This is a genomic window from Candidatus Eisenbacteria bacterium (assembly GCA_018831195.1).
GTDB lineage: Bacteria > Eisenbacteria > RBG-16-71-46 > CAIMUX01 > JAHJDP01 > JAHJDP01.
The window spans coordinates 1-57,671 of record JAHJDP010000119.1; the positions used below are offsets into that span (position 1 = coordinate 1).

At 58.8% G+C, this 57,671-nt stretch carries 43 protein-coding genes (1 of these 43 running past the window's edge); 26 read left to right on the forward strand and 17 right to left on the reverse strand.

Annotated features, from left to right (window positions below; genetic code table 11):
• A partial coding sequence (locus KJ970_20645) for a right-handed parallel beta-helix repeat-containing protein (GenBank protein MBU2693335.1) occupies positions 1–1,899 on the forward strand: 1,899 nt, incomplete at its 5' end.
• A gap of 1,251 nt (positions 1,900–3,150) precedes the next feature.
• Here the strand turns inward: KJ970_20645 and KJ970_20650 are convergent.
• Positions 3,151–5,697 (reverse strand): glutamate mutase L, encoded by a 2,547-nt coding sequence (locus tag KJ970_20650; GenBank protein MBU2693336.1) that lies wholly within the window; start codon positions 5,695–5,697, stop codon positions 3,151–3,153.
• 239 nt (positions 5,698–5,936) lie between these two features.
• On the opposite strand from KJ970_20650, the gene KJ970_20655 reads away from it, so the two are divergent.
• Positions 5,937–6,989, forward strand: a complete 1,053-nt coding sequence (locus KJ970_20655) for a DNA repair exonuclease (protein ID MBU2693337.1) — start codon at positions 5,937–5,939, stop codon at positions 6,987–6,989.
• The gene (locus KJ970_20660; protein MBU2693338.1) at positions 6,986–7,990 is read left to right on the forward strand and encodes a GIY-YIG nuclease family protein; all 1,005 of its coding nucleotides are present in this window, start codon (positions 6,986–6,988) and stop codon (positions 7,988–7,990) included. Before KJ970_20655 ends, KJ970_20660 begins: the two co-directional genes overlap by 4 nt.
• A gap of 241 nt (positions 7,991–8,231) precedes the next feature.
• Here KJ970_20660 and KJ970_20665 read toward each other — a convergent pair whose 3' ends face one another.
• The 4 genes from KJ970_20665 to KJ970_20680 all read right to left on the reverse strand — a co-directional run bounded on the left by KJ970_20665 (position 8,232) and on the right by KJ970_20680 (position 12,722).
• Positions 8,232–8,462, reverse strand: coding sequence for a hypothetical protein (locus KJ970_20665; protein MBU2693339.1), 231 nt, complete (start codon positions 8,460–8,462; stop codon positions 8,232–8,234).
• Between the two features lie 284 nt (positions 8,463–8,746).
• The gene (locus KJ970_20670) at positions 8,747–9,913 is read right to left on the reverse strand and encodes a hypothetical protein (protein MBU2693340.1); all 1,167 of its coding nucleotides are present in this window, start codon (positions 9,911–9,913) and stop codon (positions 8,747–8,749) included.
• 182 nt (positions 9,914–10,095) lie between these two features.
• Entirely contained in the window at positions 10,096–12,249 is a 2,154-nt protein-coding gene (locus KJ970_20675) for a molybdopterin-dependent oxidoreductase (protein MBU2693341.1), read from the reverse strand.
• Between the two features lie 8 nt (positions 12,250–12,257).
• Entirely contained in the window at positions 12,258–12,722 is a 465-nt protein-coding gene (locus KJ970_20680) for a (2Fe-2S)-binding protein (GenBank protein MBU2693342.1), read from the reverse strand.
• 188 nt (positions 12,723–12,910) lie between these two features.
• Here KJ970_20680 and KJ970_20685 point away from each other — a divergent pair, with 188 nt between their 5' ends.
• The 6 genes from KJ970_20685 (at position 12,911) to KJ970_20710 (ending at position 18,792) form a co-directional block, all read left to right on the forward strand.
• Positions 12,911–13,921: a hypothetical protein gene (locus tag KJ970_20685; GenBank protein ID MBU2693343.1), complete on the forward strand. Its 1,011-nt coding sequence runs from the start codon at positions 12,911–12,913 to the stop codon at positions 13,919–13,921.
• Between the two features lie 19 nt (positions 13,922–13,940).
• Entirely contained in the window at positions 13,941–14,087 is a 147-nt protein-coding gene (locus KJ970_20690) for a hypothetical protein (protein MBU2693344.1), read from the forward strand.
• Between the two features lie 91 nt (positions 14,088–14,178).
• Entirely contained in the window at positions 14,179–16,338 is a 2,160-nt protein-coding gene (locus KJ970_20695) for a hypothetical protein (protein MBU2693345.1), read from the forward strand.
• 182 nt (positions 16,339–16,520) lie between these two features.
• A complete protein-coding gene (locus tag KJ970_20700; protein MBU2693346.1) occupies positions 16,521–17,222 on the forward strand; it encodes an SDR family oxidoreductase in 702 nt (233 codons plus the stop codon).
• A 145-nt stretch (positions 17,223–17,367) separates the two neighbouring features.
• Positions 17,368–18,363, forward strand: a complete 996-nt coding sequence (locus KJ970_20705; protein ID MBU2693347.1) for a hypothetical protein — start codon at positions 17,368–17,370, stop codon at positions 18,361–18,363.
• A 21-nt stretch (positions 18,364–18,384) separates the two neighbouring features.
• A complete protein-coding gene (locus tag KJ970_20710) occupies positions 18,385–18,792 on the forward strand; it encodes a hypothetical protein (protein ID MBU2693348.1) in 408 nt (135 codons plus the stop codon).
• Between the two features lie 81 nt (positions 18,793–18,873).
• Here the strand turns inward: KJ970_20710 and KJ970_20715 are convergent, their stop codons facing one another.
• Positions 18,874–19,644, reverse strand: coding sequence for a zinc-dependent peptidase (locus tag KJ970_20715; protein MBU2693349.1), 771 nt, complete (start codon positions 19,642–19,644; stop codon positions 18,874–18,876).
• Positions 19,645–19,833: 189 nt separating this feature from the next.
• Here KJ970_20715 and KJ970_20720 point away from each other — a divergent pair, with 189 nt between their 5' ends.
• Positions 19,834–23,079 carry a hypothetical protein gene (locus KJ970_20720; protein MBU2693350.1) on the forward strand — a complete coding sequence of 1,082 codons (3,246 nt, stop codon included), beginning with the start codon at positions 19,834–19,836 and terminating at the stop codon, positions 23,077–23,079.
• Positions 23,080–23,109: 30 nt separating this feature from the next.
• Here KJ970_20720 and KJ970_20725 read toward each other — a convergent pair whose 3' ends face one another.
• Positions 23,110–24,369: an MFS transporter gene (locus tag KJ970_20725; GenBank protein MBU2693351.1), complete on the reverse strand. Its 1,260-nt coding sequence runs from the start codon at positions 24,367–24,369 to the stop codon at positions 23,110–23,112.
• Between the two features lie 356 nt (positions 24,370–24,725).
• Between KJ970_20725 and KJ970_20730 the strand changes: the two genes are divergently transcribed.
• The 3 genes from KJ970_20730 to KJ970_20740 are packed head-to-tail and all read left to right on the forward strand — an operon-like array spanning position 24,726 to position 28,588.
• Entirely contained in the window at positions 24,726–25,928 is a 1,203-nt protein-coding gene (locus KJ970_20730) for a PQQ-binding-like beta-propeller repeat protein (protein ID MBU2693352.1), read from the forward strand.
• Between the two features lie 41 nt (positions 25,929–25,969).
• A complete protein-coding gene (locus KJ970_20735; protein ID MBU2693353.1) occupies positions 25,970–26,929 on the forward strand; it encodes a mechanosensitive ion channel family protein in 960 nt (319 codons plus the stop codon).
• A 39-nt stretch (positions 26,930–26,968) separates the two neighbouring features.
• Entirely contained in the window at positions 26,969–28,588 is a 1,620-nt protein-coding gene (locus KJ970_20740; protein MBU2693354.1) for a hypothetical protein, read from the forward strand.
• 74 nt (positions 28,589–28,662) lie between these two features.
• Here the strand turns inward: KJ970_20740 and KJ970_20745 are convergent, their stop codons facing one another.
• The 5 genes from KJ970_20745 to KJ970_20765 all read right to left on the reverse strand — a co-directional run bounded on the left by KJ970_20745 (position 28,663) and on the right by KJ970_20765 (position 34,316).
• The gene (locus tag KJ970_20745) at positions 28,663–29,454 is read right to left on the reverse strand and encodes a DUF4097 domain-containing protein (GenBank protein MBU2693355.1); all 792 of its coding nucleotides are present in this window, start codon (positions 29,452–29,454) and stop codon (positions 28,663–28,665) included.
• A 112-nt stretch (positions 29,455–29,566) separates the two neighbouring features.
• Complete coding sequence (locus tag KJ970_20750; GenBank protein ID MBU2693356.1) at positions 29,567–30,424, reverse strand: hypothetical protein; 858 nt, start codon at positions 30,422–30,424, stop codon at positions 29,567–29,569.
• A gap of 24 nt (positions 30,425–30,448) precedes the next feature.
• Positions 30,449–31,261 carry a HEAT repeat domain-containing protein gene (locus KJ970_20755; GenBank protein MBU2693357.1) on the reverse strand — a complete coding sequence of 271 codons (813 nt, stop codon included), beginning with the start codon at positions 31,259–31,261 and terminating at the stop codon, positions 30,449–30,451.
• On the reverse strand, positions 31,258–31,815 hold the full coding sequence (locus tag KJ970_20760; GenBank protein ID MBU2693358.1) for a sigma-70 family RNA polymerase sigma factor: 558 nt from the start codon (positions 31,813–31,815) through the stop codon (positions 31,258–31,260). The genes KJ970_20755 and KJ970_20760 overlap by 4 nt, the downstream gene beginning before the upstream one ends.
• Positions 31,816–31,967: 152 nt before the next feature.
• Entirely contained in the window at positions 31,968–34,316 is a 2,349-nt protein-coding gene (locus tag KJ970_20765; GenBank protein ID MBU2693359.1) for a protein kinase, read from the reverse strand.
• 356 nt (positions 34,317–34,672) lie between these two features.
• On the opposite strand from KJ970_20765, the gene KJ970_20770 reads away from it, so the two are divergent.
• The 12 genes from KJ970_20770 (at position 34,673) to KJ970_20825 (ending at position 48,638) form a co-directional block, all read left to right on the forward strand.
• Positions 34,673–35,290: a sigma-70 family RNA polymerase sigma factor gene (locus tag KJ970_20770; protein ID MBU2693360.1), complete on the forward strand. Its 618-nt coding sequence runs from the start codon at positions 34,673–34,675 to the stop codon at positions 35,288–35,290.
• Positions 35,291–35,417: 127 nt separating this feature from the next.
• Positions 35,418–36,092: a hypothetical protein gene (locus tag KJ970_20775; protein ID MBU2693361.1), complete on the forward strand. Its 675-nt coding sequence runs from the start codon at positions 35,418–35,420 to the stop codon at positions 36,090–36,092.
• A complete protein-coding gene (locus KJ970_20780) occupies positions 36,085–39,084 on the forward strand; it encodes a CHAT domain-containing protein (protein MBU2693362.1) in 3,000 nt (999 codons plus the stop codon). Before KJ970_20775 ends, KJ970_20780 begins: the two co-directional genes overlap by 8 nt.
• A 111-nt stretch (positions 39,085–39,195) precedes the next feature.
• Complete coding sequence (locus KJ970_20785) at positions 39,196–40,758, forward strand: S8 family peptidase (protein MBU2693363.1); 1,563 nt, start codon at positions 39,196–39,198, stop codon at positions 40,756–40,758.
• A gap of 164 nt (positions 40,759–40,922) precedes the next feature.
• A complete protein-coding gene (locus tag KJ970_20790; protein MBU2693364.1) occupies positions 40,923–41,294 on the forward strand; it encodes a carboxypeptidase-like regulatory domain-containing protein in 372 nt (123 codons plus the stop codon).
• A gap of 343 nt (positions 41,295–41,637) precedes the next feature.
• Positions 41,638–42,165, forward strand: a complete 528-nt coding sequence (locus KJ970_20795) for a hypothetical protein (protein MBU2693365.1) — start codon at positions 41,638–41,640, stop codon at positions 42,163–42,165.
• The gene (locus KJ970_20800; GenBank protein ID MBU2693366.1) at positions 42,162–43,505 is read left to right on the forward strand and encodes a TolC family protein; all 1,344 of its coding nucleotides are present in this window, start codon (positions 42,162–42,164) and stop codon (positions 43,503–43,505) included. Before KJ970_20795 ends, KJ970_20800 begins: the two co-directional genes overlap by 4 nt.
• Entirely contained in the window at positions 43,502–44,497 is a 996-nt protein-coding gene (locus KJ970_20805; GenBank protein ID MBU2693367.1) for an HlyD family efflux transporter periplasmic adaptor subunit, read from the forward strand. The genes KJ970_20800 and KJ970_20805 overlap by 4 nt, the downstream gene beginning before the upstream one ends.
• 9 nt (positions 44,498–44,506) lie before the next feature.
• Positions 44,507–45,433, forward strand: a complete 927-nt coding sequence (locus KJ970_20810) for an ABC transporter ATP-binding protein (protein ID MBU2693368.1) — start codon at positions 44,507–44,509, stop codon at positions 45,431–45,433.
• Positions 45,430–46,395, forward strand: a complete 966-nt coding sequence (locus KJ970_20815; protein ID MBU2693369.1) for an ABC transporter ATP-binding protein — start codon at positions 45,430–45,432, stop codon at positions 46,393–46,395. The genes KJ970_20810 and KJ970_20815 overlap by 4 nt, the downstream gene beginning before the upstream one ends.
• A gap of 15 nt (positions 46,396–46,410) precedes the next feature.
• Positions 46,411–47,523: an ABC transporter permease gene (locus KJ970_20820; GenBank protein MBU2693370.1), complete on the forward strand. Its 1,113-nt coding sequence runs from the start codon at positions 46,411–46,413 to the stop codon at positions 47,521–47,523.
• Entirely contained in the window at positions 47,520–48,638 is a 1,119-nt protein-coding gene (locus tag KJ970_20825) for an ABC transporter permease (GenBank protein ID MBU2693371.1), read from the forward strand. Before KJ970_20820 ends, KJ970_20825 begins: the two co-directional genes overlap by 4 nt.
• A gap of 136 nt (positions 48,639–48,774) precedes the next feature.
• Here KJ970_20825 and KJ970_20830 read toward each other — a convergent pair whose 3' ends face one another.
• From KJ970_20830 to KJ970_20840, 3 genes are all read right to left on the reverse strand, one after another.
• Entirely contained in the window at positions 48,775–50,193 is a 1,419-nt protein-coding gene (locus tag KJ970_20830) for a hypothetical protein (GenBank protein ID MBU2693372.1), read from the reverse strand.
• Between the two features lie 4 nt (positions 50,194–50,197).
• On the reverse strand, positions 50,198–51,799 hold the full coding sequence (locus KJ970_20835) for a hypothetical protein (protein ID MBU2693373.1): 1,602 nt from the start codon (positions 51,797–51,799) through the stop codon (positions 50,198–50,200).
• Positions 51,800–52,207: 408 nt separating this feature from the next.
• Positions 52,208–52,786 carry an OsmC family protein gene (locus tag KJ970_20840; GenBank protein ID MBU2693374.1) on the reverse strand — a complete coding sequence of 193 codons (579 nt, stop codon included), beginning with the start codon at positions 52,784–52,786 and terminating at the stop codon, positions 52,208–52,210.
• 410 nt (positions 52,787–53,196) lie between these two features.
• On the opposite strand from KJ970_20840, the gene KJ970_20845 reads away from it, so the two are divergent.
• Positions 53,197–55,422 (forward strand): hypothetical protein, encoded by a 2,226-nt coding sequence (locus KJ970_20845; GenBank protein MBU2693375.1) that lies wholly within the window; start codon positions 53,197–53,199, stop codon positions 55,420–55,422.
• Positions 55,423–55,497: 75 nt separating this feature from the next.
• Here KJ970_20845 and KJ970_20850 read toward each other — a convergent pair whose 3' ends face one another.
• Positions 55,498–56,682, reverse strand: coding sequence for a sensor domain-containing diguanylate cyclase (locus tag KJ970_20850; protein MBU2693376.1), 1,185 nt, complete (start codon positions 56,680–56,682; stop codon positions 55,498–55,500).
• 15 nt (positions 56,683–56,697) lie between these two features.
• Positions 56,698–57,671: the end of a PAS domain-containing protein gene (locus KJ970_20855; GenBank protein ID MBU2693377.1), read on the reverse strand. The gene runs 1,645 nt beyond the window's last position; only the last 974 of its 2,619 coding nucleotides appear in the window; its start codon lies off the right edge, out of view; the stop codon is at positions 56,698–56,700.

Sequence of the window (57,671 nt, forward strand, 5' to 3'; positions counted from 1 at the left end):
AACGATGGAATGCCAAGGACGCCCAATTCACGCGCTGACCAATGGCACAGGATGGCGATGCGTGCTAATCCTATTTATTACTCGTTTTCTTCCAGGGGGGAAGATCATGCCGCGCAGAATCCACTATTTTGTTGTACCTGCATCATCATCGTGGCAGGTGCGAGGGGGTGGGCTAGGGCAAAGGGGCGTTGGAATTTCCTATTGGCGGAGGATAGTTCCATGATGTTAGAATGTCAAAAGACGAGTCATATGCTTGGAAAGGGCTTTCGATTTCCTTGCCCTAATATGTATCCGTGTTGGCTTTTGGTCATGCTCGTCCCTATTGCAGTGGGCTTGCCTCTCTCCCGATCCTTTTCATTGCGGGCAGAGGTTTGGGATGTACCAGAGGAGATGCAAACTTTATCCGAAGCTCTTCAAATTGCCCAACCCTATGATACCGTTCTAGTTTCTCCCGGCACATATGATAATGTGGGATCACTTTTCATGGATGCTCCCTCTGTGATACTTCTAGGTGAAGATTCACTTCGGGCTAGAATCAACCTAGGAGCTCTATATATCCGGGCAGATTCATGTGTTGTGAGGGGTTTGTCATTTATGAATTGGATTGATTTCCCCATCACGGTTGGCGCCGTTACTGGAACACAGATCAGGGGAAATGCCTTTTTATGGAGTATGCGAGCAATCGACGATCAGGGTCTATTCACCTCAATAATTGGCAACTATATTATGGAATGTTGGGAATCGATCATGGTCTATGGTCAAGGTGGCACTTTAATAGCGTCAAACGAATTGATCAATAATGGGGGGGGGATTCTGCTTTGGGCGCCTGCCACCGTGAAAGACAATGAGATAATCGGAACAACGTCGGGTTCTGATGTCGGAGCTCCACTCTATGGAGGTGGAGTCGGTGCTTTTTCCGTCGGTGGCCAAGTGCTAATTCAAAACAACACCATTGATGAGAATACATGTGATACCTGGGAGCCCCTATGGGTGGGAAAAGGAGGTGGAATCTACACCTTCGAGTGTGACTCCGTCATTATTGAGCATAATACAATTACTAACAATCAAGCTCTGTTGGGAGGCGGCATTTACGTCAAAGATTCCAATGTAGAGATCCGGGAGAACTTCATTCGAAGTAATGTCGACACGGTGTTCTATGAAGAGGACGAACGTGAAGGACTTGGCGGGGGATTTTGGATTGGCAATTGTGAGGGTGTGATCGAGAACAATACTATTATCGAGAACAATGCGCATATTGATGGAGCTGCTTTCTATCTCGAAGGTAATAGTACACCGGTCATTTGCAACAACATCTGGGTATCGAATATCAGCAGGGGTTCAGGTGTCTATTGCACCAATTTGGCATCCTCACCAATTTTCGAGTGCAATAACGCATGGGCAAACGGCATTGCTGAGTTTGGAGGCTCATGCCCCGATCCAACAGGAACAAACGGAAACTTCAGCGCCGACCCACTCTTCTGTTGGCCCGAGGGCGATGATTTCTATCTTCATGCCGACTCCCCCTGCGCTCCTGAAAACAGTCCTGCTGGGTGTGGACTGATTGGGGCCTTTCCCGCTAGTTGTGGCATATCCGGAGTTGATGGATGGGTTGCCAATGATGTTAATGGACTGATTCGCTCCTATCCCAATCCAATGAAAACTAGCTCAACCATCATTCTCAGCGGAGACCATTCCTTCCTTAAGGGAGAGGTCAGAATCCTGGATATATTGGGCCGCTGCATACGGTCTTTTTCAGCGACAGACGTGGGCAGTGGAGACAGAACATTTCACTGGGATGGGCGATCTAGTTCTGGAGAGCTGGCGACACCAGGATTATATTTTATTCGAGCAAAATCTGGTGATTCTATGTTGACGAGCAAAATAATGGTGGTCAGATAACGCGTCCCTTCTATAAGACTTGAGTCCAAAAACAGAGAGTGGTTCGTAAAGGGTTGCACCCGGGGAGCCGCGGATTTGTCATCTCGAAATAGTGTGGTCATTTTGGGTGACGCTGGCCCCGGTGGTGATAGCTGCCGGGTTTCGCTATATGTGTAAGTTCTATAGGGTTTTGCGGTTGCGACGGTTTAGGTTGGATTCTCTGTTTGTATAAGGTCTCATTCGGTTATCGGTCATAATCCTCGGAATTGGCGTGGGATGGCCGAAGTTCTCTGACTCTCTCCTCTCGGCTCAGCACCGTTTAACGCTCGCGTTGCACTCGGACCCCGAGTGAGACCGTCTTCTAACTCTCGTTCCGGTCTAAGCACAATTGCATTCGCCTCAAAACGGACGGAGTTTCCAAGCGCCTAACCACTCGAAAATGGACAACCGCTATTCCAAGTAAAGAATCCAGATGTCGGATATGTCTTCATTGCTGGTATTGCTATAGCTGATCGCGCGACCGTCAGGAGACCATGAGGGATATATCTGATCCATGGGATCAAGAGTTAGTTGGGTTGGATTCTCTCCGGTCGCGGAAATAACCCATATATCATAGCTCCCGGATCGATTGGATGTGAAAGCGATTTGGCTCCCATCAGGTGCCCAGGCAGGATGGACGTCACGAGCGGGATCGGTGGTGAGTTGAAAAGGCGCGCCCCCTGCAGGGGATATTACCTATAGATCATAGTCGGCGAAACAATGTCTCCAAATATCCCCTCCGGCCATCGAGACAAGCAATTCGTCATCAATTCTGAACGGTTTCCTGCATGAGCAAAGGACCTGACCCGGTGGATCCGGAATATTTGGCGCATTTATCCCTTCAATTATGAGTGTTAGATTCGATGCCCGTGGCCCTGTTCAGATCAAGCAGCGTCGCGGTAATAGTACTCATGATTCCGCCGCGCCTCTCGCGGAAGCGCACTCAATGTAAGCGTTCAGGTTGGGAGAGTGTGGCGGGAGCCGGACGGGTCGAACCTGTGCATCTATGAGCATAGCTCGAAATGGGTCGCAGAACTTGGTATCGCGATCCATGATGAGATAGTTCAGGCTGGGGAGGAATCCGGCGAAATGGACGCGGCGGGCGGAGATTCCGGTAGCGAAGAGGCGAGGACCCGTCAGGGTAAGAGTCGAGGATCCTGGGTTGGATGACATATGTGGAAGCGACAGCAATCACAGGGAAAGTGATCGTATTTGCTATACTACGATTTCAGTTCAAGATTGCGGCAGGATCAGCACAGGCCGGCGTACGCCGACCCGCAGCTCGGTGCGACCGTCGGCGAGGGCGAAGGCGCCTTCGTGGGCATCCAAAATCCTCTCGATCTCCGGTGCGAGCGGTGTGTTCCCAAACCCTCCTGTGACGACCAACGTATAACTTGGGTCGACCGCCAGCACGTCGGCCAGATGAACACTTCCAGTGATCAGTGCTTTTACACCGCCTGCCTCCGCGGACTCCAGATCAGCGCGGCTGGCCACAGGCCGCACGAGCAGGCAACCCGGCGCAGGATCGCCGTGGCGTAAGGGTCCGGCCGTTTCTCCGCCACAACCCCACATGCCGGCGATCCGCACCGCTTCACCCTCCACGACAGCCCCGAGTTCATTCACCTCGACCACTCGACCCGGCATCCAAGCGAGCACATCGAGTGTCTCAAGTAACGGCTCGATTGAGATCACCCCATAGGCGTGATCAATTGACTTCACGCGTCCCCGGACGGGAGAGATGCTGGTGATGTAATCCGAACTCGAACGCCGGCGTGCGGCAAGCCACTGGCCGCGCTCGACATCGTCGCCCTCCTTGACGCGGATGTGGGGCTTGATCTGGTCCGGACGCAGCTTCAAATCCCCTGCGATATGCACCGGCGTCAGGGGGTGGGCCAGCGCGGCGCGCTCACGCACAACGAATGTGCCGTCCGGAAGAAGGCGCTCAATTTTGCCTTCGACTGGCGAAAGAAAATGCTTTTTATGGATAGGATTGATCTTACGCTCGGCAATGATGTCATCGATTTCGATCTCGTCACCCACGCGCTTGAGAAGATAAGGTTCTACATTGCCGGGTGGGAGGCCCAAGCGGGATGCTACCTCCAGAAAGAACGGACGGAGAAACAGTCGCTGGCTCCGCGCAATCAATGTGTCGCTTGCAACCTGCTCACCGATTTTAACAAAAATCTCGCCCGGTACGGCAAGTTCCCGATTCAGGCGTATAGTGCGGCTTTCAACAGACGGTTGGCGTGGTCCCTCACGCCCATCCGGCGCAGGTGGATCCGCCTGCAGGTGGATCGCTCTTGTCGCGCCGCACTCTGGAAGAAAGGCGCCCAAACGCACCAGACCCAGCTCATGGAAGATTTCGAGGGCCAGCGGCTTGTCAACCTCCGTCAACAGACCAAGGTGGGGGAACATAAAGGCGCGGTCAACAGCCAGCTCCAGCTCCGCTTTCGGTCTCAGCGCCTTCATCAGAATCAATGCCGCCGCTTCGCGCGATGAATGTGAAAGGATTCCGCCGCTGCCGATGACAAGATCGTAGCCGGAGAGCTGCAGCGGCCCTGTTTCTTTGGTCCGTTGCTTCGGCCTTGAAAAGAGGTGACGGATCTTGAGTTCCTCCTCACCGCGACTCATCCCGATCCCATGCAGCACGCGGAGGTGATCGCGCACCGCCTCACGGATTGCCACAGCGGCGAGGGCCCACTCAATTCGCGTTTGCAACGAGGTCGTCGGCAGGCTGGTCGGGCGGAGGTATTTCCCCCCGATCTCATCCCAGAGTCGAATCTGCGGATCTCCGCCGGCGAACTCATCATCTGCAATCAATTCCTGTATGACGCCAATTCCGGCCCTCCGGGCGACGTTAAGAGCGCTATAGCTCATGCCGAGATTGGCGCTGACCGTACGCACGACTTTCCCCGCGCGCGCCGAGAAGACATCCGTCGTTGCGCCGCCGATATCAATCGCCAGCATGTGCGAATCCATTTCTTGTGAAGCGGCGGCGAGGATCTGGCTGAAAGCCGCCGGTGTCGGTCTCACGGGAGCGTTGACCCATTGGGTCAGATCGTCATATCCGGGCGCCTGCGACATAACATGCTCCATAAAGATTTCATGAATTGCCGCGCGCGCCGGCTCGAGATTCTCGCGAACACTGCTGGGACGGATATTCTCGATCGGATGGAAGAGGAAGCGGTCGCCGAGCGTGTCGCGGACGAAGTCGCGTGCATGTACATTACCGGCGTAAACGACCGGCAGTTTTGCGTTCGGACTCAACTTGGGACGCAAACCCGATTCCCGAATCAGCTCCGCCAGAAAGACCGGCGCTGAAATCGCGTCACCATCAAAACCACCGGCGAGCAAAATCATGTCAGGTCGCAGGCGCTTAAGGGACTCGATGCGTTCGTAAGGGGCGCGTCCGTCATCCAATGCAATCACATCCAGCAGGATCGCGCCGGCGCCCAGCGCGACCCGCTCCGCGCTGCGGCTCGTCACCTCTCGTACAAGCCCGGTGACGATCATTGCGAGCCCCCCGCCGGCGGAAGAGGTTGAAAAGTAAGGAAGTTGTGGCCGGCCGCCGCGAGTCAGCTCGATGCCCGTCCTATCCGCCAGCCCCCGCAATGCCTCACCGACACCGATCATGACGTCTTCATGTGGCCGTTCCACCGTTGTCGGCGCTTCGTGCCGGTGGTAGGACCAGCGATCTTGCCGGTCGAAGAGGATTGCCTTGGTCGTGGTGCTGCCGACGTCCGTGACGATGAAGCGGTCAAGATTGGATGGCTGCGACAATTTGTGACTCCTTGGGTTTTCAGGAATTTCCAGATTGCACTCCAAGATCAAATGGTAGCGTTTCTAACGCAATCCAAACAGGAAAAGATCACAATGTCTCGCTTCCAGCGGCGGGGATCGAGTTGAGCCTGGGTCGATTGGCGACAGGGACCTCGTCTGATATGATAAACGACAATGTGGCGGATCAGGAGCGACCCGTGAGTCCGGTTTGAAAGGCGCATGGCTTGGTGAGTTGTCCTATGCAGTACGCGAAAGAAATCCGAATCCTCTTCTGTGCCGATACGCATCTCGGTTTCGATGAGCCGGTACGCCCGCGGATTGAGCGACGCCGTCGCGGGACGGACTTCTTCGCCAACTTCCAACGAGTACTCGATAGCGCGCGGGATCGCCGCATTGATCTTGTCGTTCACGGGGGCGATCTCTTCTTCCGCAGCCGGGTACCCGCGTCGATCATTGACCGGGTCTATCGGATGCTTCTCGAATTCGCTGCGCATGATATTCCGATTTTGATCGTACCGGGTAATCACGAGCGCTCGATATTGCCGTCGTCGCTGTTCTTGTCTCACCCCAACATCCACGTCTTCACCCGGCCGGAGACAAAAGTCTTCGAATTCGCGGGGACAAGAATCGCCTTTTCGGGATTTCCCTGCGCGCGAAGCGAGGTGCGTCAACGGTTTGGATCGCTGATATCCGACACAGGTTGGGCCGAGGTAAAGGCGAGCGTGCGGTTTCTTTGTCTGCACCAGTCGATTGAAGGGGCCCAGGTAGGGCCTTTGAATTATACATTTCGTCGGGGGAACGATGTCATCCCGATGGCCGATCTACCGTCCGCATTCGATGCGGTCCTGGCCGGGCACATACACCGGCGACAGATCCTGAAGCACCGTCGGCCGGATGGGAGTTCAATGCCGATCGTTTATCCCGGTTCCATAGAGCGCACCTCTTTTGCCGAGAGGTTTGAACCGAAGGGATACTTCGACCTGGGCATTGGAAGACGTATCGCCGGCGGGCGATGCCGCCTTAAGTTTGATTTTGTACAGCTCCCGGTGCGACCGATGGAAGAAATCGTGCTTGGCGACGACATAGATCAGCACGGGGTGCGGTTTTTTTTGATATCGCAACTGGCCCGCCTCGACCCCAACTCCATTGTTTGTCTCAAGTGCAACGAGGGGGTCGCGTCCGAGGTCCGGGGCGCCTTGACAAGCAGACTGCTGCGCGAGGTCTGCCCAGCGACGATGAACATCCAGTTAGGGACCCATCTGTTCGGCCGGCGGAAGGGAAGCGTCGCATGATCCGAGGTCCACAACACGACAGGCTCATCCAGATGATTTGCGATCAGGTACCGGAAGGGCCGGGAGTCTACACTTTTCATGGCGAACGGGGCGAGATCCTTTACATTGGAAAAGCGGTCAACCTGCGGCAGCGGATGCTGAGCCACATGAGGCAGGATCCCAAGCCGGATGAGGTGCGCCATTCCCGCCTGGTCTACGAGGTCCGTGATTTCGATCATCAAACCACCGTATCCGAGTTACCGGCCCTGTTGCTGGAGGATGAACTCATAAAGACGCACCGGCCCCGCTTTAACATTCGCCAGAACGAGTTTCTGGAATACAAATACCTTGAGCTGTCAGCTGACGAGTATCCCAGGCTGCGCATGATCGATCACGAGGCGGATTTCGGAGATCGTCCTGTGTTCGGGCCGTATCGTGATCGGTATCTGGTCGATCGAATCCTGCAGTTGATTCACCAGCACATCGGTCTGCGTTCGTGTCCTGAACCCGACCCGATAACCAGCTGTCTGGAATTGGATCTCGGGCACTGTGCGGGACCCTGTCGGAAGGGTGTAACCCCGCTTGACTACCAGCGGGTGGTGGCGCGCACGGTCGCGTTTCTCGACGGCGATGAGTCGGATGTCGCCTTGCATTTGCAGCAGGCGATGGCGCACTCGGCGGAGAAATACGAGTTCGAAAAGGCGCAACGACTGAAGGAGCATCTCGAATTCTGCCGTCGCTTCGGCGAGCGGCAAAGATTTCTACATAAGTTCAAGGAGCGGAAACTGACCGTGGTGGAGAAAGGCGACCACGAACTCACCTATGTGTTCTTGCGGGGCCGGCTGGCCGCCCACGGAACGGCCATAGAGTTGACAGAATGCCGGTCGGGCGGGAGAACCCACATTCCGTCATGCTCCAGCAACGACGCGCGGTTCCTCCTCGATCGGGCAACGATCGTCCACAACTGGCTGCGCCGCAATTCCGACCGCTGCGAGCACACCTTCGCGGAGCTCGATCAGTAATTGTTCAAATAATCGTCCCTTATTTCTATTCCGTCCGCGAGTGGGCGCTGCGAAAAAGAGCTTTATTCTCAGGTCGGATATTATGAATAGAAGGGTCAGATTTTTTTCGGTTGCTTGTCCAGTTTCCGCTTTTCCTCTTTGTCATGCTTACTCGCCTTCTGTTTCTTATCCTTGGCCCTGTCCTTCTTGCCGCCTTTGTCTCCCATTGTGCATCTCCTTTTGAGGGTTCTCCCGCTCGCACTCAGCCCGGTCCACCCAGGGTCCAGACCTCGCGTCCGCTCTTGAGGTGCTTCTTGTGGATCTTCACGTCGTCGGCACCCTCGGACTCGGCAATGGAGCAGAGCTCGGCGACGTCCTCGGGGCTGCCGTCGCAGAATCCCATGGGTCGTGGATTGTTCGGCAGGTTGAGCTGGACCTTGAACTCGCCTCGGTTCCAACGGGTCTGCGTGGTGTTGTCATACGGGTGGATCATGGGATGTCCGTCCTTCCCGGAAACTCCGTCTCTGTTGCCATGCTAGCGGTTGGCCGAGACTCATTGTAGCGTCGTGCTGCCTGCATGTAAACAGAACATTGATGAGTGACAAAATCCGGGCAGCTGGAGAGCTGCGCCGTGATGGATTTTCTCTACTCAATGGGCCGAATAGCCAGAAGCTCACGCGAAATCAAATCGCTCAGATTGTCCTGATAACCGGAACCCACCATTTTTGATGAGACATTTAATGTACAATTACCGAACTCTTATATATGGCTCGGAACTTACCGTATCTCGTAGCAGATGACCTCGAGCGGCTCGATCTCCGTCTCCTCGTCGGCCTCCCGGGGATTGAAAACGCTCCCGGTGCCCCGCACCACCACCATCCGGCGGTTGCCGACCAGGTAGCAAGTGCCCTCGTTCATCTCGTGGCCCAGGGGGATGGGCACCTGCGTGAGGTACTCGCCGTCAGGCGCGAAGACGTCCCAGGTTTCTAAAATGCCCTCGGGCTGGTCCTCGTGGCCGTGCGGCGTCAGGACCCAGATCGTCTCGTCGTCGGGATTCGTCATGATCCGCGCGACGCAGGGGTCGTGGTCTTCGATGGTCCAGTCCGTGTTCGCGGGGGTTCCCGGGTCGATGACCGGGGAGACCCTGCCTTTCTCGGCCTGTGTTCTCTTGCGCGGTTCGTATCGGCGCCCGAAGACCCGCACAAGGTTACCCGCCGTGTCGTACTCTGAAATCTCGTACGCGTCCCTCTTCATGGGGGCGTAGATGCGGCCGCCGGAACCGAGAACCCAGCTGCGATCGATGTAGTAGTCGTCGGCCTCGACGAAGATGTACCCGCTCGGGTCGAACGGCGTGGTGATTTCGAGGATTTTGTGAAACTCGCAGATCGAAGCGTCACCCACGGACACGAAGCGGTCGGTGTAGCTCTCTCCGCCGGTCACGAAGGCGATTTTGCCGCCGCTGGCCGCCAGCACGCCGTCGACGCAATGCAGGCTGATCATAACGGCGACATTGCCTTCAGCGGGTGCGCCGACGGGATAGTGGGTGCCGATGGGCGTCCCGTCCAGCCGGAGGGTGATGAGTTTGGCGGGGAAACCCGTCCCGATGCCGAGAACGTCATCCGCCAAAAAGACCAGCCCCATCGGCTGGCGTACCTCGCCGGGGCCGTCGCCTTCGCGGCTGATATCCCGCAAGTGTTCGCCGTCGGCAGAGATTACCACTACCTGGCATAGCTGGTTATCCAGCACAAAGAGGCTGCCATCGGGATGCATTTTCAGGTCTGTAATGCGTCCAAACATAATGTCCTCGTTCTCGCCTCCGACCCGCCACAGTTCGTGGAGGGCCAGCGGCTGGACGCCGTGAGTGGGGCCGTCGTCATCAAGGCTGCGAGGGACGTCGGCGGCATCGGCCGGGCCGAACGCCGAGCCAAGGAACAGAACGATCATGGCGAAGGGGAGGCATTTCATAGCGCACCTCTGGTTGGGCTCGCGCCCGGGGACGTGGCGCTGGTCGGGGGGCGGAAGGGGACACTCTCGCCAGTGAATACGTGTGAAGGGCGGGATGGGTTGCGGCATTCGAATCAAAGCTGGCATTGATCCCGCGGAAAGAAGTCATCGGCCGGGCCGTTTCAGCCCCTCTTCAATCCCTCCAATACTCTCTCCGGCGTCATGGGCATCTGGTGCAATCGAGTTCCGGTCGCATCAAAGAGGGCGTTGGCCATGACGGCCCCCATGCAGATGATGGCGGGCTCGCCGCCCCCCTGGGGGCTCAATTGATCATTCTCGATCAGGATCGTCTCGATCTCCGGCAGCGACGAGAACCGAGGCAACTCATAGGTATCGAAGTTTTCATCCAGGATCCGTCCGCCCTTGAAGCGGATATCCTCCGAGAGCGCGTACCCCAAGCCCATCGTCAGGCAGCCCTCCATCTGGATCGTGGCCCCCTCGGGATTCACGACAATCCCCATGTCCTGGGCGCAGACGATCCGCCGGGCGCGGATCTTTCCGCTCTCCTTGTTTACCTCCACCTCGCCGATCACGGCGACATACGTGCCGGCGTCGATCCCGCAGGCGATGCCCCATCCGCGCCCGCTGGGGGAGGTGATCTTTTCCCACCTGAAACGCTCCGCCGCCGCTTTGAGAACCCTCACCATTCGGGCGTCGCTGATATTGTTCAAGCGGAACTCCAAAGGATCAACCCCCGCGCGTGCGGCCATGATATCGATCTGCGATTCCTTGGCAAAAGTGTTCGTGTTGGCTCCGGGAGCCCGCCATGGGCCCACGGCGAAAGGATGCGCGCCGGTCGATCCTCCCATCCAATCGCCATGCACTTTGATAAGGTTGTTGGGGACGTCGTAGTACTGGTCGGAGCCGCGGACTCCTGCGAAGTAGACCGTATAATCCCACAGACAGATCTTCCCCGCAGCATCGACGCCCGAGCGGATATCGACGACGGCGGCGGGCCGGAAGGTATCGTAAAAGAATTCCTCTGCTCGATCCCACATCACTTGAACGGGCCGCCCGGTGATCAAAGCCAGCCGCGCCGCTTCCTCGGCCTGCCGGCCCGCGCTCTTTCCACCGAATCCTCCGCCCACGAAGGGTGTGATCACGCGAACATTTTCCGGCGGCATGCCGAGCGCATCCGCGATCCGCTCCTGAGTCGGGAAGGGCGTCTGCGTCGACGGCCAGATCGTCATCCTGCCGTTCTCCGGCTTGGCCAATGCCGTATGGGTCTCCATGGGGGCATGGGCGACGTAACCATCAAGGTAGCGTACTTGTACAATTGATGCCGCCGCCCGTTCTCCCGCGGCCAGATCGCCCCGGGGATCGCGTTCCGCCGCAGGGGGAGCGGCCTTGATCAAATAATCGAAGATCGTCTTGTCGTCGACTTCCGGCTCCGGGATGTCGTATACGGCCTTGATGCTGTGAAGGGCCTTGGCGGCCTCTTCCGGATCCGCATGCAGCACGGCGATCAGGTCTCCATCCGTCACCAGGCGCGCGCCCGGCCAGCGCTCCGCCGCCGATGTATCGACGCTTTTCAAGACGGCATCATGCGCCGGCGGCCGCAGGAGCTTCGCGTAGAGCATCTCCGGGACGCGGATATCGCCGGCGTAGAGCGCCTTCCCCGTCACCTTATCCCGCGCATCCCCGCGCAATGCCGACGTCCCCATCACCTTGAAGTTTTGGACGGATGTGAGCCGGGCCGCGCCGTCCGTCGTGCGAACGATTTGCCGGCCCTGCGCCAGCTGCCCGAAACTCACCTTCTTCTTCGGATCCGCGACGCTGAAGATGAATCCATTCTCCGCCGTCAGCTCCTGTTGCGGGACCTGCAGATGGTCGGCGGCGAGGCTCATGAGAATGTCTCTCGCCTCGGCCGCGGCTGCCCTTAAGGCCGGACCGAAGAAGCGTGTCGTCATCGAACCGAACGTCCCCATATCCCATGGACAGAGATCCGTATCCCCCATGACCATCTGGATCGACTCGAGGGAGACGCGGAGTTCCTCGGCGGCCATCTGTGCCAGGGAGGTCACCACCCCCTGGCCCATCTCGATCTTGCCGGTGAAGATGGTGATCCGTCCGTCCTCATCGATGCGGAGATAAGCATTCGGATCGCTTGGGTACGGTCGTCCCCGCTGAGCTTCCGCCGGCGGTACCGGCCAGTCGCCCACCGTGAAGAGAACGATGATGCCTCCGCCGACGAGTTTTAAAAAATCCCGCCGCTTGAGAGACAATCCGGCATCCGCCGCGGCGGATTCGGGATGGCGTTCGCTTTCATTTTCCATCGCAGGCCTCACCTTTTCTTTGAGGAGCTCTCAATGGCTTCGACGATGCGCTTATGCGCGCCGCACCGGCAGAGGTTATCGTCCATCCCTTGAATGATCTCCTCGCGACTCGGATGGGGTTTCCTCAACAGCAGGGCATAAGCGGTCAAGATCATGCCGGGCGTACAAAAACCGCACTGCAGCGCGTCGTGCTGGATAAACTGTTCTTGAAGCGTGTGGAGCTTGTCCGCTTGCGCCAATCCCTCGATCGTCAGGACCTCTTTGCCGGCGATGGTTTTCACGGGCACCTGGCAGGACCGCACCGCCTCCTTGTCGACAATCACCGTGCAGGCGCCGCAGAGCCCCTCGCCGCATCCGAACTTTGTACCGGTCAGTCCTAATTCGGTCCGGAGAACCCAGAGGAGTGTCCGCTCTCCGTCGATGTTCAGGCTGGTGGGCTGACCGTTGAGAGTGAATGTTATAGTCTCTTTCATGGTCCCTCCCGGCGAGGTTATGGATAGAGGCGGTGTTGTTGGGAATGATCATAGGATTCAGGGTCGGATAGAGCAAGGGCGATCTGCGGCCGGCGTGATCGGCTTGAGTTAATGAAAGTGACACGGGCGGTTAGAAGTGTATCCTTAAGGCCATCGAACACCGCTGCCAACCACGGGAGGGAATGATCATGTCACCGTTATACCGATCGGCGGCGCCGTACCTGGCGCTGGTCATCCTCGCTGCCCTTCTCATGCTGACATCGTGTTGCGACGACAAGGTCTGCGATTGCGAGGACATCCCCGAGGCCACGCCCACGGGGTGGTTCCGGCAGGAATCCAACACCACCGCGTCGCTCCAGGACATTGTGGCCATCGACGCGCAGACGGCGATTATTGTCGGGGACACGGGCACCATATTGCGAACCGCCAACGGCGGTGAGACGTGGACGCCCGTCGTCAGCGGCACCCCATCAAACCTTTACGGCATTGAGATGCTCGATGCCGCGTGCGGTTGGATTGTGGGAGCGGATGGCACCTTCTTGAAAACCACGGACGCCGGATTGACGTGGTCGGCGCACAATGTCGACGATTCCTACCACTTGCGCAAGATCTCCATCGTTGACGCCGGTATCGGCTGGGTGGGCGGCGGCCCGCGTGGTGCGGGCGAGGAGGGACCCCATGTGCTCCTCAAAACGACCGACGGCGGCGACACGTGGGCTTACCAGGATCCTGGCGGCATCCTCAACGAAGTCGCCTTCGCCGACGCGGACACAGGCTGCTATGTGATCGGTAGCACCCTCTACCGCACCACCGATGGCGGTGACAACTGGACCGAGGAGGTCAGCAACGCCCCCTCGTGGTTCGCCACGCTGTTTTACACTGACGTTAACACCGCGTGGGCCGCGGGGTCGCAGGGCTACGTGGCGCGCAGTGACGACGCAGGTAAAACCTGGGTGGTGCAGGTATCAGCCACCAGCCGCAACATCCGCGGCCTATTCGTCCTTGATGCCACCCATGCATGGTATGTGGCGCGCATCGGCGTGATCGCGACGACTCGTGACAACGGTGTCATCTGGACGTTCCAGTACAGCGGCACGACGGAAGTCTTCACCAGCGTCTCCTTCGCCGACGCCGATGCCGGCTGGGTCGTGGGCGAAAGCGGCGGCATTTACAAAACGGTCACGGGCGGCGAGGGGTGACCTGCCCGGCGTTTCCGCCGTGCGTTTCTGGATTCACCTGCCGGCCGGTGCGGAGGTGATCGATTTCACTTATCCGTTCGAGCGCGCCGGCGCGGAAGGGGCCTACACCTACCAGGCCCGGAATTTCCTCCCCGACCGGGACATCATCGTCCGGTGGCGGCCTTGATCCCGACTCTATATGGACGATAGGTGGGGAATGCGAGATGATGCTCTGCAACCGGCAGACGAATCCAACCCTTGTCTTGAGGAGACACCCTATGCTGAGGATTACCGGCGCACCGCGGCGTTCCCTATACCAGATCGCAGCCTTCTGCCTCCTGGGCCTTTGCTTCTGGCTGAGCGGCTGCAGTCGTGAGGTTCTGAAAACGGAGGATGGGGAGCCAGGGCCGGACAATTGGGAGCTGGGGGAATCCTCAACCTACAACATCCCCGCCGACGAAGATGTCCGCATCATCGATGACGTCACCGGACACATCATCCGCATTCCCGATACGGGGGGCGGATCCCTCACCGTCACAGCGATTGTTTCAGGCCCGCAGGCCGCCCCCGACGACAGCGCCTTCGCCCTTTCCTATACGGGAGCGGGGCCGGTGCAGATCATGATTCCCCATGGTCCCGAGGATTTCGACTTCGTCTTCGGCTATTCCTCTTTTCAAGGAGTGATTCTGGAAGGTGACGAGGGCTCCGACTACGGGTGGCTTCCCTTTCCGGTTACGGAGACCATCGGCGATACGCTGGTGTTTGGTCTTTTAAATTCTGAGGAGTCCAAGAACGTACAAGCGGCGTTGTGGCAGGGGATCACCAACTTCAAGCGGCTCAAGATCAAACCCGGGACGGAGCACGGCGATCTGATGCGCGTGTTCGAACAGAACGTACGGGATGCCCTTAACAATCTCATTCTGGTTGTCCCCGCCGCTCGTCGTGATCAGACCATGCAGGACATCGATGGGCCCTTTAAGCGGACGGTGTTCGTCGACATCAATACAGGATCGTGGTGGCCGACCAAGCCGAAGTATGTCGCCTTCTGGACCTTCGTCCCGGCTATCGCCCGCTGCGCCCTCATGATGAAGGACGACTATGCGGGCAGCGTTGCGCACGAGGTCGGACACTACCTGCACCATGTCCTGGTCAAAAACAACCTCTATCTCAACTTCGCCATGAACGCCCGGCCTTACGGCCACAAGATCGGCTCTGCCGGCGCCCGGAACAATGTCATCGAGGAACCGGCCTACTTCGCGGAGTATGTCCTCAATCGGACGATCAACAACGGAAACCCGGAGCAGGGGACCTTCTTGTCATCTCTTGATCACGTTTCTGACCCGATGCAGCATGACTACCTCGATCTCGAGGGGATGGGCGTCATGATCCTGGCTTCTCTAACGCGTCAAGGCGACACGATCTTCTCCTTCTACGGACCCCGCGTGCCGGTTCCGGTTGTACAAGGCGACCTGAATGAGCGCTACCAGGCGTGCTATGAGGGGATCGCCCAGGGGGCCAACACCATCCCCTCCTTCCGCTATAAAATGCATGTCTACCTTTCGGAATCGGGGCAGCAGGACAAGATACCGGCCATGCTGCAACCCCTGGGCTGGAGTCATTTCGCCGGGTGCCGATTCGTCGACGAGCAAAGCAACCCCCTTGAGAATCATACGGCCCGTTCCGTCTCAATCGCGGGCGGAGCGACTTACCGGCTCCCGTTGGGGAGGGCCGTTGCTGCGACTCCGGGAGGTTACCTTCTGGAGCGCGTCTATCCGGGGGATAGCATCCTTCGCATCTATCGACCGAACGGCGACTCGATCGATGTCGCCCGCAACATCGAGTGGGGAACCTCAACGAACCAGAAGCAAGAGTGGGGTGATATTGTGGTGCCTCAGCAGAATCTGCTTGCTCTACTCCAGCAGCGGGGAAACATCCACACTTTCGTCTTTGCGTATATCGACGACCCTCTGAGCGAGGATCCCCGTTACCAAGGCTTCTCAGTCTCTAATACCGTCTCCTGCCTCCCGGGAGCTCCCGCCCTCACCTGGGAAGGAACCGGCTTCTCCTTCACAATGCAGACGACTGAGGAAACCATTTATCATACGGCGGTCTACACCGACAGCCTGCAGGGAGAGGTCTCTCCAGACGGGAGATCCATCGAATGGATCCGCCTCTACTCGGATCGCACGACAACATATCCGCAGGGTGGCCGCTACCAGTGGCAGACCGATATCACTATAAGAGACATTCCCGTGACGGCATATCCCGGAGATGAGTGGCAGAACACCGAATTCCAATATTACCTCCTGCCTGAAGAAGCGCCGGACCGGGTCGTGAGTTGCAGGTGGTATCACTACTACAATAATCAGGAGATGGTAAGCACTACCTTCATTTCCCCAGGCAGCGAATGGTCATTCGCTATATCGACGCGCGAATGAAGCGCTCTAAGCGTTATTGTAGAAGTACCATGCCCGGCCGGCGCCGACGCCTCGACGACATCTTTTTAGATCCTGTCTGATGATACGGATGAACTTGGGGTGGCGTCCGGACACGAAAAATGTGTTACGATCGACCGTTGCCGCAATGCCGAGGGGCTGTTGATCGAACAAAGGAGGTAACGATGAATCTGAAGGGATCGCGGGCACTCGTCACCGGAGGGAGCGAAGGCATCGGGCGGGGGATCGCGGAGGCGCTCATCCGCAAAGGAGCCCGTGTGGCGATCATGTCCCGGAACAAGGAGAAGGTAGAGAAGGTCGCCGGGGAGATCGGGGCGCTGCCGATTCAAGGGAATGTTGGAATCGAGGCGGATGCCGTTCGCGCTGTCGAGACGGTGGTTCGGGAGTTCGGGGGGATCGATCTTCTCGTCAACAATGCCGGGTTCGGGCAATTTTTCTCCCTCGTGGAAGCCGACGTGAGCCGATTCGAGGATGTCTTCCGGACGAATGTGACCGGAGCGATGCTCATGGCGCGGGAAGCGGCTAAACATTTCATTGCAGAGGAGAGCGGGCATCTCGTGAACATTTCCTCCACCTCGGGCCTTCGAGGAGGGCGGGGAAGCACCGCCTACGCCGGCTCAAAATTCGCGCTGCGCGGGATGACCGAATGTTGGCGGGATGAGCTGCGCCCGCACAATGTGCGGGTGACGCTGGTGAACCCCAGCGAGGTTCAGACCGGTTTTTTCAAGAAGGTCGGCCGGGAGCAGGAAGAGTCTCTGAAGAAGCTGCGCCCGAGTGAGATAGCGGACGCCATCGTGGGGGCGCTCGAGATCGACGACCGGGGCTTCATCCCCGAGTTCTCGGTGTTCGCGACGAACCCGTTCTGAACGATGGACGGGGTTCTGAAGGCGTGTGGGCTCGGATCCAGGACGGCCCTTCGCCAGAGCCAATGGCCGCCCCAGAAGCAAGACTTCGCTTTACTTTCGCTGATAATGTTCTATCATTATTGTGCGCGGGCCGAAGGAGGTCGCTATGATGATTCTTGTCTGTCGCCGACACGTGCGCGCATTCTCCGGCGCGAGCGTATTCAGCGGGATCGTGCTCCTCTTTTGTCTCTGCTCGACACCATGTCTCGCCAATGTTGCACCGGAATCGGCCATCCTGATCCACGTACAGCCGGTTTCCGGAACCTGTGAGACGACGATCACAAACTGCTCAGAAATGGTCCGGACGACCAATGAGGAGGGACTACTCGAGTTCTTCATCTTCTTCTTCAAGAGTTTCAGTTGGTGGGACCAGCAGCTCTGCATTCATTCACTTCAGGCCGATCTCGTGTGGCCGGAGAGCTGGCAGTACATCGACTTTGATCCATGCAGCGGATCGGGCTGGATTGAACCCACGGGCTCGACCCATTTGCTCGAGATGTCCTGGTGGAACACCATGATCCCGGACGAGCCGGCCGGAGTCTTTCTGGTCGGACGCATAATCCTGAACGTGCGGGGACCAGGGCGGCTCGATTTTGTGAATCTCATCGCCAACCCGGTCGAACTTGTCGACGCAGCGCAGTCCGGATGCTGGGGGACCCCATTCGTCACCCAAGCAGTCGGCGTCGATGCTGAGGCCGGAATGGACTGTGAGTACACTACTATGAATTGCGCGGGACACGAGGTCTGCGTGGCCGAGTTCTTTGAGCCGGAACTCGTGCTGAGCGCACTGACTGGCGGCGTCGCCCATGGGCAGGTCGAGTTCTGGGCCGAAAACTACATGGGAGAACTCTGTGATCTCGCGATCGACACCAGGGCGGATTGGGCCGAGGCTGAAATCGAATACTCCAGCCCGGGGCATGCGTACCTGCAGGTCACAGCTGATGCTTCCGGGTTATACATGGGCGTGTATCAGACGGAAATCCAGCTATCTGAGGAGCTCTACTTCCATGTTGCCCGTTGCCTGCCGGTTGTGTTCACGGTCGAGAATCCCACTCCGGGTCGTCGGGCAAGTTGGGGATGGATCAAGTCTATCTATCGTTGAGATGCAGAAGACGAAGGGCCGATGATTCCATTCAAAGCGGTTCTGCAGTTCCTCGTGGCCGCCCTGGCGACGATTGCGCGGGCTCTTGGTCTCGTTCTTGGTCTCGGTTTCGGCATGGGGCAAGTTGCCTTGGCCGGGGACTCCGACCCCATCGCGGAGGCGTTTCCTCTGATCTTCGATTCCGAGCGGATTCGAATCGAGGTTCTGGACGACAGTCTCGAGGTGCGGGGTACGCTGGTGGCTTTCCGCCGGCCGTGGCGACGTCCCCTGCGACACGCGAGCTTCGAGATCCGGTTGCCCCCGAGCGCCATTCCTCTGGAATTCAGTTTTCCGTTCGAGCGGCAAGGCGCCGGCGATGAGACCTCTTATACATACGAGGCGCGCGACTTCTTCCCCGATCGTGATATCGTCGTCCGATGGATCTACTAATCCCGTTCCATCCTGCATCTGTCCCATCTCAATAACCCCATCTGCGCTTGAGTGAGATCGCGAGGCGGGCAGGGCGTGGCCTTATACATTGTACGTGGCGGGATCCTGATGGTAAAACGTCTGGAGCTGATCGTACAACTCGGGATGCCGTTTTTGCAGCGCCTGCGGCTTCTCGAAGAAACACTCGGTGGCGACAGCGAAGAATTCGGCGGGATTGGTGGCGCCGTAGGCGTCGAGAACCGTTTGGTGGCCTTTGGCGATCTCGTCACGCAGTTCCGTGAAGGCATTGCCGAGGACGCGCGCCCACGCGACGTACAGGCTCGGTCGCTCGAGCACCGGCAGGCCCTGGGCGCGGCCGTCTTCTTGGTCGAGCTGATGGGCGAATTCGTGCAGCACGACGTTGTGTCCGTCGTGGATGTCGGCGGCGCCGCGGCGCACATCATCCCAGGAGAGGACCACCGCGCCGCTGGACCAGGCCTCGCCGAGCCGGACGGAGGGACCCTCGTGGACGATGCCCCCCGGGAGCCGTTCGTTCGACCGCGCCACGTAGGCGCTTGGGTAGACAAGGATCGATTCGAGGCGGGGATAGTCGTCGTTCTCACGATGGAGGAGCAGGAAGCAGGCCTGGGCCGCGATGGTCACGCGGATCTCGTCGGTGATCTCCAATCCGCCGCACCCCTCGAAGTGCTTTTCGGCGAGGAAGACCTGGATGTCCCCCTTGAGCTCCCGCTGGTCCTCCGGCGGTAGCTTTGCGTAGAGCGGGTAGTTGCGCTCGAGGATCTGCAGCCATTCAGGCGGGAAGGGCTGCTCTCGCAGGTGTGAACGGCGGCGCCGCTTTCCAAAATCCAACATCACGTTCCTCCCCAATAGATTGATCTTAATCCTAACATGTCGCCATGCCTTCATCATTGCCATCGGGCGAAATCCCACTATAATATTGTCAACGAATCGGGACCTTCGGTGGGTGCGGGGTTCTGTCCACCGGATGCGAATCGGTGAGCGATCATAACTGACGGTGACTCAAGCAGGGGAGGGACGGAAATGAAAAGGAATGGAGTCCTCTATTCTCTAATTTTCATCTTTGTCGTCACCATGAGCGCCTCGGCCGTCACGCCGCGTGCAGACCTCTTTCTTCCAGCAAACCAAAATCATGTGAAGGGGCCGGTAAATGATCGACCACCGGGGGCGGATCGCCCCTTCGCCAGGGCCGATACGATCTGTTGGGGCGGCCATGACGGCAATGGCTATGCCGTCGAGGGGGGGATCTGGGATTTCGCCGACGGGACCCTTCAGGGTTGGTACGGCATAGACCGGACCCAAAATACAGGCGCCACTTGGTGGGCCCGCTATACCATCGCCGATTATGAGGATCACGGAACCGGAGGCATCGATCCTCCGATGACAACCGGCACCACCGGTCATCTCTGGTGCGGCGGCCAAAAATCCCTCGCGGAGGCCGAGTGTTGGGCGTGTGACGCCGGGGCCGGCGGCAACACCTACGGATACAAAGCGAACCTCTGCCAGAGAATCACCGGTGAGCGGCTGCCCTATTCCGGCGGTGATATCAGCATCAGCATGATGTACTACACCGACTCCGAGGGGGGGGTGTTTGATTACTCAAAGGTCCAGCTCGTTTGCTGCCAAGGCGCGACGGAGCTGGAAGTGATCACGGCGGACATTCTCGACGCCGGCATCGATGGATATCCCTGGGGCGTTGAGACGGGCCCTTCAAGCTATGTCGGATCTGTGCCGGGCGGCGCGATCCCCGGGGACGCCGACGGTGTCAGGATGCGCTTTGAGTTTGTTTCCGACGGCGGTTGGGATGATGAAGACGGCCGCTACTGCTCCACCTACGGGGCGATCGGACTCGATACGATCGAGCTTTCAGGCGGCGTCAGCGCCCAGTATGACTTCGAAAACGATGATGAGGGTTTTCTCCCCGAGCACTGCCCCGGCGTCGGCGAATGGGTCGCGGTGCATGCCCTATCCGACTATACCATTCTCGATCCCTGCGCCTGCGGGCTGGCGGATTATGTCCTCGCGATGCACGATGAAAACAACGGGCATGGCGATCCATCCAGCGACGTCAATCAATGGGCCATGGCGGTGAGCCCGATCATCAATCGCACGGCCTATCAGGGGTCCGGATATCATTCCGTCTTCGCCCGATGGGATATGTATGCCTTGATGCCGCTGTCCAACGGCGTTCTTTTTCGCCCCGGATGGATGTACGCGCCGTGGGAATGTCCCGGGACTGGCGCAACGGGCTGGTCGCCTCGCGTCGGGCAAAGCGCTTGGTTCTATGTCGGAGACGACCCTGTCTGTTTCCAGACAATGAACAGCGCAACCGAGAACGATATCCCCGGGGACGCCGATTATTACCGGTTCTGCTTTGAGCTGAGCGCTTGTTGCGAGTGCTTCGGTTTGTTCGGCTCGGACTGCACCGGGAGCAGCAATGCAACGCCCCTCCTCGATAATATTCAGGTTTGTATAACCAGCGGACCATCCTGGCCGCCGGACTACCAATACTATGTTGACGCCTTCAGCCAAAACATATACCTCGATCCGCACGCAGCAGGGCGTTGCGATTCTTGGGGCGGGGGTTGCGGCGATACACCCCCCTACATCCTGGCTGATTCCCTGGCCATCTGCGGCCCTCCGGTGTCCGAGCACATGCCATCCTGGGAGGCCAACCTCTGGTTGTACATTCCCCGCGTGGGCCCGCGAATCAATCCTGCCGGCTACAGCGCATGGAAGAGCCGTCTCTCCGGTGATCCCGGGCTCGAATTCGTTGCGGTGAAGATGGACTCCTGCGAAATCACCGTGGCCGGGAATCACATAGCTTATACCAACAAGTTCTGCTCCTACTTTCACGAGCAGGATCCGGGATTCGATTCCGGCTTCGGCGATTTGACGGATGAGAACGAAATTCTCCCCGACGATCTTTTCACTCCCGGCACATTGATTCAGTATTTCGTCACCGCCAACTACGTCGGCAACCCCGAATATATGTTTATTGAGGACACCACCGGCGGATTCTTTCGCGAGATCGAGTTTCTGCCGAGCATGCGAGAAGATGTCCCGGGCGGTGATATCGTGTGGCCCTGTCATCTCTATGTCGATGCTTATAACCGCGGTGCTCAGACGTACATTCAACCCGTATTGGACGCCTTTCTTCCTGAAGTTCCGGGGCCCGGCCCGAATAGCGACCGATATGATTATTATGGAACGGCCGGCGGCTGCGGCAAAACCAGCCTTTATCGATGGGGCAATGGCGGAGCGTCGATCTATCAGCTCTTGGGGTATTGTTTCATTCTCTTGAATACGGGGGATATGTCGGCGGGATCCATGAAAGAGATTGATTTCATCGGACTTGAAGACTGGTTATTGACAGGCATCTGCGACGTGAGCGGCGTTCGCCAGGGTCTCCTTCTCAATGGAGATGAAATCGCCGGTATCATCCGCGCAAAGCGCCCGTCTCTGCTCACCGGGCTTCTGGGCGCGGATTTGGATTGCACACCATACTCCGATTCCGATTGCCCCTACGGCGCGCCCATGGATACGTCCTATTGCGTCGAGATCATTCAAGCCGAGTCGCCTGTTATTCCGCTCTCGTCGGATACGTGGGCCTATGGCAACGGATGCCCGTATAGGTTTAACTTCTCCGTTCTCTATCCTTTGGGCACGGGTTTGGGCAATCGGAGTTGGTTCGACTATGACTTCAGCGGACCCAAGGGCATCGTTGAATATGCGCAGATTGTAAATGAGGATCTGGGACTCGGCAATTATCGATCCGTGCTCGACGGTTACAGCTATCACCACATTACAAACTCGTTCAATGAGGTGACGGGGCAGTGTGTTGCTGACGAGGCCGGCATCGGGGGCGCGATCATGGAGGAAATCAGCGGCACGCTTCAGTGGATATTCGGTGGTTCGGTTCCCAGTTTCTGCACCGATCCGATGATCGGCTGCGGTGAGGATGTTCCCGAAATCGGCGGTGTTGAGGGTCGTATCGACCGTCTTTATCAGAACCGGCCGAACCCGTTCAATCCCCGCACGGTGATTTCCTTCTCCGTGGCGAGGAGGAGCCGCGTCGAGTTGGCGATCTATGATGTCAGGGGCCGGCTGGTCCGCAGGTTGCTCGATAAGACGATGGATGCGGGACTTCAAACCGCCGTTTGGGACGGGATGGATGACCGCGGGAATCGCGTTGGGAGCGGTGTTTACTGGTCACAATTGAAGATCGGCGGTTATCAATCCAACAAGAAGATGATTCTCATAGAGTGACGGCGGCGGAGGAAGGTGTCTTAACAGACATTACGACTGCGTCTCTTGGCTGGGTGCAACCGTCCCTTGGCTCTTTAAAATGAATGGCACGAGGATCCAGCATAGGGCCGTGAATCCGGCGCCGACACCCACCAGCAGGCCATAAGCCGTATTCGTCCCAAGCGACACCTTCCAAGCCTCGTAAAAACGACCGCCCAGGATACTCGATAGGGAGACGCTCAGGTTGCTCAGGGACATGAGGAGGGCGAAGACCGTGCCGGCCGCGGCCGGTGGACAATATCTGCCGGCCAGTTCCAGCTGCGTGAGGCTCGCGCTCATGTAGATGAAGCCGTAGGCGAGGCTGATCAAGATGGCGGAGGTCCGGGTCCCGAGGCCGATGTAGACAAGGCTCGAGAGCACCATGCAAGCGACCGAGCCGTTGAGCAGAAAACGCAGCGGTACGCGCTTCGCGAACAACCCGTAAAGGATGCAGGCGACAATCGACGCGAAGCTGCTGAGTGTATAATTAAAACCAATGAACTGTTCGGGGAATCCCAGCTTCGTGCTCATGTGGACATAGAGCACATCAGCAGAAAACGGATTGAAGTTCAGCAGAAAGTAGAATACGGCGATGAGGAGGACGATCCGCGTCCGCATCACCTGTCCGAGAACCTTGACGGCGCGCTTCAACTGCTCGCGTTGCAACTCGGGGCGAGGCTTCTCCTCAATCTGGAAGATCGCAATGTATAACGCGACCATGCCCAGCAGGGCGCAGATGATGAAGCCCAAGCGCTGATACCCATGCTGGCTGATCCAGCCGCCGGCCACACCGGTCAGCAATCCCGCCGTGTACATGGCGCCCCACTGCGCCGATTGCAATCTTCCGGTGAGCCCCAGCGGCTGACCGGTTTCGATCATGATGGCATCCGTCGCCACATCCTTGAAGGCGATGCCGAAGCTCGGCAGCAATAGCAGGGCCAGCAGCGCCGTGGCGACGGCAGGAGAGAGGGGGAGCAGCGAGGCGGCCACGAAGCCACCGATCATCAGCAGACTCGACATGATCAGATAGCTTTTGCGCCGGTACCCCCTGATCGGGATGAAATCGGATATCAGGCCGAAGAGCGGCTTGATGTACCAGGGAAATCCCAAAATGAACATGAAGGTCGCGATCCCGGCCGTGTCGCGCCCCCATCCCCTGAGCATCGATCGAAGCGGCTGGGAGAGAAGACCCGCCGAGAGCTCGCCCGTACCCTGAACGAAGTAGAGCGCCGCGAAAATGATGAACAACTTTCGTGTCGAATTCTTGGTCATTTTTCAGCTACTGTCGCAAGGACTCCATTTTGCTGGAAAAAACGGGGATGGGTCACCCCATCTTTTTAATCGACGATCGGATCCATCCGAACACGTTTCCAACTATCACATGGGATCATTATCATGCAAATCCCTTCGAGCAAGGGAAATTTGCTCTGTGAGATCCAGTATGGATCCACCGTGGGATCCTGAGTGGGATCCAACATGGGATCCAGAATAGTTGTCGAACCCTGGAGAAAGAAGTACAATCAGATTCGGCAGAAAAGATTCTCCGGAACGCCGTCCGTCGGCCGTGGATCGTCCGGAAGGCGGGCTTTTTAAAAAGGGATTCGCCCATTTTTGGAAAGGAAACTCCGATGATTGTTCAACACGATGTCTTTCGCATCCTCCGCGGGGGATCCTTCATCCTTACCCTCCTCTTTGTCGCGCCGTGGCTCGGTTTCTCCGCGGCTCTGGCTGACGGGACGCTCTTCTTCACGGACATCTTCAATCCCAGCTTCTCCGACGGTTTCATCCGGCGTGTCGAAACCGATGGAACCGGGCTGCAAACGGTCCTGTCCGGGGGCGGCGGACTGCGCGGCATCGCCGTCTATCCCGATTCCGAATATGTCTACTACACCGATGTCGACCTCGATCAGATCCGGCGCTGCAACTTCGATGGCGGCAATGTGCGCACCCTCGTCTACGGACCTGTCTTTCCTATGGAGATCGCCATCGATCCCGCCGCCGATCTCCTGGTATGGGGAGATCAAGGCGCCGGCGTTATCGGCGTCGCGCACCTCGATGGCACGGGAGCGCACACCCTTCTCACGACATCCTTTGCCGCCGGGCTGGCTCTCGACACCGTGAACGGGAAGATCTACTGGAGCACCGCGCTGACGGGGTCCACCGGGGAGATCCTCCGCGCAGATTATGACGGATCGAATAGTCAAACGGTGGTTTCAGAATCCGACAGGCCCGCCCGCCTCGCCCTCGATATAAGCGGGGGTAAAGTCTACTGGACCGATTACGTCGTCGACGTCGTGCGCCGGGCCAACCTTGATGGAACCGAAGTGGAAACGATTTTTGATGCGGGCGGAAATCACAACCCCGATGGCATCTGCCTCGACCTCGCCGCGGGAAAAGTCTACTGGGGGCAGGAGGGCGTACAAGTTAATCGTGAAATGATCAAGTGCATGAACTTCGACGGCACCGCGGTCGAGGATGTCATCGACGGATTCGGTATCGTCGCGAGCATCGACCTGAAGGCGGCCCCCTTTTCTTCCGTCGGGAGCGGTCCCGCGGCGATGCGCCTGTTGACCGTATCTCCCAATCCCTTCGCCGGGAGCGCCGCCCTCCGCCTCGATCTGCCGCAGGATGCATCTATCCGCCTCTCCATCTACTCTGTGGACGGGCGCCGTATCACCACGCTCCACAGCGGAATCTTAGCGAGGGGCCGCCATCAACTCATTTGGGATGGGACCGACCAGGGTGGAGTGATGGCGCCGCCGGGAGTCTATTTCTGCCGGATGGACGCCGGCGCCGCCGTGGAGAAGATCCCGATGGTGTTGATTCAATGACCCTCAGGCAAAGGTAATCCACGAAAGCGGGGCAACTCCATATGTCCGGTTTATGGGCGGGATTGGTTGAATGGGTTCAGGCGCACAGCGGCCTTTCACATGGCCTCTTCGAGCGTCTGGCGGGAAGTTTGGGTCTTGTCATCCTCTTTCTTGGTGTTCGCATTCTGGTGTCAGCCATTCTTGATCGCCGAGTCCCCGACATTTCCAAGAAATATATTCTGATCAAATCGACCAGCTATGTACTCGGGTTCGCCTTATTCATGGCGATGCTGATCGTCTGGTTCGGCAACGCCACGGGATGGGTCTCCTATCTGGGGCTTCTGTCCGCCGGTCTCGCCATCGCTCTGCAGGATCCGGTCACGAATTTCGCGGGATGGATCTTCCTGACGATTCGGAAGCCGTTCGTGGTGGGGGACCGGATACAAATCGGCGAGCACCGTGGGGACGTGATCGATCTGCGCCTGTTCCAGTTCAGCATCGTTGAGATCGGAAACTGGGTGGACGCTGATCAAAGCACAGGCCGCATCATTCACATTCCGAACGGCTGGGTGTTCAAGTACAGCGCGGCGAATTACACGCAGGGATTCAAGTTCATCTGGAACGAGCTTCCCGTCACCGTGACTTTTGAAAGCAATTGGGAGAGGGCGAAAGAAATCCTCTCAGAGGTGGCGGAACGGCATTCGCTTCTCAGAAGCCATGAGGCCCAGGAGCAGGTGCAGCGGGCCGCCCGAAAGTACCTCATCAAGTTCACACATCTCACTCCCATCGTCTGGACCTCCGTTATCGACAACGGCATCACATTGACGGTGCGCTACATCTGCGATCCCAGGAAGCGAAGGTCGTCGGCCGCCGCCATATGGGAGGATGTGTTGAAGGCCTTCGCCGCCAACGACGACATCGATTTCGCCTATCCCACAACCCGTTTCTATCACAATATGTCCGAGGGAAAACCAGGAGCCCGGGCGGGCGTCGCGGGACCGCCGGTTGAGGCAGGGCGCTGAGGCCGTCGGGGACCGACAGGGGTTCATTGGAGGTGTAGGATGCGCAAACGTATAACCCATTACGGCACACTCTTTCAAATCATGGGAGTCATTCTTTTACTCGCCGGATGTTCCTCGGAATCAGTCCCCCCGACCGAATCCACCGCCGGTCTCCTTATCGGGGGGGTAAGAGTTCCGGAGGTTGTGGTCGAGGGGGAATCCGCCAGCGTGACTGTTTGGGGGACGTCTCCTCAGGGGACGCGGGCGGTCGAGACGCTCCTTATACAAGTCGTGAATCAGCCGACTGAGGGGCCGGGTGAGGAGCCCGGGGAGATCAGCGTCTCGCTCGCGGCCGACCCATTGAGCCGTCCCATTCGATGCGGAACGACATTCGAGATCACGGGGGAGCTTCCGGTTCTCGAGCCCGGCGATTACGTCGTTGAGATTGCCGGAACCCATCGCCGACAAATGCTTCACGTCTTCCCTCGAGAGGGTTGGATCTGGTATCGCGCGATTGGGGACCCCCGGGTTCCCGATGAAGGACTTCGCATTCTCCAAAATGGCCGCACCATGGCCTATCGAGAAGGGGCGGCCCGCCTGGGGCGCATCCAGCTTGGCGAAGAGCGGCTCGACAGGATCATCACTTGGTTCCGGGAGGCCCGGTTTGGCGAGTTGAACGATTTTTATCTTGATGAGGAACCGCCGCATGGGCGCCTGCTGGAAGTGGCGCTGCACGACGGAGAGATGCGCAAGCGAGTCCTCGCCGACGAAGCTCTTGCGCCGGAACCGTTGAAGGTGCTGGCGGCGCGGCTATCCGATCTTATCAGCTATGTATTGTCGGATATGGCGGACCCGCATGCCGTCGTTGCGTCTCTTAGCGTTGAACCTCCGGCCGGAGAAATGGGATCCCACCGGCGGCTCAAGCTGAGCCTGGCCAACCACGGGGCGGAATCCGTCACGCTTACATTCCCAACGACTCAGCTCTACGATCTTATTATTTTGCGGGGCGGACCGCAACCCGCCGATCCGATGCTGCCGGATCCAAGTACGCCGGATCTTCTCATCTGGAACTGGGCCCACGCTATGGAGTTCAGCCAAGTCATCACGACACTGAGCCTTGAGCCGGGCGCAGTGAGGAGTTTCGAGGAAACCTGGGAAGGGTGCTCCAATGCAGGGGATGTGGCGGATCCAGGCGGCTATCACTTGGAGGCGCGGATCCCAGCGGACATTCCGGTGCCCGTCCGCCCGGCCAGGCTGGTTGTACAAAGCGAGCATCCCGGGAGTGGATTGCAGGCGAGGCTTTCAATAGAACCAGTGACTGGTCCCGAGGGATCCGAACGCGAACTGACATTGTACGTAACCAATTCCAGCAGGGAGCCGGTTAGTATAACATTTCTCAGCACGAAGCAGTATGACTTCGCCATCGAGGACCCGCGGATGGCCCGCCCCGGCTACCTCTGGCTCTGGTCGCGTGGAAGAGGGTTTGGGGATGTGGTCTTCACCGCGGAGTGGGCGCCCGGGGAAACAAAATCCTTCACGGAAATCTGGGATGGCGCGATGGAGGATGGAGCCGCAATGCCCGCGGGACGGCGCTATCTTCTCAATGGGTGGCTGGAGGTAGAAGGGCATCCTCCGCTGGTTGTCGCGCGACCGGTCCCGTTTACGATTGAGCGGGAGTAGCCGTTTCTCACAAAAACAGCAGCGGGCGCCGCATCAGCGCCCGCTGCCGCCGGGGTCGCCGCCCGGTGTTCTCTCTATTTTTCCCGGATGTAGATATCACCGTTGTAGTTTGAGAAATGTAACTCTTGACCACCGCCGTTGATGGTTCCCCAAAAGGAACGATCGATCTCTACTCTATACTTGCCGTCTGAGTCCCTCTTGTTCTTCTGGATAACCTGTTCCGGATTTTTAATTTCTTTCACCTCGAAATCCGTGAAGATATCACCTTGCACCGTCTTTATCTTGACCAGCGCTTTCAATGGCGCCGGGAATGTAATATCAACATCACCGTTAAACGAGCTGAAGGACATATCCTTTTCAGGATTAATGGCATCGAAAGTCACCGTTAGATCCTTATTATGTGCGCTGGCCACCACGCTCCCGCTAATCTTCAGAAGTGTTACAGCGCCATTTATATTGGATGCTTCAATATCTCCCGTTATGTTCTCCACTTTGATATCCCCTGAATTAATGCAGCTTAGGTTCAAGAAGGCTTTATTGGGCACCCTGATCATAAGATCGACGGGATGGGCCCATGAGTCGGTGTCGATATCGATTCTGTTATCCTGTTCTTCGACGGTGAGCGAGCTGCTGCTCACGGGCAAGCGTGTCATACCTTCGTATTTGCCTCCTTTTCTGTCGTGTTTATCCAGCTTGACCATGCCGGCTTTCGCTTCAACGATAACGTCCTTCCCATCATAACCAACCACCGTGATGCCGCCATTTATCAATCCCGCGGACAGAAAGACCGGTTTTCCGGGGTCGGTCAGCTCCACGATGACGCGATCCGCCGTTTCTTGCTGTGCGGCTGCGGCACCCGCGAACAAAGAGAGAATCAGTGGGGGAATCAATGAGTTGCACAATGTTGTCCATTTGATACTCGTTCGATGGGGCATAGGAATCCTCCATTTCTTGAACTTCTTCGGCGCGAACCGCAGCCTACTGGCTCAAAATAAACATGTCACCGTTGAGGGTGTGCAATTCACACTCCGGCCCGCCGGTTCCGGCGCGCACACCCGACATATGCGTGACTTTATAGGCGCTCTTGCCATTCTTCTTCTCGCTCATCTCTGATCTACCCGGCAGCGACACGACCTCAAAATCAGTAAAAACCTCGCCATTCATGGTTTTCATATAAAAATCCGCCGATAAATCCGATTGAAAATAGAGGCGCACATCGCCATTTATAGTCTCGAATTTGCACTTGTTTTTCGGGTTTGAATCGAACGCGATCAGGACTTTTCCATTTATCGCGGAAATCTCTCCCGAGCCGCGAAGCCCTTTCATCGATATTGCCCCATTGACGTTGCTTGCTTGAAAATCCCCCCTGATGGAGTGGACGTTGATATCCCCCTCATCAACGGTTTTCAAGTCAATCTGACAATCCTTCGGTATCTCAAGAGTGAAGTCGTAGACGACTTTGTATCCTTCGCGGCGGTATCCCCGCCAATCGATCCCGCGGTCCCCGCCGCGGCGAAAGGGCCCGTCAACATAGAATTCAATCAGCTCGGCCCCTTCGAAGATGTCGAGGATAACTTCTTCCTGAGCTTCCTTCACCTTTTCGTCCGAGCGCGCAGTAATGGACTTTCGAATCCTCACCTGAATTTCATCGCCATCGTAACCTTTCACATCAATAGATCCGAACACATTATCTACAATAACAAGCCGCTCTCCTCTGGGATTTTCAAATCGCAGGACTTTTGAAAAGTCCTCATTGACGACAATATCCGCCGCCAATACCGGCGTGCTGGAGACAATGACGGGAATCATGAACAGAACGAAGATATATTGAGTCATGATGATTTCCCCATTCTATTTCTTTTACAATAATGCATGGATTTTACTTTCCGCGTGTTTTTTTACGGATGGGCTCACGTCTGGTTTGGTGATGAAGATTTTCAGCGCTTCCAGGGCCTTCTTCTCCTGAAGGGCTATTAGAAAATCAATGAGGGCCACCTGAACCATCGGGGAGGACTCCTGCGAAAGCGCCAATGACAGGGCATCCAAAACGCCTGATTCGTGAGGAAAGAATGTCAATGCGTCGACGGCGGCGAGGCGGACATTTTCATTGGGATCGGAGTTGAGGATGCGGGTCAGGTTTGTCAATAGCCGGGTGGAGGGGACATCGACCCTGGTGCTCCAGTTCACCCCTCGCAGGCGCTCACTCGAAGAATCTTGCGATAGCAGTGATAATGACACCATTTGGTTCATTTGTTGAATTTCAGAACGCATGTGCGCGAGCTCTTCTTTTGATCCTTCGCCCGCGTTGAAACGGGAGCCCGCCGCCATTCCCACCATAAGAACGGCGGCGGTCATCATCAGCTGCACGGCGGGCCGGCGGGGCCACCAGGCTTCAAGCCACAACTCAAGGCGCCTCCACCAAGATGTATTTGCGGATTCCCCCAACCGCCTCTTTTCCGCTTCCAACATCGGATAAAACCGGCCCCGCAAATCCGGGCTCGGTTCTTCGTCGGGGAAATCGGCCAGTTCCACCCATGTTTTTTCCATATATTCCAATTCCAACCGGCAGGTTTCGCACTGGCTCAAGTGTGATTCAAACAGGTGAAGTTCATCGGAGGGGATTTGCCCCGCCAAATAATCCGGTATCAGCTCTTGAATCCTTTTACAGTTCATTCTACGGCCTCATCTCTCTGCTCGTTAAACAGCCATTTCAAATCCCTGATGGCATAAAAGACTCTGGCTTTAACGGTTCCTACCGGACAGCCCAAAATTTTAGAAATTTCCGAATACCTTTGATTCTGGAATCGACTGAGAAGCAAAACCGTACGTCTTTCTTCGGATAGCCGGCTCAAGGCATCGTAGAGTTTTTGATGATTAAGAGACTGTTCGGTCAAATGATCCGGGTCGGGATCAGTGCCGGCTAATTCTTCAATCTCATCTGTAAATGTATATCGATGTCTCGCCTGTCTTAAATGATCTATCTTGATTCGGCAGGCAATTGAATACATCCACGTCGTAAACTTGCCTTCACCCCGATATGTCCGGCGGTATTTTAACATTCTAAAAAAGACCTCTTGAACCAAATCCTCACTAAGTTGCCGGTTTCCCATCTGTCTGAGAAAGAAGTTATAGAGCCGCTTATGATATCTTTCGAAAAGACATCCCAGCTGATCGAGGTCGCCGTCTCGAACCGCCTGCATCAATTGTTCATCCGATGTCTCACGCACTTCAGGTTCGCTCCATATATCTCATCTCTGTTCATTTAGACTGCGGTTTTCCAAAGAGGTTGTCAGAAAAATGCTATCACACGACTCGGCCCCTAACATCTTGCGAAATAAGGCAATGCGCGCCGGCAGCGGAGGCGGTGAGGGGTCCATGGTTATGCCGGCAGCGTCACCTGGAACGTGACGGCGGCGAGCTGCTCCGGAGCCTTGCCGGTTTTTTCCAGAAAGGCGTGCCAGCGCGGATCATCATGCAGGTTTCTATAGGATGGTTGCAGAAACTGATCCCCAAGGGCCTCTCCTTGGGAGACCGCCCTGTCCAAGCAGTTGAAAGCGGCGTCAGCATCGCCGATCCAGGCATACACTTGGGCGATCTCAGAGGGATACGCATCTTCACATCGATCGCGAAGCCGGGTGAACGCCGCCTCGAACTCCGCTCGCCGTCCCAATTCGTAGGAGGCCAGTGCGATGCCCTTCAAGCGGTAGTCATCGTCGAGCTCTTTCTGAAAGGCCGCCAGCGCCGCTTTGCTCTCGCCTTTCAGCAGCAACACCATGCCGATGAAGAACTGGCTGGTGATGTAACCGGGGCTCAGTGTCAGAGAGGTGCGGAAAGCGCTGATCGCCTCGTCCAGGCGTCCGGCGGAGATATAATCGAGGCCCAGCTTGACGTGGGTGTTGGGGCTCACCGGATCGCGGGCGGCGCGGTATTCATCGAGCGCTATGGCGTCGTCTGTCCGGCCGAGGAATGTCGCCAATCCCGAGGCATTACCGATGACGGCGCTATTCGTGGGTTCCAAGGCGAGGGCGCGTTGCATATGCCGGGCCGCGGTGGCGAGATCTCCATCGTAGCCGCCTGAGATCCAGCCGAGCATGGAATGGGCGCGCGCACAATCCGGATCGATCGCCAGCACCTTCTGGGCTGCCTCGCGGGCCAGTCGGAAACCCTCTCCCGGGTCTCGCAGACCTTTGCTCGCCTGATTTGTATACGTTGCCGCCAGTGTGATGAGCGCTTCCGCATACTGCGGATCAATGGACAGCGCCTTCCGGCAAAGTTCCACGGCCTTTTCATAAGCCTCGACACTGCCCAGGTTGCGCATATGGCGCGCTTGCATGATGAGGGCATGCGCCTTTGGATCGGGCGCACCTGACTTCGGTGGTTCTCCCAGCAGTGTGATTCTGAGCCGCTCCACCACGACGGCGGCGATCTCATCTTGGATCGCGAAGATGTCATCCAGCGTGCGGTCGAACGTCTCCGACCATAAGTGAATGTCCGCTGCCGCCTCGATCAGCTGCGCGGTGACACGCACACGGTTGCCGGCCTTGCGTACGCTCCCCTCGAGGATGTGAGCGACGTTCAGTCGTCCGGCGATCTCCGGAATCTCCAGATTTTGGCCCTTGAAGGAGAAGGCCGATGAGCGTGACGTGACTCGCAGCTGTTTAACTTTTGACAGAAGATTGAGCAATTCCTCAGAGATCCCATCAGAGAAGTATTCCTGCTCTGCGTCACTACTCATATTGACGAAAGGGAGCACGGCGATGGAGTGAAGCTCAGGCGCCGGCCGCGCGGGAACGGCGGGTTCCGGTGGCGGGACGGGGGTCGCATCCGGCTCGAAGGCCCGGCGGTTGTCACCGATGGAGGACTCACCCGAGCGGATCTCATCCCGTAATGCCTCAAGTTCATTGCGAATATCTTTGGCGCTCTGGTACCGCCGCTCAGGTTCCTTCTCCATACAGTGGGCCAGTATCCGTCCGAGATGCCGGGGAAGATCCGGCCTGTATTGTGTAAGCAGCGGAGGCGTGTCGCGAAGGATGGAGGCCCCCACATCTGAGAGGGTGGCGCCCTCAAAAGGTTTTTTCCCGGTGGCCAGCTCATAAAGAAGAATGCCCAGTGAGAAGATGTCGCTGCGGTGATCAGCCTCCAGACCCCGAAACTGCTCGGGAGACATGTACGGCACCGTTCCCATGATGGCGCCCTCACCGGTGAGGGGCAGAATCTCCGTGGTGGAACTTTCAGGCGGGATTGTATCCTTGGACGGCCCGGCCTGCTTGGCCAACCCGAAATCCAAGACGATCACCCGGCCTCCGCTGGTCACCATGACGTTGGCGGGCTTTATATCGCGATGAACAATCCCCTTTTCGTGCGCGGCGGAAAGGGCGTCGCATAAGGCGATGGCGATGTCGAAAACCCGCGCCGAAGGGAGACCCCCGGGCGGCAGGATCTTATCCAATCCTTCGCCGTCGATGAGCTCCATGGTGAGGAAGTGGCGTCCGCCGGATTCCTCCAGCGAGTAAATGTGCACGATGTGGGGGTGGCTGAGCCGGGCGACGGTCTCGGCCTCGCGCTGAAGGCGTTCGAGGCGGGCGGCGTCGGTGGACATATCGGCGGGGAGGAGCTTGAGGGCCACCTCGCGCTTGAGCTTGGTGTCCAAGGCGCGATAGACCTCGCCCATGCCCCCGGCGCCCAACTTGTCGAGTATCTGGTAATGACCTAGAGTCTTTTCGATCACGAGCTGGATATCCTTGTCATTCGGTCCACCTCATCTCTAACCGGGATTGTAATTCTGATTTTCCTGCGATGAAAGCCACTCGGTGGGATTAGAAAAACGAAGGCGACAAGCCCTCTCGAGGTGGGGCGGATGGTCGTCAAAGGCGATGTTTAACAAATACAATAATTGTGGATGGGGTTATCGTCGGACCGATGACCATCAGGGGCGCATGGCCGCATGGAAAGTCGCGTTTTCCGACCGGCGGCGAGGCCAATTCTCCATCGGGTTCGGTCCGCAAACGATAGGTTCTCGGGAAAGAGAGGGTGTGCTATCTTGCGGGCATGGAATCCAAACAGGAGCCTGATCCGACGCATCCGATGAAGCGGCCCCGCGGAGCGGCTCCTCTTAACATTTGGGAGGAGCGTGATGGGTCACCTGAGACGTTGATCGAGGGTTGCCTGTCGCATGCGCCGGGTGCGTGGCAGGAGTTTCTGCGCCGATACTCACGACTGATTTACGCCACGGTGAACCGGGTCGACCTGCCGGTTATCGAGCGGGAAGACGCCTTTCAGGCGGCTATCGCCGCCATCTACGCGAACCTGGCCACACTGCGCCGTCCTGCGAAACTCGTTCCCTGGATCGTCGGAATCACCTGGCGCCAGGCCATCAACAGCATTCGCAAGCGCCCGCCTGAAATCAGGCAACCCCGCGCTGATGGGGTCTTCGATGGGGAGCTGGCCACATGGCCGGCGACGGAGCCGCCACCCGATGAGGTTCTGGTATCACTGGAACGGGCCCAGCAGACTGGCGAGGCGCTCGCGGCCCTGTCGGAGCGCTGCCGTCGCCTCATCCAATATTTCTTCTATGAAGATCCGCAGCCCGGCTACGGCGAGATCGCTCGCCGCGAGGGGATCCCCATTGGCAGCCTGGGGCCGACCCGTGCGCGCTGCCTGGCCCGGATGCGTCGGTACTTCGAGGAGCGAGGCTGGCTGTAGGCGAGGGGCAGGGCTCCAAAGCCGGGTCATAGATGTATCAGAAGGAAGGGTCGCAACGACCTCTGGGTAGCTGAAGCTGGTGTGCCGCGAAAGGCCGGCACGATGGCAGGACCACATAGGAGGAGAGATGCCGGAGCACTTATCCGACGAAGAGATCATCCGGCTGTGTCTGCAAACGAGCGAGGGAGATGCGCCGGGCCGTGAAGAGGCGCGGCACCTGCAGTCCGGGTGCGTTGATTGTGGCCGCCGGTTCGCGCAAATCCAAACGATCCTCGAGAGTCTCGCGGCGGGACCGCTGGCCGAAGTCCCCGAGCGGCTGATGGCGCGCGCCAGGGAATGGATCGAAGATCAGGAACGCAGTTTCCACAAACATGCCGCGAGCCATGCGCTCAAGCGGCGTCTGGCCAAGGAGCTGGAAGTCATTCGGGCCGCGCTGGTGATGGACGGCTCTCCCGGAAGCCTACTGGCCGGTGTGCGGGGGACCTCTTCGACTACCAGTCGGCATCTTCTATTTGAATCACCCGCGGGCAGCGTTCACGTCATGATCGAATCGGCGCCGGAGGAGACGAGTCTCATCAGGGGCCAGTTCCTGCCAGCGGGAGCCGCGGCCCCCGCGGCCGGGGCCCAGGCCGTCCTGGTGGAGGGCCAGGACCAAGACGCGGCGTGCCTTTGCCCACTCTCACCGGCAGGCGAGTTTATTTTCCGCGGCGTCGGCGGGCCGGATATCCACCTGGCCATCGAGTGGGCGGAGTGTCAGGTCGTGCTCGACCCGATCCATTTCCCCCATCCGGCCGATGACTGACGGGTCACGCACCGCCCGGCGGGCCCGCGAACTCATGGCCCTGACATCGGTCGCTTTACGAGAAGATCTCATCGCGCGGCCCCTGGTGGACTCTGCCGGGGTGGCCGCCGCGCTGCGCCAGGAAGCCAGCCTGCACTACCTCGTCGATGCCGCCGAGGCGCGCCGCATTGCCGGCGTGGCGCTCCAGGTGGCGGCGCAATCCACCGATCCGGTCGCCCGCGGTTGGGCCGAACGCACGCTGGCTGAGGCCCTGCTGTTCTCGGGGCGCATGCGCGAGGCGGATGGCGCATACGCGCGAGCAGTGGTGGCTTGGAAGGAAGCCGGGACCCATGCCCTTCTCGGTCAGCTTCTGGTGGGGCGCATCCATGTCTTGACATTGCTGGGCCGCATGGATGAGGTCCACGCCACGGCCCGCGAGGCGCAGAACCTGCTGGCCGCCGCCGGTGATCGGACCTATCTTGCGAAGCTGGCGATGAATCTGGGTAGTCTCCACTTCCAACGCGATGAGCCCGCCGAAGCGCTGGCTCAGTATGAGCGGGCGGCGGATCTGTTCGCCCAACTGGGCGTGCGTGATCAATCTGTTATAGGCCTCGAGGTCAACCGGGCTGTCGCCCTGACGCAAATCGATCGGGACGAGGAGGCCCTGCGCCTCTTCACATCTCTGTCGCGTGAGTGCGGCCGCCGAGGGTTCGGGCTCCTTCAAGCCCAGGTTTGGATGAACGCCGCTTATGTACATGCGCTGCGCGGGGATTCCGATCTCGCATTGGCGCAGTCAGTGCGGGCCACGGCCTATTTCCGCGAGACCGGCCACCCCGCATTTCTGGGGAACTGCTTGATCAATCACGCAGAAATGTACCAGCAGCTCAATCTGCATCGCGATGCGTTGCCGCTTGTACAAGAAGCGGCTGGGCTGTTCGATAGCGAGGATCTTCGCTACGACCGGGCGCTGGCACTGGCGCAGAGCGCCTGGATTCACCTGGAGATGGGAGAGCTATCGGCTGCTCTGCAGGCGGGCCGCGAGGCCATGCGTCTCTTCAGGGGGGAGAAGAATTTATCGCGGGCGGCGGTCATGCGGCTGCTCCAGGCCGAAGTCCTCTTGTGCCAGGGAGAGCGATCCCGCGGCCGGCGCCAGGCGCGGACAGCATTGCAGGCCTTCCGTCATCTCGGTCTGCTGCGTTGGGAAGCGGCCGCGTCGGTCTTTCTCGCTCAGATCCCGTCGAAGCGCTCCCCACGGGCGAGGATCGCCGCGATGGAGGAACTCCTGGCCCGCATTCCCAAGAGACTTTATCCGATTCAGACCAGTGCGGCGCTGGAACAGCTGGGGCGCGGGTACGAGGAGGCCGATGCCCCGCGCGAGGCTGGCCGGGCCTATGCGCGCGCCGTGAATCGTCTCGAGGGTATGCGCCTGCGCGCTCCAACCGAGGATTCCAAGATCGCCTTTCTGAGTGACAAGACGCACCTGTACGATCACCTCCTCAGGCTCGAACTCGCGCGCCCGCGTCCCTCAGTCCAACGGCTCTTTGCCTGGATGGAGCGGGCTCGAGCCCAGAGCCTGTGGGATCGCATCCGTCATCCCGCCTCCGAACCCCTTGATGGAGAAGAGGGCCCATTCGCGGCACGGCCTTCGCCCGCCGCGCAGAAGGGGGTCGCCCTCCGGCGGCGGCTTTCCTGGCTGCACGCCCGCGTCTCTCGGTTGGAGCTTGGCACGCCCGCGGATCGTCAGCGGGCGGATGATCTGCGCCGCGATCTGCGCCGCGCGGAAGAGGAGTGGACGTGTCTGCGCCGCACATTGCGCGAGGGGCAACAAGGGGGCGCTTCACGAAGGCGCCCAGGGGGGCGAGCGGCAGCCTCTTCGCCAACAGATTCAGCGGCCGGGCCCGGTCCGGCAAGGGGCATGCCGGATCTCGCCCCCTCGTTACGTTCCTTGATAGGCGCCCTTGACGACCAGCAAGGCTTTCTCAGTTACCACATAGCTGAGGGCTTCTCTCTTGCGATTGCGGTCACGGCGGCGGGTGCGCAGTCGTACCGACTCGCCGATGATCTTTCCCAGCGGCTGAGCGAGCTTCGCCGCGGCCTGGATTTCCAGTGGGCGGCCATGGCGGTAGCCAGCACCCGGGAGCGGGAAGGGCAGCGCCGGCCGGCCTCCGGCGCCGGAGCGGGCCGGGGGTATCCGGGACCCGCGGCCCCGCATGAGCTCTTCCAGACCGCCACCACATCGATCCTGCATCAGATGTACGAACTGCTCTGGCAGCCGCTCGTCGACGCCGGATTACCCGACTGCCGGCGCTGGGTCATCTCGCCGCACGGCGTCCTTCATCAGGTGCCTGTGGGGGCGCTCCTCGGTCCCGCGGGGTATCTATCAGAGCGCTGCGAGCTCGGGATCTGTCCCAGCGCGCGGGTCTGGTGCCGCACCCACGGCCGGAGGGCGCCCAAGCGGGCCTTTCTGGCGGGAGTCCCAACGCCCGATCTGCCGGCGATTGAGGCGGAGATCGAGATGACCCGCGAGCTTCTGTCGGGGTGGTCCGTCACCACCGATATGGCCCCCACGCGTGCGACCTTGCGCCGTGAGGCGGCCCGGGCGGGCCTCGTGCATCTGGCGGCTCACGGCGCACTGCGAACGGACAATCCGGCCTTCTCATCTATTCAACTGCAGGATGGCCCGCTCTATGTGCACGACCTCTCAGACTTCCGGTTGCCGGGGTCGACGGTCGTGCTGACCGCCTGTTCATCCGGCCGGGGTGTTGCGCCCGGCGGCGATGAGTGGATCGGCCTTGCCCGGGGGTTTTTATCCGCTGGAGCGCGTCATGTGGTGGCCAGCTTGTGGCCGATCCATGACGCCGCCACGCAGGAACTCATGGGGCGGTTCTATGCCGAGTTCGCCGGCCACGCGGACCCGACGCGGGCGCTCACGGAGGCCATGCGGGGCACGCGCGCCAGCAGGCCGCACCCCTGGCATTGGGCCTCCTTCGCCGTTCTCAGCACGGCGGGGTAGGTCCGTCCACGGGGGGGCATTGCCGATCCCGAGCGGTGCATGATAGCATCGATGAGGATGGCTCATATAAAGGGACCTATAGCAGGGACACAACAAAGAGGTGGCAGACAGATGCGCCGATTGATCAACAGCCGGGTTTTTACGCCAGACCGGCGGTTCTGTGGAAACTTCCGAGTCGCCGCCCTCTTCGCGGCCGCACTACTCAGCGCCGCCGTTATTGTTAAAGGGGAGTATGACCCCGGCTTCATTCAAGTTCAGCTGGCGGACGGGTACTCCATCGAATCTGTCAATGCATGCTATGGGACCGCCACGCGCGACTCCTTGCCGCCGCTATACCTCCTGACGATTCCGGAGGGGTGCGATGAGCAGCTCTTGATCACCGATATGGCGGCCGACTCCGCCCGTTTCGTTTGTGTGGAACATGCCTATCGCGAGGAAACCCCTGAGGGGGTGCGTCAGATGATCGTGGCGGCCGTGGGTGGAACGATTGATCAATATTGGGATCAGAATGTGGTCGAGCGACTGCACCTGCCGCTGATTCAGGGAACGGCTCAAGGCGATGGGATTCTGGTGGCGGTGCTGGACACCGGAGTGCTGGCGACCCACGAGGCGCTGGCCGGTGCGATAGCGCCGGGCGGATATGACTTCATAGATAATGACGCCGAGCCGCTCGACGAGGCTAACGGCATCGACGATGACCTGGATGGACAGATCGACGAAGGTTCGGGGCATGGAACACTGGTGGCGGGAGTCATCCACCTGGCGGCCCCTGGGGCGCAGATTCTCCCGGTGCGCGTTCTTGATGATGAAGGTCGAGGTACGACTTTTGCCCTGGCCAAGGGCATCCGCTATGCCGTCGAACAGGGGGCGGATATCATCAACATGAGTCTCGGGCTTCCCGAGCACTCCGGTGTCGTGGCCCACGAACTCGCACAGGCCTCGCTGGCCTCGGTCGGAATGGTGTCCGCCGTGGGCAATCTGGGGGTCGACAGCGTGCAGTATTATCCGGCGAGTGACTTCCGAGTCCTCATGGTCGCGGCGCTTGATTCGATGGACGTGAAGGCTGACTTCTCAAGCTACCACGCCAAGGTGGCGCTCTCGGCGCCCGGCGTCGGTATCATGGGGCCCTATTATGATGGAGCCTATGCCCTGGGGGCCGGCACCTCCTTCTCCGCAGCCTTCATTTCCGGGCAGTGTGCGCTGATCCTCGATTTACTTCCCTCAATCAGCGCCGACGAGCTCTACAAGATCGTCGAACAAGGCACGATCGGTATCTACCACATCACCGAAAACCAATTGTACATTAACAGGCTCGGGACGGGTTGCTTCGACGGGAGGGAGACGCTTCGGGCCATAGGAATTCTGGCGGATGTCGGTCCCTTCGATGCGGAGCCATGGCCCATCATCACACCCAATCCGGTGATGGCAGGCGAGACGGTCTATCTGGCCCTCCCCGACGAGGCCGCCGGGCAGGGATGGGTTCCTGCCGTGGCGCTATATGACATCGCGGGGCGTCGCCTGCACCGGTTCGCGCCGCAACCCCGCCAATCCGTCATTGCGTGGGATGGATCCGATCGCCGCGGTATGCGCCTCGCGCCGGGCGTCTATTACCTCCGCGTGAGCGGTCCCCGGGGCGCCGCATGGACCAACCGCGTCGTGGTCTTGTCTCGGTAGCACCCCGCCCCGCGCTCCGCACCACCGGTCACGATTTTTATCATCCGCATGTATCAAATCCCCGCCTCCCGCGACCTCTGATGCGAGGTCTCCCGCAGCCCGTTTCGATCATCGGTTCGGTTGGAGACCCGGTCTCGAGGGAACAGGAAGGAGATTTTTGTAAAATGAGGAAGGTACTTTTTGCACTGGGGATGATCGCTCTTCTGGCGGGCGGGGCATGGGCCCAAACAGGCGCTGTGACCGGCCTGGTTGTCGATGGCAACGGCGATGCGGTTGAGGGTGCGCGTGTGTCTCTCTGGCAGGATGGCGTCTGCGTAGCTTATGTCTTAACCGAAGCATCCGGTGTGTTCAATCTGATCGACATTCCGGAGGGTATCTACAATCTGAAAGCCGGCATGAAGCGTGTCGGCCAGGCGCTGATCGAAGGCGTCGAGATACTCGACGGCCAGATCACGGATGTTGGCACCGTCACCTTGGTCGGGTTGAGCCAGGGTCCCTCGAATGGGGGGAAACTCCAATACCAGCAGGGCCGTTGATCCACGTCCCCTTTCCGACCGGAGATGCTGTCTAAAGCATCTTTGAACGGAAGACCGGAAACAGAGCGTGGATGGCATTGAAGAGTGTCGTTCGGGCAGCAAGACCCCGCGCGGAGGACGGGCCGCCGCGCGGGGTGTTTTTTTTCGCCGTTGTTCGATCTCTATTGGACCTTCATCATTTTTCTGCCAGGGGCGTTCTCAATCCCAACCTTCTCGATTCGCCTGCTATCATGGACGTGGTTTCCAAGGGTTCGCCGGCCGGGCGGGAACCCATGCTCTCCGGCCGCTGAGATGAAAACCGGGACAGGATGATCCCATGAACCTCTGTGGGAGGGGTGTTCAGGTGAAAAGACTCCCAGTGGCCGCCGCTTTCCTTGTGTGGCTCATCCTGACAGCAGCCGCCGGCGCAGAGACTAAAAAACCTCCCGACGACGACATTGAAATCCGCCTTGAGTATCCCATCGTTATCAGGGCCGCGCGGCCGCAGGCCGGGAATCCCGGAAGCGATTACCTGCGCAACTATCTCCTAAACCATCCGGTAGCGCCACGGGACGATGACACTTCTGAATGGCGCGCCGTCTCACACGCCGCCGGCATGGGCGGCCTCGAGCCTTATGAGTTGTCCCGTTCCGAGCTGGCCTGGCAAGGAATGGGGATGGGAGCCTCCTTGGGTTTATGCGCCGGCGCTATCGGCAGCTCGTTCGGCTGGTGGGGGGATGACAAAGCCTTGATGATGATGGGCGCCATGTCGGCGCTGGGGGCGATCTGGAAGACGTCCAAGGCGGATCAACCGGGGGTGCACATTCAGTTTCGATTGAAAGACGATCCCCCTGAGTACCGAGAGATCCTGCAGAAAGGAGAGGAGCGGTGATGGGCATCCGCAGTTCTATCCGTCCTTTGCTGGCCGCGGCCGGGCTATTCCTCCTTACATTCCCAAGTGCTTCCGGCGCCCTCACATTACCCGAGGCTGTCGATGCCGCGCTCGCGACACATCCTTCCATCGCCGCCCGGCAGGCGCTGCAGGCCGAGGCCTGGGCCGCCGTCGGGGAGGCTCGGGCGGATTGGTTTCCGTCGCTGAGGGTTTCAGGCTCGCTCACGCAGTACGAAGAGCCCATGGCGGTTTTCCCCATCCACGGCTTCAATCCCCAGTCTTTGCCGCCCTTCGACGAAACACTGGCGCAGGGCGGCGTCTCCCTCTCCTACACATTATTCGACGGCGCGGGTCGCATCGGAAGAGTGCGGCAGGCCCGGGCGCGGGCGGGGGCGGCCGATAAGGAGGCGCTGGCCACCGAACAATCCCTGATCGCCTGGGTCACGAACGCCTATCTGGCCGTCTTGAATGCGCAGGAAACCCTCGCCGCGCACGACCACCACCTCGCGGCCTTGGAGCGGGAGCGCGCCCGGGTGCAGCAGCTGTTGGCCGTTGGGCGTGCGGCCGAGATTCAGGTCCTGCAGGCTGAGGCGGCGCTGGCCGGCGCGCGGGCCGAGCGGGTGAGGATTGCCGGAACGCTCGATCGGGCGGAACAGGAAATGGCGCGCCTGACGGGGCGGGCGCTCGCGACGGTGCGGGCCGCCCCGTTCGCGGCTTTCACATTACCCGGCGAGCCGGGTGGATCGCTTGCACGGGATGATCTGCTGGCGGCGGCCCTGGCAGAAAATGCCGGACTTCAGGCGGCACGGCAGATTCGTCAGGCCGCCGATGCGGGGGTGCTCGCCGCTTGCAGCGCGCGCTGGCCCAAACTCATCGCCGCCGGCAGCTATCTGGGCTGGGCCGACGGCGACGGACACGACACCTGGGAGTGGAATGCCGGACTTCAGCTCGCGTGGCCGCTCTTCGCAGGAGGCGCCATCCGACACTCGATCGAGCGGGCTCGGGCCGCGCGGCAGGGGGCCGGCGCCGCGCTGGCCCTCGCGGAGCTGCGCGTCGGGGAGCAGATTGACCGCGCCCTCACGGCCATTGATGAGACCCGCGCCCGCGTGACAAGCCTCGAAGCCGCCGTCGCGGCCCAGGCGGAAGTGGCCCGCATCCAGCAATTGCTGCTGGAGGCCGGGTCGGGTACTGAGTCCGACTACCTCGATGCCGAGGCCGATCTCTTGACGGGGCGCGCCGCTCTGGCTGATGCACGCCATGGGGAACTCGCCGCCTGCGTCGAGCTGGCGCGCGTGACCGGCCGGCTCGATCAAAAGTGGATCAGGGAGAGCCTTCAATGAACCGTAAACCGATCCGGATCCTATTGCCCGTCGTTGTCGTCCTGGCCGCCGCCGTGTGGCTGCTCTTGCTGCGATCCGACAAAAAACCGGCGGCGCTCTTTCTCTCAGGCACCGTTGAAGCCACCGAGGCGCAACTTGGCTTCCCGGCCGGCGGGCGCGTCACGGAGATTCTTGTCCGCGAGGGGGAACGATCCGAGGCCGGGGCCGTGCTGGCCCGCCTGGATCCTGCCGAGATGTCGGCGCGTCGCGACCAGGCCCTGGCCCAGGCGGCGGCGGCCCGCGCGCTGCTGCAAGAGATTGAGGGGGGCTCGCGCCCCGAGGAACTGGCTCAGGCGCGCGCCGCGCGGGAGGCGGCGCGGCAGCGACTCCAGGATGCCGAACGGGACCTCCAGCGCACCCGCGATCTGCGGGCGGCCGGCGCGGTCAGCCAAGAGGCGCTCGATAAGGCCGCCCTGGCCCATGATCTGGCGCGCAGCCAGTTCACTCAAGCCGACGAACAGGCGCGACTGGCGGAGATCGGTCCGCGGATCGAGCGGATCGAGGCCCAGCGCGCCCAACTCGCCCAGGCGGTGGCCGCCGTGGCGGCTCTCGAAGCCCAACTCGAAAATATGGTCATTCGCGCGCCGTTTTCCGGAGTGGTCACCGTCCGACACCGCGAGCCGGGCGAGATCGTGCCACCCGGTTCGGCTGTCATCACCCTCATGAATCCCAATGACCGCTGGGTGCGCGTCTATCTCCCCGAGACACGCATCGGAAAGGTCCGCCTGGGCCAGCAGGCGAAGATCACCACCGATACCGATCCCCATCGCAGCACCCCCGGGGAGGTCACCTTCATCGCCAGCGAGGCTGAGTTCACGCCGAAGAGTGTGCAGACCAAAGAAGAGCGCGTGAAACTGGTCTATGCGGTGAAGGTCCGGGTGACCGGCGATCCGCAGATGGATCTCAAACCCGGCATGCCGGCCGATGTGACCCTTGATATCGACGGATGGTAGGAGAGCGCCGTGATCGATGTTCGTGATCTCACCCGGCGTTTCGGCGATCTCACCGCCGTGGATGCCCTCAGCTTCCGCGTGGCGCCCGGCGAGCTCTTCGGCGTCGTCGGCCCCGATGGGGCCGGAAAGACGACGCTGCTGCGCATGCTGGCGGGTGTGCTGAGACCGACCGCGGGGGATGCCTGCTTGCACGGGATGAGTGTGGCCCGCGATCCCGAAGGGGTGAAGTCCGAGATAGCGTATATGTCGCAGCGCTTTGGGCTGTATGCGGACCTGACCGTTCTCGAAAACATCAGCTTCTATGCCGATCTTTATCGTGTGCCGCGACGGAGCCGCGCTGCGCGTATCGAGCGGCTCTTTCACTTTTCCGGATTGGAACCCTTCGCCCATCGTTTGGCCGGCCGCCTCTCCGGCGGGATGAAGCAGAAGCTGGGACTTTCATGCGCCCTTATTCACGAACCGCAAATCCTTTTGTTGGATGAACCGACCTTCGGCGTCGACCCGATTTCACGGCGCGATTTGTGGATGATTGTGCACGAGATGGTCGGCCGCGGGATCACCGTCCTCGTGAGCACCTCCTATATGGATGAGGCCGAGCGCTTCGACCGCCTGGCGTTGATCTCGTCGGGACGCCTGCTGGCGCTGGACACCCCGGCGGCGTTGCAGTCGTCGCTTCCCGGCCAACTTCTCTCTTTACGGATCGAGCGGGTGCGCGACGCTCAGGCGCTGGCGGCCCGCTTGCCGCTTGTACGCCGCGCCGCCGTGTTTGGGGATCACCTGCATCTGCTGGTCGATGAGGCTCAAAGCGACCTGCCGGTGATTGCCGCGGCTCTGCAGGAAGCCGGATTTCCAGTGCTCGACTCCGAGGTCATCGAGCCCTCGTTCGAGGATCTCTTCATCGACCGCGTCACGGCGGCCGAGGAGGGCGAGCGATGAGCGGCTCTGCTGCGGTGGCGGTGGAAGTGGATCGCTTGAGCAAGCTCTTCGGCCGCTTCGTGGCCGTCGACCAGGTGAGCTTTGCCGTTCAAACGGGAGAGGTTTTCGGTTTTCTGGGCCCCAACGGGGCCGGCAAGACGACCACCATCAAGATGCTGGCCGGCCTGTTGGTTCCCTCCAGTGGGACCGGGCGGGTGGCCGGGCTCGATATCATGCGCCAGACGGATGCCATCAAGCGCCAGATCGGTTACATGTCGCAACTCTTCTCGCTTTACGGCGATCTGACCGTCGAGGAGAATATCGCCTTCTTTTCCGGCCTCTACAGCGTTCCCGCCTCCCGGCGGGCCGGGCGCCGCGACTGGGTGCTGGAGATGGCGGGCCTTACCGACAGGCGCCGGCGGCTGACCGCGGAACTGTCGCTGGGATGGAAGCAGCGCCTGGCGCTGGGATGCGCCGTGCTACATGAGCCGCCGATTCTCTTTCTGGATGAGCCGACGTCGGGTGTGGATCCGCTCTCGCGGCGATCGTTCTGGGATCTCATTTATACATTGGCCGCCGGGGGAACGACGATTTTTGTCTCCACGCACTACATGGAAGAGGCCGAGTATTGCCACCGTCTGGCCCTCATGAATCGCGGCCGGTTGATCGCGCTCAACACACCCTCGGCCTTGAAGGCCGGCATGCCCACCCCGCTCCTCGAAATTTTGACGGATAACGGGCCGCGGGCGGCGGAGGTGCTGGCCGGCACCGCCGAGGTGGCCGAGGTGGGGCTCTTCGGGCGGTCCCTGCATGTGATCTTGACCGAAGCGGCGGGGGCCGATGTGTCGGAGGCGGGTCGCAGGATCAGGAGACAACTCGAGTCTCAGGGCCTTGCGGTGCGGACGCTGCAACGTATCCCACCGTCCCTGGAGGATGTTTTTGTCGCGCGCGTTCATGCCGAGGGGGGCGCGCCCCGTGACTAGAGGAGCGAGGCCGATATGGATCTAGTGCGCACCTGGGCCATCTCACGCAAGGAGATCCTGCAGCTGCGGCGTGACCCCCGCAGCCTGGCGATGGGTTTTCTTTTGCCGGTGCTGCTCCTGGTCCTGTTCGGTTACGCGATTACCTGGGATGTGCGGGAGATCAAAAGCGTCATCGTCGACCAGGATGCCTCCCGGTCCAGCCGGGATCTGGCCGCCGCCTTACGCTCCTCGGGTTATTTCGAGGTGCGCGCTCCGGTGGGGGAGACGAATGAAGCGGTCGCGCTGCTCGACCGCGGAACGGTGCAGCTCGTCCTGGTCATTCCACCCGGTTTCGCCGCCGATCTGGGGGCCGGCCGCACGGCGCCCCTCCAGGCGTTGGTCGACGGCTCCGACGCCAATACCGCCACGATCATTCTAGGATATGTACAAGCGATTGTGCAAAATTTTGCCGGCGGCCGGCCCACGGAGGTGCGCTCCGTCCCCTTCATCTCGGCGGCCAGCCGCGTGTGGTACAACGAGGAGATGTTGAGCCGCAACATGATCGTCCCGGGGCTCATCGCCGTCATCATGATGATCATTGCGGCCATGCTCACCTCACTGACGATAGCGCGCGAGTGGGAGCGCGGCACGATGGAACAGCTGGCCTCAACGCCGGTCTCACGCCTTGAGGTGGTATTGGGCAAAATGCTGCCTTATCTGGCCATTGGTCTTCTGGATGTGGTCATCACCTCGCTGGTCGGGGTCACACTTTTCGGCGTTCCCTTCCGCGGCAGCGCGGCCATGCTGATGGGCGCCTCTTTCTTCTTTATCATTGGCGCGCTGGGATTGGGGATCTTTATCTCCGCCGCGACGCGTTCACAGCTGCTGGCCACGCAGATCGCGATGGTGGCGACTTTCCTGCCCGCGTTTTTGCTCTCGGGATTCATGTTCGCGATCGAGGTCATGCCCCAGACGCTGCAACTGCTGACGAGGCTCATTCCGGCGCGTTACTTCATCGTGGTGACCCGCGGTCTGTTTCTCAAAGGCGTGGGCCCCTCGGCCCTCTGGGCCCAGGGGCTTTCGATGATCGCGTTTGCCGTCATCGGGATCGCGCTCGCCGTGCGCGTCTTCCGCAAGGAGTTGTCATGAGCTTCGGCGCATCCTATGAGCGCGTGCGCGAGATGGTGCGCAAGGAGTTCATCCAGATCCTGCGCGACGCCCGATTACGACGGATTGTTTTTATCGCGCCGATCCTTCAGCTGATTGTCTTCGGTTACGCCGTCTCGACCGATGTGCGCGACACGAAGCTCTTTGTCGTCGATCATGACCGGTCCTCTGTTTCCCGGGAGTTGATCGATGCGCTCACGCAGCCGGGCTACTTCCGTGTTGTCGGCCGCTCGGACCGGCCGGTCGATCTGGTGCAGGCCCTCGAACGGGGCAAGGCGGTCGTGGGGATCGAGATTCCACCGAATCTTTCGGAAGCGCTGGGGGACCGTGAATCGGTGGAGGTGCAGGTGCTGGTGGACGGCACGAACTCCAACACCGCCATCGTGGCCAAAGGGTACGCCGAGCGGATCATCATGGACTTCGGCCGCCGCGCGGCGGGGAGCCCGGCCGCGCCGAGGATCGATCTACGGGTCCGGGCCTGGTACAATCCCGGACTGGTGAGCCGTATCTACAATGTACCGGCCGTGGCGGGTGTCATTATCATGCTGGTCTGCCTGCTATTGACATCCCTGGCGGTGGTGCGCGAGCGCGAGATCGGGACGTTGGAGCAGCTTATGGTAAGCCCTCTGCGCCCGCTCGAGCTGATCGCCGGTAAGACGATCCCTTTCGCTGTCTTTGGACTGATTGATCTCGCCATCGTGACATCGGTCGCCGTGTTGTGGTTCCGCATCCCCTTTGAGGGGAACCTGGCGCTGCTCCTCCTGGCGAGCGGGCTTTTCCTGCTTTCCGGATTGGGCGTGGGTCTTTTCGTTTCGACGATCTCCCGCACCCAGCAGGAAGCCTTTATGGCGAGCTTCCTCTTCTTCATGCCCACGATCCTGCTCTCTGGATTCATGTTCCCGGTCAGCAGCATGCCCAAGCTGTTTCAGTGGCTGACGCTTCTCAATCCCATGCGCCAATACCTTGAGATCGTGCGCGCCATCTTTCTCAAGGGCGCCGGGTTGACGGTGCTGTGGCGGCAGCATCTGGCGCTGCTGGTGATGGGGGTGGGGATCCTGGTCTTCGCCGCGAGCCGGTTCCGCAAGACGATTGAGTGAGGTCTCCAGGCGTTGGACATCATCCGCCGGGGATCCTTCACCTTTGTCATCCTATGCGCCGCCCTTGGCTGTATCCTCGCTCTTGCCATCAGTTGCCGCTGAACGTCCCGGTTGTCGAATTTGGTCCCGGATCTCTTTACCAGCCTATGTCCACCGATGCCTTAAGATTCAGCCCTCCCCATGCGTGACTCTTTGTGGAGACGGGGGCGGGGGCCGGATCCGGAGTCGGGGAGGCCTGGTGCTTGCGCCATTCCAGCGGGGCAACGAGGCGCCCATCAAAATGCAGCGTCCAGCTGGATGCCATCTTCCAAGCCAAATCGAGATCGATCTGCAGTCCATTGGTAAACGACCAATCAAGTGAATTCTCGTGAGACTGATATCTAAAGAAGAAGGGTGGGATGACGGGAACGCGCTCTTTCCAAAACAGCCGGCCGTCATCCCGCCACCATTCCCATTGGACTCCCAGGTTGAGATCAAGCGGGGCGAGTGGAGAAACCGTCCAATCCACCTTTGTATAAAATATATCCCAGGTCTTGTCCGCGGCAATGAGCCGGTATCTGGTCGCAGTGAAGATATCCCAAACTGTGAAAGGCCAAACATCAATGTAACTCGGATAATCACTGTCGAGCCGCCAACGCTCCATACCAAGCGCGACTCTCATCGTTGGAAGGAGACCCCAGCCCGCTTCCATCTTATACCGTCGCAGGGCCAGATCCCGAATCTCCAGATATCTTGTCTCATCAAGTGTCATCGCGAGATTGAAATCGCCGCTCTCGTAACGAAAGCGCAGGTCGAGTCGTGGCGTTTTGGTGCGTTTTGCCGATCCTTCGGCATGCCAGCGGTTAATGTAAAGGATGTTGTTCTGCTCGGGGTGTGTTTCCATTCCCACCAGTTTCCGATTCCCGTATCCGAGATGGACCTCGTGGTCACGATTGATATCCAGATTCATCTCCAAATCGGCGCCTTCATCCCGGCTGGCAAAGGGGAAGAAAAATGTTGAAGCCTCAAATTTCTGGGAGAGGTCCAATGTGCCATATGTCAACCACACCCGGCCGGCAATGCTTCGAATGCGCTTGAAATGACACCGTACTTCGATGCCGCCTTCTACGCGATTATTGAACTTGCCGATGAGGGAGCGCCATTCCAGGTTCCGGTGACGCCAGGCCAAGGCCGCAGCCATGTGTTCATCAGACCTCAATCCATCGAGGGCGTCTTTCTTCTCATAGACTTCCCGCTGCTCAATTTGAAAGTGATTTTTCGAATATCGCGCCCCGAACCAGACGGACCGCCAGCGAACAAGCCCTAATCCGCCGCCATCCACAATCCAGTATTCGTGCCGTTGCGGTCCTTTGCGGAAACGATAGAAGTCATTGAGTTCATAGTGAGTTTGAAGGGCCGCCGTCGCAGGCAATTTGTCTGGGAAATCAACGAGAGGATTCTCAGTGCCAAGCAAACGATCCACGCCGGGCAACTCGAATGAGTTTCCCGGCGTGAGCCATAGCGTTCCAAACAATGTTATCGCCAGTGAGATACTGGGCGCAGGCTTAAATAACAACGCCTTACCATCCGGCCGCCTCGGCTATATCCAGCCAGGTATCCCGTGTTGCGCCCGGGAAAAGGCCGCCGAATGAATAATCAGGGACATAAGGAATTATTACCTCATTTAAATCAATGGGATCTCCATTTGGGCCATCCAATAGTTCAATGAAATCAAGATCATATTCCCCGTTTAAGTACTCGATACGGGTCACATTGGCAAGGCAAGAATCCGGGCCTTCGCATGTTGAGAAGCATTCTGTCCTGGGCGACACATCCCACCCATAGGCATACCAATGCCAATCCAGCCAGTCCTGCGGGTCTTTGAATCGATAGTAGGGAATATATTCTTTCCAATTATTGGGCGCGTTGGTGAAGAGCATTGATAGATTAACATCTATTTCAATATCACCATAATCAGCTTCTTCATCGATATGGTACGTCCCCGTCAATACTGTTTCGACCCAATTAAGAACATCTTCAATCGTGGTAAAGCTTTCCGCAAATCGCGGCTTGTTTCCCGCATCATCGATCTCATCATCCAAGTCCGTCAGATCGACGATCTTGATGATGTCATCATTTTGATTGTCTGTTTCGGCCCGTATGGCAGCGACCGCCTCCTCCAATTTGTCGCGCAGCGTTAAGAGATTGTCATAGGCGACACTCATGCGATTGTCCCGCAGGCTTAGGAAGCCGAAACGCTCTTCAAGATTGTATTGCAATACTGATATAGCCAATGAGTCGCGCGCCGCGTCGTTGCGTTCGCTCCAGACATGCACGACCCTTCTGCTGCCGGCGCCGTAAGGTTCGGAGTATCCAAAGGACTCACACAAATCTAAATCATTGATCTCATCGATCCACCCATAGCCCCCGGCGCGGTCGAACAAATCCAATTCATATGAAATCGCGATGCATATCCCTGCCCGGGCGGCATGCAGCGCAGCATCGAACATGAGAATATCACCCAAATCGATTTCGTAAATTTCATCTTCAAGCTGCAGATTGATAACAGGTTCTGCATTTTCTTCGGCGGCGGCAAGATGTTGGATGGCGCTGTCGAATGCTGGCATGACGAGTTCCTCAAGGATCTCTTGGGCGCGGGCTAGGGTGAGATTGCCGGGGATACCGGTTAAGGTGCGCCGGGCCAGTTCACGGGGCGCCGTGGCTAATAGGGTAAACTGGTTTCGAAGAATTGGCGAACCCGGCCTGAAGTAGATTCCCCCGGTCGAAGCTAGTGCGGATTTATTCTCATCGTCGTAAGCGATTAGACTATCAATGACCTCCCACAACTCGGGATCATAGTTGACCTCGATAATATCCAACAGGGCGCATCCGATATGCGCTATGGGGGAATCCGAATTGACCTCCAGCGCGGCATCCATCCCGTCTCTTATCTCCGTATAACGGACAGCCCTGTAAGAATCCGCATCTTCATTATCGGGAATGATTTCCAATGAATCCGCCAATGCTTGCATCCAATGTGTCGCCATGGAGTCGGCTGTTGTCACGTCCCCATGCGGTACTCCATTCCCATCCGGTTCGGTGGGGTCGTCGGAGCAACCGATGCAGAGGCCCAGGACGATGAGAGGAATACAAATCCAGATGATTCTTTTATGAGGTGACATTCTTTGTCCCTCCTTCTGGGGATAGGGAAAAGACTCTCACTCTATTTGGAAGGCCATCGAGAAAGATACCATCAACTATCATCCCGCACAAACATTTCAAAATGGATGGTTGAATTCAATAGCAATGTCATGAATATGAAAGTTGACAAGGTAAACCGGAATTCGGTGATCGAGAGGTCATTTAGGGGGCTCGGCCGCCGGATTGGTTGTCAGCAATCAGATCTTTGATCTTCCAGTTGACCTGGTAGGATTTCTCCAGACAATCTGCGTACGAATAGCCTGGCATGATAATGACCCCCTCGATTCTGCACTTGAACATTACGCGCCAAATCAAGACCATTGGACGAAGTTGAATCGGCAAGGAACGGGGCGCAAAACATCGCGACGGCCCCGTCCCTTGCGTGACGATTACCGATGAGCGTGATCCGGCTGATGGGTCACAACCTGAGATTCGATCTTGACCGGATTGCAGATCGTATCCCAAATGGGTGAGTGGTTGTTCACATAATCATGGAGCTCTTGAAGCTTTTCAGCCGGAGCATCGGACTTGATGAACGCCTTGATCTTCAATTCGCTCAATCCCGCCCGCTGGTTTCTGAGGTTCATGAAACCTTCAAGACTTCCATTGCCTGTGATCTCCAATGACAATTCATCCAGATCGATTCCGAGCGCGGCTGCATTTGCCGCATAACCCACGGTCAGACAGGCGGCCAGAGAACTCATGAGAGTTTCAGCAGGGCTGATGCCGGTATCGCTGCCGAGGACCTCATTGGGCTCATCCGTCGTAAGGGTGTGATTCTTGGCGCGACGTCCCGTTTCCTTGCCAACGGTAAAACCCGAGGTCGTATGTTTGGCTTTGAATCCGCCCGCCCACTTTGAGTTCACGGTAAAACGCAGCTTGCCGTTACCCGGATCCGTCTTGACGGCTTCAATTGCGGCCATGAGGTCATTCAGATTGACGCCATTGCGAATATTGTTCTGAGACATTTCAACTCCTCCTTCTTTTTAGGAAATCGATCATTCTGACCCCTTGCCAGAAGGGTGGATCGCAGAAAAGATCACCATTCGTGACAAGGAGGAGTCGCTTCACGGCCTTTCAGCGAAACAGCCCAGTAACACATGGAAGGGTTCGCAATGTCAAGTTTAAATCTCGTTTAGGATCGTAACCGTATATTATGTATAGCTTTGAGAGATATCATTAATTGAGATTGAGTCTCTGGATCTGAATATTTGCACCGATCCCCTCAGGCTCATTTCATGTTGGAAACAAGTACGCCGTTTAGGCTCATTTCATTTTGGAAGAAGCTGGGCTGAAAGAGGCTGGCCTCGCTCTCCCGCTTGGATTCTGCTACACTTCCTAGTTGTCTTCCTGAGTCACACGTCCACCGGAGGTTGTTATGCGTCGTCACCCTGTCTCGTTTGGCCTGTTGCTCGTGCTGGCCGGTCTCTTATTCACCCATGTTGCCCTTGCGCGCGATATCAGCCGCCAACTCGCCCTGATTCTGGACGAACCCCTCGCGGGTAGGCTTCAAACGGGCATCCTGCGGGACCGGGTGCTGCCGCTCGCCGCGATGGAATCCTACGACGGCGGGCCCCGCTCGCGACCGGTGACGGTCGAGGCATGGCGGCAGATGTACTCTGAGATTCGAAGGGCCTCCGTCGCCCCACCCAGCCAGCCGGCGCTCGAAGAGGTTCGCCAGCGCGGCCTGGAGGCCGGCCGCCGGGGGGTTCTGCCGATTGCGATCATGAACTTTCGGTATGAGACGATCCGAAACGACGCGCTGGAGTCGGGAGCCCTCATCATTCGGGAGGGAAGGCTGGAGGTTGGGGAGGGCGATCCGCTTGTCCTTCGCCGGCTTTTCGCGGCCACGCCGCTCACCGGCCGCACCTACAGGGGCGGGCTTGTTGTTTTCCGTCTCAATCGCGAACTCTTCTTCACCAACGATCCGGCCGGATGGCAGGGGCTGGACATCGACTTCGACGACGGCCAGGGCTTCCTTCCCGCCGTCCTTGATCGGGATTATGCCGTTCGTTACACAAGCACCGGGCTCAAGACCATCCGTCTTCGTCTCACGATGGATTCAGGGGAGATGCTGCTCGCCGCGTCCCGCTTCGACGTGCGCGCGCTGGAAACGCCGCTGCCGGATGACACCTTGCACATTACGGCGGCGATTCCCTATGCGGGGCAATTCGGAACCGGTGAAGCCTACGTCTATCTTGCGGATCAGCATGCCGCGATCGCCAATCCGGCCGTGCTTCTCGAGGGTTTTGATCTCGATAACAGCATGAATTGGGATGAACTTTATGAGCTGCTGAATCGAGAGCAATTGATTGAAGAGATCCGCAACCGCGGCTTCGACGCCGTGGTGCTTAATTTCACCGATGCGACCGACTATATACAAAGAAACGCCTTCGTCGCCGTGGAGCTTATACAACAGATCAAGGGGATCATCGATCCGGCGCAGGATATGGCCTTGGCCGGCGCCAGCATGGGCGGGCTGGTCGGCCGCTATGCCCTGGCCTATATGGAGACGAACGGGCTCGAGCACCGCGTTCGGAATTTCATCGCCTTCGACGCGCCGCAAGGGCCGGCCAACATCCCTCTTGGACTTCAATATTGGATCTGGTTCTTCGCCGATCAATCGACGGAGGCGGAGGCTTTCCTGGCGGCCTTGAATTCACCCGCCGCCCGGCAGCTGCTCGGATACCACTTCACCGATCCGCCCGCTTCAACCGGCGCGACGGATCCGCTGCGCGGCGTGCTGCTGGACGAGTTGTCAGGGATGGGGGAGTATCCTTCGCTGCCGCGCAAGGCCGCGATCATCAACGGCAGCGCCGCTCAGGTGAATCAGGGATTTCAAGCGGGGGATCAACTTATACAATGGGAGTATACGAGTTTCTTGGTCGATATCACCGGGAACGTCTGGGCCGTGCCGGATGCCGGTAGTCATATCATCTTCGACGGTCTCATTGATATCATCCTGCTGCCCTCGGATGAGGCGCAGGTGGTCGTGGCCGATACCCGCCCCTACGACAGCGCGCCGGGGGGCTGGCGCTCCAGCCAGGCCGATCTCGACGCCACGCAGGCGCCCTATGGCGATATCGTGGCTTTGCATCCCAATCACTGCTTCATTCCCACGATCAGTTCTCTGGCCTTGCAGACCGAGGATCTCTTCTACAATGTCGCCGGGGATCCGAATATCCTCGATATCAGTCCCTTCGACGTTGTCTACTTTCCTATGTCTAACCAGGAGCACGTCGAGATCACCCCTGAGAACAAGGAGTGGATTCTAGCCGAGCTGGAATATGGGGTCGCGGATGTCGCCATGGAAACTCCGGGTTTTTCACCGGTCGCCGGCATCGGCCCGGCGGTTCCGAATCCCTTCCGCGCGGAGGCGCGCCTGCGGTTCCTTCTGCCGCGAAACGGTCCCGTACAACTTGGTGTCTGGGATGTCGCGGGAAGGCGTGTGGCCTCTTTAGTAGACGGCGACAGGGAGGCCGGAGAGCACCAGATGATTTGGGACGGGTTGGGCGCGAACGGACGGCGGCTGCCGCCCGGTCTTTATTTCATGCTCCTGAAGGGCGAGGGTTTTGCGGCGACGCGAAAGGTCCAGATCCGATAGGGTGTTGCTTTCACAAATTCCGCTCGTCTGCTTGACAAGAGCCCCGGCGGATGGCATCTCTATCCACTCATTTCCTCATGCGTATTCCGACAGTTCGGACCAAGTTGCAATCCGGTTGCCCCCTGCTCTTTTCGCCTTGTACATTGCCTTATCCGCGGAATTGATAATGTGCATGATTGAATCATCCCCATCGGGATGCTCCCCGGGCGGCGCATGCATCATCTCATTGATGCCGAGGCTGAGCGTGACGGCGGCGACCCCCTTCGGCGTTGAAATACGAATCGCCGCGACGCCGGCACGGATGCGTTCCGCGACGGCGTAGGCTTGCCGCGAGGTCGTCATCGGCAAGGCGATGACAAATTCCTCGCCGCCATAACGCCCGATCATATCCGCTGAGCGGAGCGCGGTGCCCGCGGCCTTCGCAACGTGTTCAAGCATCTGATCGCCCACCTCATGCCCGAACCGGTCATTGACGAGTTTGAAATGGTCAATGTCGAATAGAATCACTGAGAGGGGATGGCGATAGCGTGTGGCGACCTTATATTGGTGTCCGGCAAGTTCGAACCAGTACCGGCGGTTGTTCAAGCCGGTGAGCCCGTCAATACGGGCGAAGCGCTGTTCGCGCGAATACATGCGCCTGAGTTTTTGGTTCGCCTCTTCAACCGATTTCTTGGCGCAGCTCATTTCCTCTTCCAACTGCTTGAGCGCGGTGATGTCGCTCATTCCGACGTGACAGAGCAACGAGCCGCCTGCGGCATCGCTTGCCAGGATCGCGTCAAACTGCACCCAGAATGGATGGTCGCCCTTTCTTATCATTTTCAGCACGCATGTTTGCGGCGCGCGGGTCTCAAAAAGCTTCTGGCAGTGCAAATAGTAAATGTCCTGGTGTTCTCTGGTGATGAAACGTGTTACCCACTTATTGATCAATTGGTCCTTTGCGACGCCCAGCAGGTTGGCGGCGGTGAGATTAGCCTCCAGAATCCGCCCGTCCTCGCTAAGGGTCAAGAACCCGATCGGCGCACGCTCATAGAGATCGAAATACTTGGCGTGCGATGCTTCGAGTTCATTCTGTACCCGCTGTAATTCTTCATTCTGCAGCTCCAGTTCGATTTGGTGCACTTCCAATTCTTGAACGAGACGCCGGCTGTCGGTCTTCGTCGCAAGATGAGAGGGGGTCTTCTTCATGCGCTCCGCCATACTCTTTTCCGCCCGGCGGCGCAATTCGGCATCATACACCGGTCCTTTGCGCTTCTTATTCATGGCCCGATCCTTTGCTTACTTCGCCTTCAGCCTTTTGCGCAAACGGGCCTCTGTGGCCTGTAGCCTTGCCTCGAGCTTCTTGGACGCCGTGATATCGATAAATGTAATGACCAGCCCGTCAATTATATTCTCCATTGTTCGGTACGGCTGGATGCGCGCGGTGTACCAATTCCCGTCTGGGGTGGAAATCTGTTTCTCCACTCTGACCAGCGTCCGCAGGACCTGGTGGGCATCTTCAGCCAATTCGGGGTAGAATAAGGCTGAGGCGATATCCGTGATAGGCCGCCCCATGTCGCTTGGGATCAACTGGGTGATCTTGCTCGTCTCGCTGGTGAAGCGCAGCACGCACAGGTTGTTATCCAGAAACAGGGTGGCGATGTCGGTGCTGTCCAGCAGATTCTTTATGTCGCTGCTCGTGCGTGTAAATTCTTCCAGTCTGGTTCGCAGTTCATGGTTGACGGTGTGCAATTCTTCGTTCATGGACTGCAGTTCTTCCTCTGAAGTGGTCAACTCTTCGTTGGTGGACTGCAATTCTTCATTGGAAGACTTGAGTTCTTCCTGTGAGGTTTGCATCTCTTCACGCAAAGTATCCAATTCCTGCCGGGCGTTTTGGAGTTCCTGCTTCATTTCCGCCAGAAGCACGGCGTCCCCTTGTGACGTGGGCGTTGATTTTTGGCTGGGTTTCGCCGCCACACTGCTAAAGATGATCATCACCAATCCGTTCAAGTCGTTTTGTTCACTAAGCGGCTGGACGATGATATCCACAACATGCTTTCCACCGTTGGTGTCTACACCTAAGTTCTTGAGTGTGACGGTCTCATTTTTACGCAGCGCCCTTTTAAAAGCGACCGTCAATTCGTAGCGGATGCTATCGCGCGCCATGGCAAAAATGTTCCAGTTGGCTTTGCCGGCCGCCGCCTCCAAATGTCTTCCTGTGCGTCCGCTGGTATAGAGAATATCTCCTTGGCTATTGGTCAGCACCGCGGCGG

Excerpts from the sequence above, each read along its gene's own strand:
- KJ970_20740 (MBU2693354.1), top strand. The coding sequence starts at position 26,969 with ATGCGCAAACGTATAACCCATTACGGCACACTCTTTCAAATCATGGGA.
- KJ970_20735 (MBU2693353.1), top strand. The coding sequence starts at position 25,970 with ATGTCCGGTTTATGGGCGGGATTGGTTGAATGGGTTCAGGCGCACAGC.
- KJ970_20725 (MBU2693351.1), bottom strand. The coding sequence starts at position 24,369 with ATGACCAAGAATTCGACACGAAAGTTGTTCATCATTTTCGCGGCGCTC.
- KJ970_20695 (MBU2693345.1), top strand. The coding sequence starts at position 14,179 with ATGCTGAGGATTACCGGCGCACCGCGGCGTTCCCTATACCAGATCGCA.
- KJ970_20815 (MBU2693369.1), top strand. The coding sequence starts at position 45,430 with ATGAGCGGCTCTGCTGCGGTGGCGGTGGAAGTGGATCGCTTGAGCAAG.
- KJ970_20720 (MBU2693350.1), top strand. The coding sequence starts at position 19,834 with ATGAAAAGGAATGGAGTCCTCTATTCTCTAATTTTCATCTTTGTCGTC.
- KJ970_20780 (MBU2693362.1), top strand. The coding sequence starts at position 36,085 with ATGACTGACGGGTCACGCACCGCCCGGCGGGCCCGCGAACTCATGGCC.
- KJ970_20700 (MBU2693346.1), top strand. The coding sequence starts at position 16,521 with ATGAATCTGAAGGGATCGCGGGCACTCGTCACCGGAGGGAGCGAAGGC.
- KJ970_20660 (MBU2693338.1), top strand. The coding sequence starts at position 6,986 with ATGATCCGAGGTCCACAACACGACAGGCTCATCCAGATGATTTGCGAT.
- KJ970_20680 (MBU2693342.1), bottom strand. The coding sequence starts at position 12,722 with ATGAAAGAGACTATAACATTCACTCTCAACGGTCAGCCCACCAGCCTG.
- KJ970_20755 (MBU2693357.1), bottom strand. The coding sequence starts at position 31,261 with ATGAACTGTAAAAGGATTCAAGAGCTGATACCGGATTATTTGGCGGGG.
- KJ970_20705 (MBU2693347.1), top strand. The coding sequence starts at position 17,368 with ATGATGATTCTTGTCTGTCGCCGACACGTGCGCGCATTCTCCGGCGCG.
- KJ970_20710 (MBU2693348.1), top strand. The coding sequence starts at position 18,385 with ATGATTCCATTCAAAGCGGTTCTGCAGTTCCTCGTGGCCGCCCTGGCG.
- KJ970_20685 (MBU2693343.1), top strand. The coding sequence starts at position 12,911 with ATGTCACCGTTATACCGATCGGCGGCGCCGTACCTGGCGCTGGTCATC.
- KJ970_20805 (MBU2693367.1), top strand. The coding sequence starts at position 43,502 with ATGAACCGTAAACCGATCCGGATCCTATTGCCCGTCGTTGTCGTCCTG.
- KJ970_20820 (MBU2693370.1), top strand. The coding sequence starts at position 46,411 with ATGGATCTAGTGCGCACCTGGGCCATCTCACGCAAGGAGATCCTGCAG.
- KJ970_20790 (MBU2693364.1), top strand. The coding sequence starts at position 40,923 with ATGAGGAAGGTACTTTTTGCACTGGGGATGATCGCTCTTCTGGCGGGC.
- KJ970_20775 (MBU2693361.1), top strand. The coding sequence starts at position 35,418 with ATGCCGGAGCACTTATCCGACGAAGAGATCATCCGGCTGTGTCTGCAA.
- KJ970_20655 (MBU2693337.1), top strand. The coding sequence starts at position 5,937 with ATGCAGTACGCGAAAGAAATCCGAATCCTCTTCTGTGCCGATACGCAT.
- KJ970_20665 (MBU2693339.1), bottom strand. The coding sequence starts at position 8,462 with ATGATCCACCCGTATGACAACACCACGCAGACCCGTTGGAACCGAGGC.
- KJ970_20840 (MBU2693374.1), bottom strand. The coding sequence starts at position 52,786 with ATGTCTCAGAACAATATTCGCAATGGCGTCAATCTGAATGACCTCATG.
- KJ970_20670 (MBU2693340.1), bottom strand. The coding sequence starts at position 9,913 with ATGATCGTTCTGTTCCTTGGCTCGGCGTTCGGCCCGGCCGATGCCGCC.
- KJ970_20835 (MBU2693373.1), bottom strand. The coding sequence starts at position 51,799 with ATGTCACCTCATAAAAGAATCATCTGGATTTGTATTCCTCTCATCGTC.
- KJ970_20845 (MBU2693375.1), top strand. The coding sequence starts at position 53,197 with ATGCGTCGTCACCCTGTCTCGTTTGGCCTGTTGCTCGTGCTGGCCGGT.
- KJ970_20770 (MBU2693360.1), top strand. The coding sequence starts at position 34,673 with ATGAAGCGGCCCCGCGGAGCGGCTCCTCTTAACATTTGGGAGGAGCGT.
- KJ970_20715 (MBU2693349.1), bottom strand. The coding sequence starts at position 19,644 with ATGTTGGATTTTGGAAAGCGGCGCCGCCGTTCACACCTGCGAGAGCAG.
- KJ970_20825 (MBU2693371.1), top strand. The coding sequence starts at position 47,520 with ATGAGCTTCGGCGCATCCTATGAGCGCGTGCGCGAGATGGTGCGCAAG.
- KJ970_20730 (MBU2693352.1), top strand. The coding sequence starts at position 24,726 with ATGATTGTTCAACACGATGTCTTTCGCATCCTCCGCGGGGGATCCTTC.
- KJ970_20750 (MBU2693356.1), bottom strand. The coding sequence starts at position 30,424 with ATGACTCAATATATCTTCGTTCTGTTCATGATTCCCGTCATTGTCTCC.
- KJ970_20675 (MBU2693341.1), bottom strand. The coding sequence starts at position 12,249 with ATGGAAAATGAAAGCGAACGCCATCCCGAATCCGCCGCGGCGGATGCC.
- KJ970_20850 (MBU2693376.1), bottom strand. The coding sequence starts at position 56,682 with ATGAATAAGAAGCGCAAAGGACCGGTGTATGATGCCGAATTGCGCCGC.
- KJ970_20785 (MBU2693363.1), top strand. The coding sequence starts at position 39,196 with ATGCGCCGATTGATCAACAGCCGGGTTTTTACGCCAGACCGGCGGTTC.